Annotated in this window: 60 protein-coding genes, 1 tRNA gene and 2 other annotated features (2 of these 63 cut by a window edge); of the genes, 10 read left to right on the top strand and 51 right to left on the bottom strand. The window is 44.9% G+C overall.

The annotated features are described in order from the left end of the window. From rpe to FFM78_RS01525, 11 genes are all read right to left on the bottom strand, one after another. Nucleotides 1-432, bottom strand: partial view of a ribulose-phosphate 3-epimerase gene (rpe, locus tag FFM78_RS01575; protein WP_171001813.1) — the 5' portion only. The gene continues 228 nt to the left of window position 1, outside the view; the window shows 432 of its 660 coding nt (coding positions 1-432); its start codon is at nt 430-432; its stop codon lies off the left edge, out of view. Then, nucleotides 432-1,337, bottom strand: coding sequence for a ribosome small subunit-dependent GTPase A (rsgA, locus tag FFM78_RS01570; protein ID WP_137636683.1), 906 nt, complete (start codon nt 1,335-1,337; stop codon nt 432-434). The genes rpe and rsgA overlap by 1 nt, the downstream gene beginning before the upstream one ends. Nucleotides 1,338-1,466: 129 nt before the next feature. Continuing rightward, nucleotides 1,467-3,182: a Stk1 family PASTA domain-containing Ser/Thr kinase gene (pknB, locus tag FFM78_RS01565; RefSeq protein WP_137636682.1), complete on the bottom strand. Its 1,716-nt coding sequence runs from the start codon at nt 3,180-3,182 to the stop codon at nt 1,467-1,469. After that, a complete protein-coding gene (locus tag FFM78_RS01560) occupies nt 3,179-3,925 on the bottom strand; it encodes a Stp1/IreP family PP2C-type Ser/Thr phosphatase (RefSeq protein ID WP_137636681.1) in 747 nt (248 codons plus the stop codon). The genes pknB and FFM78_RS01560 overlap by 4 nt, the downstream gene beginning before the upstream one ends. 5 nt (nt 3,926-3,930) lie before the next feature. Beyond that, a complete protein-coding gene (gene rsmB / locus FFM78_RS01555; RefSeq protein WP_137636680.1) occupies nt 3,931-5,283 on the bottom strand; it encodes a 16S rRNA (cytosine(967)-C(5))-methyltransferase RsmB in 1,353 nt (450 codons plus the stop codon). Continuing rightward, on the bottom strand, nt 5,273-6,220 hold the full coding sequence (fmt, locus tag FFM78_RS01550) for a methionyl-tRNA formyltransferase (RefSeq protein ID WP_137636679.1): 948 nt from the start codon (nt 6,218-6,220) through the stop codon (nt 5,273-5,275). The genes rsmB and fmt overlap by 11 nt, the downstream gene beginning before the upstream one ends. 22 nt (nt 6,221-6,242) lie before the next feature. Continuing rightward, nucleotides 6,243-8,657: a primosomal protein N' gene (gene priA / locus FFM78_RS01545; RefSeq protein WP_137636678.1), complete on the bottom strand. Its 2,415-nt coding sequence runs from the start codon at nt 8,655-8,657 to the stop codon at nt 6,243-6,245. Nucleotides 8,658-9,019: 362 nt separating this feature from the next. After that, nucleotides 9,020-10,234 (bottom strand): bifunctional phosphopantothenoylcysteine decarboxylase/phosphopantothenate--cysteine ligase CoaBC, encoded by a 1,215-nt coding sequence (gene coaBC / locus FFM78_RS01540; protein WP_137636677.1) that lies wholly within the window; start codon nt 10,232-10,234, stop codon nt 9,020-9,022. A 268-nt stretch (nt 10,235-10,502) separates the two neighbouring features. Continuing rightward, complete coding sequence (gene rpoZ / locus FFM78_RS01535) at nt 10,503-10,763, bottom strand: DNA-directed RNA polymerase subunit omega (RefSeq protein ID WP_137636676.1); 261 nt, start codon at nt 10,761-10,763, stop codon at nt 10,503-10,505. Continuing rightward, nucleotides 10,760-11,380, bottom strand: a complete 621-nt coding sequence (gmk, locus tag FFM78_RS01530) for a guanylate kinase (RefSeq protein ID WP_137636675.1) — start codon at nt 11,378-11,380, stop codon at nt 10,760-10,762. The genes rpoZ and gmk overlap by 4 nt, the downstream gene beginning before the upstream one ends. Before the next feature lie 69 nt (nt 11,381-11,449). Continuing rightward, nucleotides 11,450-11,677: a YdbC family protein gene (locus FFM78_RS01525; protein ID WP_137636674.1), complete on the bottom strand. Its 228-nt coding sequence runs from the start codon at nt 11,675-11,677 to the stop codon at nt 11,450-11,452. Nucleotides 11,678-12,007: 330 nt separating this feature from the next. Between FFM78_RS01525 and FFM78_RS01520 the strand changes: the two genes are divergently transcribed. After that, on the top strand, nt 12,008-12,355 hold the full coding sequence (locus tag FFM78_RS01520) for a hypothetical protein (protein WP_137636673.1): 348 nt from the start codon (nt 12,008-12,010) through the stop codon (nt 12,353-12,355). Between the two features lie 143 nt (nt 12,356-12,498). Here FFM78_RS01520 and recN read toward each other — a convergent pair whose 3' ends face one another. The 14 genes from recN to rplU form a co-directional block, all read right to left on the bottom strand. Beyond that, nucleotides 12,499-14,202, bottom strand: coding sequence for a DNA repair protein RecN (gene recN, locus FFM78_RS01515; RefSeq protein WP_137636672.1), 1,704 nt, complete (start codon nt 14,200-14,202; stop codon nt 12,499-12,501). Between the two features lie 106 nt (nt 14,203-14,308). After that, entirely contained in the window at nt 14,309-14,764 is a 456-nt protein-coding gene (gene argR / locus FFM78_RS01510) for an arginine repressor (protein ID WP_171001812.1), read from the bottom strand. A 208-nt stretch (nt 14,765-14,972) separates the two neighbouring features. Further along, the gene (locus FFM78_RS01505; protein WP_137636670.1) at nt 14,973-15,800 is read right to left on the bottom strand and encodes a TlyA family RNA methyltransferase; all 828 of its coding nucleotides are present in this window, start codon (nt 15,798-15,800) and stop codon (nt 14,973-14,975) included. Nucleotides 15,801-15,814: 14 nt separating this feature from the next. Then, nucleotides 15,815-16,693, bottom strand: a complete 879-nt coding sequence (locus FFM78_RS01500; RefSeq protein WP_137636733.1) for a polyprenyl synthetase family protein — start codon at nt 16,691-16,693, stop codon at nt 15,815-15,817. After that, nucleotides 16,686-16,919: an exodeoxyribonuclease VII small subunit gene (locus FFM78_RS01495; RefSeq protein ID WP_137636669.1), complete on the bottom strand. Its 234-nt coding sequence runs from the start codon at nt 16,917-16,919 to the stop codon at nt 16,686-16,688. Before FFM78_RS01495 ends, FFM78_RS01500 begins: the two co-directional genes overlap by 8 nt. Nucleotides 16,920-16,937: 18 nt before the next feature. Then, nucleotides 16,938-18,296, bottom strand: coding sequence for an exodeoxyribonuclease VII large subunit (gene xseA, locus FFM78_RS01490; RefSeq protein ID WP_137636668.1), 1,359 nt, complete (start codon nt 18,294-18,296; stop codon nt 16,938-16,940). After that, nucleotides 18,289-19,140 (bottom strand): bifunctional 5,10-methylenetetrahydrofolate dehydrogenase/5,10-methenyltetrahydrofolate cyclohydrolase, encoded by an 852-nt coding sequence (locus FFM78_RS01485; protein ID WP_137636667.1) that lies wholly within the window; start codon nt 19,138-19,140, stop codon nt 18,289-18,291. Before FFM78_RS01485 ends, xseA begins: the two co-directional genes overlap by 8 nt. Before the next feature lie 75 nt (nt 19,141-19,215). After that, the gene (gene nusB, locus FFM78_RS01480; protein ID WP_137636666.1) at nt 19,216-19,635 is read right to left on the bottom strand and encodes a transcription antitermination factor NusB; all 420 of its coding nucleotides are present in this window, start codon (nt 19,633-19,635) and stop codon (nt 19,216-19,218) included. Next, nucleotides 19,632-20,063, bottom strand: coding sequence for an Asp23/Gls24 family envelope stress response protein (locus tag FFM78_RS01475; RefSeq protein WP_137636665.1), 432 nt, complete (start codon nt 20,061-20,063; stop codon nt 19,632-19,634). Before FFM78_RS01475 ends, nusB begins: the two co-directional genes overlap by 4 nt. Before the next feature lie 35 nt (nt 20,064-20,098). After that, complete coding sequence (efp, locus tag FFM78_RS01470) at nt 20,099-20,656, bottom strand: elongation factor P (RefSeq protein ID WP_137636664.1); 558 nt, start codon at nt 20,654-20,656, stop codon at nt 20,099-20,101. A 128-nt stretch (nt 20,657-20,784) separates the two neighbouring features. Then, nucleotides 20,785-21,861: a M24 family metallopeptidase gene (locus FFM78_RS01465; RefSeq protein WP_137636663.1), complete on the bottom strand. Its 1,077-nt coding sequence runs from the start codon at nt 21,859-21,861 to the stop codon at nt 20,785-20,787. A 284-nt stretch (nt 21,862-22,145) separates the two neighbouring features. Continuing rightward, nucleotides 22,146-22,439, bottom strand: coding sequence for a 50S ribosomal protein L27 (gene rpmA, locus FFM78_RS01460; RefSeq protein ID WP_137636662.1), 294 nt, complete (start codon nt 22,437-22,439; stop codon nt 22,146-22,148). Nucleotides 22,440-22,469: 30 nt separating this feature from the next. After that, nucleotides 22,470-22,802: a ribosomal-processing cysteine protease Prp gene (locus tag FFM78_RS01455; RefSeq protein WP_137636661.1), complete on the bottom strand. Its 333-nt coding sequence runs from the start codon at nt 22,800-22,802 to the stop codon at nt 22,470-22,472. A gap of 19 nt (nt 22,803-22,821) precedes the next feature. Continuing rightward, entirely contained in the window at nt 22,822-23,133 is a 312-nt protein-coding gene (gene rplU, locus FFM78_RS01450) for a 50S ribosomal protein L21 (RefSeq protein WP_137636660.1), read from the bottom strand. Between the two features lie 10 nt (nt 23,134-23,143). Continuing rightward, nucleotides 23,144-23,216, bottom strand: a sequence feature (ribosomal protein L21 leader region). A gap of 158 nt (nt 23,217-23,374) precedes the next feature. Between rplU and FFM78_RS01445 the strand changes: the two genes are divergently transcribed. Together FFM78_RS01445 and FFM78_RS01440 are read left to right on the top strand one after the other, a co-directional pair. Beyond that, nucleotides 23,375-23,448: transfer RNA gene (locus FFM78_RS01445), tRNA-Arg, on the top strand. A gap of 124 nt (nt 23,449-23,572) precedes the next feature. Next, complete coding sequence (locus FFM78_RS01440) at nt 23,573-23,887, top strand: DUF2628 domain-containing protein (protein ID WP_137636659.1); 315 nt, start codon at nt 23,573-23,575, stop codon at nt 23,885-23,887. Between the two features lie 34 nt (nt 23,888-23,921). On the opposite strand, the gene FFM78_RS01435 is transcribed toward FFM78_RS01440, so the two are convergent. Next, nucleotides 23,922-24,155, bottom strand: a complete 234-nt coding sequence (locus FFM78_RS01435) for a hypothetical protein (protein WP_137636658.1) — start codon at nt 24,153-24,155, stop codon at nt 23,922-23,924. 353 nt (nt 24,156-24,508) lie between these two features. Between FFM78_RS01435 and FFM78_RS01430 the strand changes: the two genes are divergently transcribed. Continuing rightward, nucleotides 24,509-26,893, top strand: a complete 2,385-nt coding sequence (locus FFM78_RS01430) for a Xaa-Pro dipeptidyl-peptidase (protein WP_137636657.1) — start codon at nt 24,509-24,511, stop codon at nt 26,891-26,893. A gap of 168 nt (nt 26,894-27,061) precedes the next feature. Here FFM78_RS01430 and glnA read toward each other — a convergent pair whose 3' ends face one another. The 10 genes from glnA to rpmG all read right to left on the bottom strand — a co-directional run bounded on the left by glnA (nt 27,062) and on the right by rpmG (nt 34,386). After that, nucleotides 27,062-28,393, bottom strand: a complete 1,332-nt coding sequence (glnA, locus tag FFM78_RS01425) for a type I glutamate--ammonia ligase (RefSeq protein ID WP_137636656.1) — start codon at nt 28,391-28,393, stop codon at nt 27,062-27,064. Between the two features lie 53 nt (nt 28,394-28,446). Next, on the bottom strand, nt 28,447-28,845 hold the full coding sequence (locus tag FFM78_RS01420; RefSeq protein ID WP_137636655.1) for a MerR family transcriptional regulator: 399 nt from the start codon (nt 28,843-28,845) through the stop codon (nt 28,447-28,449). A 94-nt stretch (nt 28,846-28,939) separates the two neighbouring features. Then, complete coding sequence (locus FFM78_RS01415) at nt 28,940-30,202, bottom strand: methionine gamma-lyase family protein (protein WP_137636654.1); 1,263 nt, start codon at nt 30,200-30,202, stop codon at nt 28,940-28,942. A 17-nt stretch (nt 30,203-30,219) separates the two neighbouring features. Then, on the bottom strand, nt 30,220-31,149 hold the full coding sequence (gene miaA / locus FFM78_RS01410) for a tRNA (adenosine(37)-N6)-dimethylallyltransferase MiaA (RefSeq protein WP_137636653.1): 930 nt from the start codon (nt 31,147-31,149) through the stop codon (nt 30,220-30,222). A gap of 82 nt (nt 31,150-31,231) precedes the next feature. After that, complete coding sequence (locus tag FFM78_RS01405; RefSeq protein ID WP_137636652.1) at nt 31,232-31,624, bottom strand: rhodanese-like domain-containing protein; 393 nt, start codon at nt 31,622-31,624, stop codon at nt 31,232-31,234. 30 nt (nt 31,625-31,654) lie between these two features. Beyond that, nucleotides 31,655-32,617 (bottom strand): ROK family glucokinase, encoded by a 963-nt coding sequence (locus FFM78_RS01400; RefSeq protein ID WP_137636651.1) that lies wholly within the window; start codon nt 32,615-32,617, stop codon nt 31,655-31,657. Between the two features lie 5 nt (nt 32,618-32,622). Then, nucleotides 32,623-32,841 carry a YqgQ family protein gene (locus FFM78_RS01395; RefSeq protein ID WP_137636650.1) on the bottom strand — a complete coding sequence of 73 codons (219 nt, stop codon included), beginning with the start codon at nt 32,839-32,841 and terminating at the stop codon, nt 32,623-32,625. 33 nt (nt 32,842-32,874) lie between these two features. After that, nucleotides 32,875-33,546, bottom strand: coding sequence for a rhomboid family intramembrane serine protease (locus FFM78_RS01390; RefSeq protein WP_137636649.1), 672 nt, complete (start codon nt 33,544-33,546; stop codon nt 32,875-32,877). Between the two features lie 5 nt (nt 33,547-33,551). After that, complete coding sequence (locus FFM78_RS01385) at nt 33,552-34,091, bottom strand: 5-formyltetrahydrofolate cyclo-ligase (RefSeq protein ID WP_137636648.1); 540 nt, start codon at nt 34,089-34,091, stop codon at nt 33,552-33,554. 145 nt (nt 34,092-34,236) lie between these two features. Further along, on the bottom strand, nt 34,237-34,386 hold the full coding sequence (rpmG, locus tag FFM78_RS01380) for a 50S ribosomal protein L33 (RefSeq protein WP_010011044.1): 150 nt from the start codon (nt 34,384-34,386) through the stop codon (nt 34,237-34,239). 287 nt (nt 34,387-34,673) lie between these two features. On the opposite strand from rpmG, the gene FFM78_RS01375 reads away from it, so the two are divergent. Further along, nucleotides 34,674-34,994: a DMT family transporter gene (locus FFM78_RS01375; protein ID WP_137636732.1), complete on the top strand. Its 321-nt coding sequence runs from the start codon at nt 34,674-34,676 to the stop codon at nt 34,992-34,994. Between the two features lie 254 nt (nt 34,995-35,248). Beyond that, nucleotides 35,249-35,890: a L,D-transpeptidase gene (locus tag FFM78_RS01370; RefSeq protein ID WP_137636647.1), complete on the top strand. Its 642-nt coding sequence runs from the start codon at nt 35,249-35,251 to the stop codon at nt 35,888-35,890. Nucleotides 35,891-35,974: 84 nt separating this feature from the next. Here FFM78_RS01370 and FFM78_RS01365 read toward each other — a convergent pair whose 3' ends face one another. Both FFM78_RS01365 and FFM78_RS01360 read right to left on the bottom strand, forming a co-directional pair. Further along, nucleotides 35,975-36,961, bottom strand: a complete 987-nt coding sequence (locus FFM78_RS01365) for a nucleoid-associated protein (RefSeq protein ID WP_137636646.1) — start codon at nt 36,959-36,961, stop codon at nt 35,975-35,977. A gap of 87 nt (nt 36,962-37,048) precedes the next feature. After that, nucleotides 37,049-39,214 carry a peptidoglycan D,D-transpeptidase FtsI family protein gene (locus FFM78_RS01360; RefSeq protein ID WP_137636645.1) on the bottom strand — a complete coding sequence of 722 codons (2,166 nt, stop codon included), beginning with the start codon at nt 39,212-39,214 and terminating at the stop codon, nt 37,049-37,051. A 351-nt stretch (nt 39,215-39,565) separates the two neighbouring features. On the opposite strand from FFM78_RS01360, the gene FFM78_RS01355 reads away from it, so the two are divergent. Next, nucleotides 39,566-42,223, top strand: coding sequence for a YfhO family protein (locus FFM78_RS01355; RefSeq protein ID WP_223876976.1), 2,658 nt, complete (start codon nt 39,566-39,568; stop codon nt 42,221-42,223). Nucleotides 42,224-42,282: 59 nt separating this feature from the next. Here the strand turns inward: FFM78_RS01355 and FFM78_RS01350 are convergent, their stop codons facing one another. The 9 genes from FFM78_RS01350 to FFM78_RS01310 all read right to left on the bottom strand — a co-directional run bounded on the left by FFM78_RS01350 (nt 42,283) and on the right by FFM78_RS01310 (nt 52,112). After that, a complete protein-coding gene (locus FFM78_RS01350; protein WP_137636644.1) occupies nt 42,283-42,915 on the bottom strand; it encodes a response regulator in 633 nt (210 codons plus the stop codon). A 53-nt stretch (nt 42,916-42,968) separates the two neighbouring features. After that, nucleotides 42,969-44,042, bottom strand: a complete 1,074-nt coding sequence (locus FFM78_RS01345; RefSeq protein ID WP_137636643.1) for a sensor histidine kinase — start codon at nt 44,040-44,042, stop codon at nt 42,969-42,971. Then, the gene (gene liaF / locus FFM78_RS01340) at nt 44,039-44,779 is read right to left on the bottom strand and encodes a cell wall-active antibiotics response protein LiaF (protein ID WP_137636642.1); all 741 of its coding nucleotides are present in this window, start codon (nt 44,777-44,779) and stop codon (nt 44,039-44,041) included. The genes FFM78_RS01345 and liaF overlap by 4 nt, the downstream gene beginning before the upstream one ends. A gap of 324 nt (nt 44,780-45,103) precedes the next feature. Beyond that, complete coding sequence (gene greA / locus FFM78_RS01335; RefSeq protein ID WP_137636641.1) at nt 45,104-45,580, bottom strand: transcription elongation factor GreA; 477 nt, start codon at nt 45,578-45,580, stop codon at nt 45,104-45,106. Nucleotides 45,581-45,718: 138 nt separating this feature from the next. Further along, a complete protein-coding gene (gene udk, locus FFM78_RS01330; protein WP_137636640.1) occupies nt 45,719-46,363 on the bottom strand; it encodes a uridine kinase in 645 nt (214 codons plus the stop codon). Between the two features lie 63 nt (nt 46,364-46,426). Then, nucleotides 46,427-47,605 carry an endolytic transglycosylase MltG gene (gene mltG / locus FFM78_RS01325; protein ID WP_137636639.1) on the bottom strand — a complete coding sequence of 393 codons (1,179 nt, stop codon included), beginning with the start codon at nt 47,603-47,605 and terminating at the stop codon, nt 46,427-46,429. A gap of 188 nt (nt 47,606-47,793) precedes the next feature. After that, nucleotides 47,794-50,208, bottom strand: a complete 2,415-nt coding sequence (pheT, locus tag FFM78_RS01320) for a phenylalanine--tRNA ligase subunit beta (RefSeq protein WP_137636638.1) — start codon at nt 50,206-50,208, stop codon at nt 47,794-47,796. A 75-nt stretch (nt 50,209-50,283) separates the two neighbouring features. After that, on the bottom strand, nt 50,284-51,324 hold the full coding sequence (pheS, locus tag FFM78_RS01315; RefSeq protein ID WP_137636637.1) for a phenylalanine--tRNA ligase subunit alpha: 1,041 nt from the start codon (nt 51,322-51,324) through the stop codon (nt 50,284-50,286). Nucleotides 51,325-51,488: 164 nt separating this feature from the next. Next, nucleotides 51,489-51,705: a binding site (T-box leader), on the bottom strand. 38 nt (nt 51,706-51,743) lie between these two features. Then, nucleotides 51,744-52,112 carry a winged helix-turn-helix transcriptional regulator gene (locus FFM78_RS01310; RefSeq protein ID WP_137636636.1) on the bottom strand — a complete coding sequence of 123 codons (369 nt, stop codon included), beginning with the start codon at nt 52,110-52,112 and terminating at the stop codon, nt 51,744-51,746. 260 nt (nt 52,113-52,372) lie between these two features. Between FFM78_RS01310 and FFM78_RS01305 the strand changes: the two genes are divergently transcribed. Continuing rightward, nucleotides 52,373-52,843 (top strand): universal stress protein, encoded by a 471-nt coding sequence (locus tag FFM78_RS01305; RefSeq protein WP_137636635.1) that lies wholly within the window; start codon nt 52,373-52,375, stop codon nt 52,841-52,843. 103 nt (nt 52,844-52,946) lie between these two features. On the opposite strand, the gene FFM78_RS01300 is transcribed toward FFM78_RS01305, so the two are convergent. Both FFM78_RS01300 and FFM78_RS01295 read right to left on the bottom strand, forming a co-directional pair. After that, complete coding sequence (locus FFM78_RS01300; protein ID WP_137636634.1) at nt 52,947-53,462, bottom strand: HD domain-containing protein; 516 nt, start codon at nt 53,460-53,462, stop codon at nt 52,947-52,949. Between the two features lie 150 nt (nt 53,463-53,612). Further along, nucleotides 53,613-54,368, bottom strand: coding sequence for a TrmH family RNA methyltransferase (locus FFM78_RS01295; protein ID WP_137636633.1), 756 nt, complete (start codon nt 54,366-54,368; stop codon nt 53,613-53,615). A 184-nt stretch (nt 54,369-54,552) separates the two neighbouring features. Between FFM78_RS01295 and FFM78_RS01290 the strand changes: the two genes are divergently transcribed. Next, complete coding sequence (locus FFM78_RS01290; protein ID WP_137636632.1) at nt 54,553-54,828, top strand: acylphosphatase; 276 nt, start codon at nt 54,553-54,555, stop codon at nt 54,826-54,828. Between the two features lie 173 nt (nt 54,829-55,001). Continuing rightward, the gene (gene yidC, locus FFM78_RS01285; protein ID WP_137636631.1) at nt 55,002-55,952 is read left to right on the top strand and encodes a membrane protein insertase YidC; all 951 of its coding nucleotides are present in this window, start codon (nt 55,002-55,004) and stop codon (nt 55,950-55,952) included. A gap of 47 nt (nt 55,953-55,999) precedes the next feature. Here the strand turns inward: yidC and FFM78_RS01280 are convergent, their stop codons facing one another. Together FFM78_RS01280 and FFM78_RS01275 are read right to left on the bottom strand one after the other, a co-directional pair. Then, nucleotides 56,000-57,574: a sensor histidine kinase gene (locus tag FFM78_RS01280; RefSeq protein WP_137636630.1), complete on the bottom strand. Its 1,575-nt coding sequence runs from the start codon at nt 57,572-57,574 to the stop codon at nt 56,000-56,002. Then, nucleotides 57,574-57,671 carry the 3' end of a response regulator transcription factor gene (locus FFM78_RS01275; protein WP_137636629.1) on the bottom strand. Its footprint extends 589 nt past the window's final position, so 98 of the gene's 687 nt are visible here — the last part of the coding sequence; its start codon lies off the right edge, out of view; its stop codon occupies nt 57,574-57,576. Before FFM78_RS01275 ends, FFM78_RS01280 begins: the two co-directional genes overlap by 1 nt.

The following is a 57,671-nucleotide window of genomic DNA, read 5'->3' as shown; positions in this document are numbered from 1 at the left end:
CTGGCCCCCAAAACCGGGATTAACGGTCAACACCAGTACTTGGTCCACCAATGGCAACACATTTTTGATCATTTCCAATGGAGTACCAGGATTGACCACCACGCCGGCCTTGACACCCGCATCTTTGACCATTTGCAGCGCCCGATAAATATGTGGGGTACTTTCAACGTGTAAAGTCAAAATATCCGCGCCGGCCTTAGCGAATTCCGCAATATAACGTTCTGGGGCCTCGATCATCAAATGACAATCCAACGCTAACTTAGTGATCGGCCGTAACGCGGCCACCATCCCCGGCCCAAAAGTAATATTAGGCACAAATTGACCGTCCATAACGTCAACGTGCAAATAGTCGGCGCCACCAGTTTCGACTGCCTGAACATCGCGGGCTAAATTAGCGTAGTCCGCATTTAAAATTGAAGGTGCAATTTTCATCATTTTTTCCCTCTCTTCCCGATATACTTCGGTTTTTCTGCCTTCTTTTCACTACGAAATTGCAGATAATTCGCGTACCGGCTGGCTAAAATCTGGCCAGCTGCCACCTGCTGCTTAACCGCACAACCGGGTTCCTGATCATGCTGACAAGCCCGGAACCGGCAGTCGTCCGCAGCAGCCACGAATTCCGGAAATAGTTGTGGTAATTCGGTTAACTCAAATTCGTCTAGATTCAACGAAGAAAAACCTGGTGTATCCGCCACTAAACCACCAAATAACGGCAATAATTCAACATGGCGTGTGGTGTGTTTGCCCCGGCTTAAGCTTTCCGAAACGGCCGCGGTTTTAAGCTGTAATTCCGGATCAATATGATTCAATAAGGTGGATTTACCAGCCCCAGATTGGCCCATAAAGACAGTCAATTGATCCTTAAAATTAGCGGTCAGCTGCTGGATCGAACTAGGCGCAAACGGATCGGCTGCAAAAAAGGTCGGATAGCCTAATTGCTGATAATAGGCCACGATCGGTGCCATTTTAGCCCGCCCAGCAGCATCCAATAAATCGCCTTTGGTGAAATAAAGCAACGGCCGAATTTGCTTTTGCACTAACATCATTAAAAACCGATCCAACAAGTTGCTAGAAAAGTCGGGCTTAACGCAAGAAGTGACCACCACAGCCTGATCCACATTAACGACCTGCGGGCGAATCAACGCATTCTTACGCGGTAATAATTTTAAAACGTAGCCTTCCGTTTGATTAGTGCTTTCAAATTCAACGTAATCACCTACCAAAGGCGTCAATTGCCGCTTACGAAAGTTGCCGCGGCCACGGGTCTGAAACGTTTGTTGCTGTGAATAAACGTAATAAAACCCGCTTAGGGCCTTACGAATCTGTCCTTGTGCCAAACTTGCGCCTACTTTCTATTTTAATGGCTTTAAAAATCAACCGCAAATAATACTCACTTTGCTTTAAACTGACTTAGTCAGCGCCTAAAATTATTTTAGCGCTGGCCAACTGATTGAGCAGACCTATAATTAGTTAGTGTCTTGACCACCACGGGAAAGAACCACCGTCACTTTTGCGTCATGAGGAACTGCAGTACCAGCTTTTGGCGTCTGTGACATCACTGTGCCGGTTTGCACCGCCGTGGAATAATCATACTTCAATTTCAGATCAAAGCCCATGCTACTGGCATATTCTTGCACACTGGCTTGCGACCAATTCGTCATATCCAGCAAACTAAAGCCATTGGCCCCAACACTGACCGTTAACGTAATTTTTTTACCTTTAGCCACCACTTGTTGGCCTGCGCTAATACTTTGGTCCACAACGCGGTCGGCCGCGTAATTACGCGAGATCACCGTCGTCTGCTTAACCTTAAAGCCCGCTTTTTTTAATTTTGCCGCTACAGTCGCATAATTTTGATCGGTATAATCTTTGAGAGCATACTGCGGTTGTCCGGTGCTGATCTGCAGTTTGACCACAGTTTGCCGCTTGTGTTGACTGCCTTTAGCAGGAGTGGTTTTGATCACCCGCCCGGCCTTGACCTGATCATCACTGTGCTTAGTGGCTGTTCCTACCTTAAATTGTTTACTGATCAACGCCGCCTCGGCCTTTTGCTGGGTCATACCGGCCACATTAGGCACTGCTACTGGCTGTAATTGATCATAGGCGATGAACCCACCCACTGCAGCTAGGATCACCACCACTAAAATCACCAGCAATGGCCATAACCGTGGGCGCCGCTTCTTTTGTGTTTGTAAGCTTGTGGCCGCAGTGGTCGCCGCAGCCTTCGCCGTCGTTTTAGCTGCATCAGCAGTTGCAGTCACCGGAGCAGTCGCATTAAATTGTTCGGCCGACAGCGACGGTAGGATCTTAGTTTCTTCATTACTGATCTGCGAAATAAACTTGGGTTCCCCAACCCGTAATGGTGACAGCGTGGTTTTTAGATCCGCGGTCATCGCCCCAACTGAGGCATACCGTTCGGCGGGCTCCTTAGCCGTGGCTCGCAAAATCACATTTTCCAACGCCTGGGGAATATTCGGATCTAATTTGCGCACTGAAGGGATCTCATTTTGAAAATGCTTTAAGGCAATACTAACTGCTGTTTCGCCCTCAAATGGTACCTTACCAGTTAACATTTCGTACAAAATGATCCCTAAGGAATAAATATCCGATTGCTTAGTGGCAATGCTACCCCGGGCCTGTTCCGGTGACAAATAATGCACGGAGCCCAACATTGAGTTGGTCTGCGTGATCGAGTTTTCCGACAAAGCCACCGCGATCCCAAAATCAGTGATCTTCAAATGACCAGACGGTGCCACCAAAATATTCTGCGGCTTGAGGTCACGGTGAATGATACCATGAGAGTGGGCCTGTTGCACCGCCGCTAAAATTTCGGTCATCATGCGCACCACTTCGGCGTAGGAAATCGGGTAATGATCAGCAATGTAGCGTTTAAGATCGGTACCAGAAACATATTCCATCACGATATACTGCAACCCATTATCTTCGCCAACATCATAAACGGCCACAATATTTGGATGGACCAATTCGGTGGCAGCTAATTCTTCCCGCTGAAAGCGGCGGATCGTATCCGGATCATTTTGCAGATCCAAACGTAAAACCTTGATCGCCACTTCCCGGTTTAAAATTAAATCCTGTGCCAAATAAACGTTGGCCATGCCACCTTCACCGACTGGCCGGATCACCCGGTAGCGACCGCCTAACTTATATCCTGCTTCCATCATTGTGCGGCCACCCCACGATCCTCGTATAATAGTAATGCCGTAATATTGTCTAACCCGCCGCCAGTATTAGCCGCATCGATCAAGGCCTGACATTTTAATTCCAGTGACCGCGGACTCGCTAAAATCGTCGCAATTTGCTCATCGGTCACCATGTTGGTCAGGCCATCGGAGCAAAGCAAAATATAATCCCCATGCTGCGAGCGACGCACAACAACGTCCGCGTCGGCCTGCTCCGAAACACCAAGCGTCCGGGTAATAATATTTTTCTGGGGATGATGTTTGGCCGCTTCGGCGCTTAATTGGCCGTGCTTGACCAGCTCATTGACTAAAGAATGATCTTCGGTCAATTGCTTCAGTTGTGCTTCCCGGTATAAATACGCACGACTGTCCCCAATATTGGCGATAATAAATTCATTTTCATAATAGATCGCCGCCACAAAGGTTGTGCCCATCCCCGATAGATCCGGATACTGTTGTGATTTATTGAGAATGTGCTCATTTTCCTTTTGTAGTTCCGCCACCAACCACGAAATGATCGGCTCCACCTTATCAAACTCTGTCTGCTCAAAATCATAGCCAATATGTAAAACGGCCATGGCCGAGGCAACATCACCACCTAAGTGACCACCCATCCCATCGGCCACAATCGCAAATTGAACCCCAGCTACATTTTGATAGACGCTTACATAATCTTCGTTGTTCGCCCGACGTTGGCCAACATCCGTTCGGTAAGCGAATTTCATCCCTTTTACCTCGTTTTCCGTTTTAGATTACAAATGAAGAAACCGTCCGTTCCGTAATCATCCGGGTAAAGCCGTAAATATGGCGCGGTGGCCACTTTGAGCGGCTTATCTGTGTGAACCGGAACTGGCGTAAATTCGGCATGCTGGGCGAGAAATTGCTTGATCACGTCCGCATTTTCTTCATTAACAATTGTACACGTACTATAGGTCAAAATGCCACCAGGTTTTACTTTAATTGCCACACTATTTAAAATTGCCAATTGAATTTTTTGCAAATTTAGTAGATCTTCAGGTTGCCGGGCGTATTTGATCTCCGGTTTGCGCCGCATCAGGCCTAGACCGGAACAAGGGGCATCCACTAAAACCCGATCAAACGATTTATTGGCCACCACATCCCGTAATTTACGGGCATCAAAGGCACGCGCCGTGACCACGTCGGCCACGTGCAAGCGTTTGGCGTTATCTTTGATCAATTTTACCTTATGGGGATGAAGATCAAAGGCTTCTACATGCCCACCAGCCTCTGCGGACAAATAGCTCGCAATATGCGTGGTTTTACCACCAGGCGCCGCACAAGCATCCAAAACTTGGTGTTGCGGTTCGATCTGCATACTAGCCGCCACCAACATCGAACTTTCATCTTGCACCGTGTATTGACCATACGCAAATGCGGTGGTCCCAGCCAAAAAGCCGCCCCGCCGAACTAAGCCAACGTCGGAAAGCTCACTAGGCGTTGTTTCTAAGCCTAACTCCGCTAGCTCCGCTTGAACTTCAGGCACCGTGGCAATCGCAGTATTCACCCGGATCGATGCGGCAGCCGGCTGATTGATCGTCTGTAAAATAGCCTCCGTTTTGGCCAAACCTAATTGTGCAGTTAATTTTGCGACCAACCATTGGGGAACACTGGCACTAATACTTAAACGCGTCAAGGGCTCACTGATCGTCGCTAATTGCGGTACCCCTTGACGTTCAATTTGCCGTAAAATAGCCGTCATCAACCCGGCGACACCCTGGTTCCCCATTTTTTTAGCAATTTCTGTGGCTTCATAGAAAATCGCCCGGTTCGGAATTTTATCCAAATAAACCATTTGATAAACGGCGACGCGCAAATTTTGCCGCGCCCACCGTTCCAGGCGTTGTGGTTTTTTGATAAACGGTTTTAAGTAAAAGTCCAACGTTAACTGGCGCTGGATCACCCCATAAACTAAGTTAGTCAATAGGCTAGCATCAGCTGGCTGTAATTGTTCTTTCGCAATCGTCTGGTCCAAGGTAATATTGGCGTAGCTACCGGAATCAGCAACCCGATCCAATAATTTAACCGCTAAATAACGCGGTGAATGCTTAATATTAGTCTTCAATGAGTCCTTGCCCTTCCTTTAGGCCGTGACCTTGGCCGTTTAAATAAGCGGTAATGTTCATTTTCGCCTTACCGGCCGGCTGTAGTTCGTTAATGTAGAGCACCTTCTGGTCAGCCGTGGCGATTCCTAATTGATGCTTACCTAAAACCGCGATGGCCCCTGCCGCTAAAGTGGTCACTTCAGCAGTTGGTTGTACCTGCCATAATTTAGTGCGTTGGCCGTTGATCTTCACAAACGCGCCAGGTTGTGGCCGCAAAGCACGCACCTTGAAATCAATGGCCGCCGCAGTCATGGCCAACGTAATTTGTTCTTCACCAGGTTTGATCGTCGGCGAAAAAGTCACTTGACTTTCATCCTGCGGTTGCGGTGTGATACGTCCCGCTAGTAGATCTGGTAACGTGGCCAATAGTAACTTTTCACCGACTTGACTTAACTTAGCAAACAAGGTGCCATTGTCATCATCACTGGTGATCGGAATTGCTTGTTGGCGTAAAATATCGCCAGCATCCATTTTCATCACCATTTTCATAATAGTCACGCCAGTTTCAGCCTCACCATTGAGCAAGGCGTACTGAATCGGCGCGCCGCCACGATATTTTGGTAACAACGATGCGTGAACGTTAAGCGCCGCGATCTTAGCCGCCGCCAGTACTTTTTTAGGTAAGAATTGGCCGAAAGCCGCCGTTATGATTAAATCAGGCGCTAAGGCCACGATTTGCTCTGCCTCAGGACTACCGCTTAATTTTTCCGGTTGTAACACAGGAATATTATGCGCCACCGCCACTTTTTTAACCGGAGATGGTGTTAAGACGTGCTTGCGCCCCACTGGCCGATCAGGCTGAGTTACCGCCGCTAAAACTTGATAATCATTGGCAATTAAACTTTCTAAAATTGGCGCCGAAAAAGCCGGCGTCCCCATAAATACAATTGAAGTCACGTACTTCTCCTCTTTCTACTGGTTATATAAAACTCAATGGCTCGCGATCAATGGAAATCTGAATTCCGTGGCGTGCCTGATTTTCTTGCATAATTTGAGTCAATACTTTTTCTAATTCCGGTTCGTGCTTATACTTGATCACCATTTGGTAATAATACCGCTTGTTGACCCGGGCAATGGCGCGTGGCGTCGGCCCTAACAAAACGGCCTGGGGCGATAACGCCGGTTTAACTTGATTCATTAACTGAAAAATCTTTTTAGCCGCTTCGTTTTCTTCTTCGTGGCTGGCGGTCACTAAAATCGTGTAATAATACGGCGGGTAGCCCCCTTGATGGCGCAACGTCATTTCCCGCTGATAAAAGCCTTCATAGTCATGGTGACGCGCCAACCGAATCGCATAATGTTCTGGGTTGTACGTTTGAACAATAACTTCACCAGCCTTGGCAGCACGGCCGGCACGACCACTGACCTGCGTCAACAGTTGAAAAGTACGTTCACTGGCCCGAAAATCAGGTAGCCCTAGCGCCGTATCCGCATTTAAAACCCCCACTAAAGTGACATCCGGAAAATCTAAGCCTTTGGCGATCATTTGCGTCCCTAATAAAATATCGGCTTGGTGCTGGCCAAATTGGCGCAAGATCTTAGCGTGAGCCCCTTTACGGCGGGTAGTATCCACATCCATCCGCAAAATACGAGCCGCCGGCAATAATGTGTGCAATTCACTTTCCACTTTTTGGGTACCAGTACCATAATAACGAATCTTACGGCTTTGACAATTAGTGCAGACCTTGGGAATGGCCTCTTCATGCCCACAATAATGACATTTCATCGAGTGCGTATCCATGTGCAAGGTTAGCGAAATATCACAATTCGGACATTTAAGCACGAAACCACAGTCACGGCACATCACAAATGAAGAAAAGCCGCGCCGATTTAACATCAACACACTTTGTTCGTGCTGTTGCACCCGCTTGCGTAACGCCTGCATTAACAGATCAGAAAAATTATCCTCTTTGGTTTTTTTTAATTCATTTTTCATATCGACAACTGTCACCGGCGGCAAAGGTTGATGATTGGCCCGCTCTTTCAAGCGTAACAATTTGTAAACCCCTTTTTGCGCCCGTGCCCGTGATTCCAGCGACGGTGTTGCACTGCCTAGTACCACTGGGCAATGATGATATTTTGCCCGCCATAAGGCCACGTCGCGGGCGTGGTAACGTGGCATTTCGTCTTGTTTATAACTACTTTCGTGCTCTTCATCCATGATGATCAAACCTAAATTAGTCAAGGGGGCAAAAACGGCAGAACGTGCGCCGACCACTACTTGCGCCTCACCGCGTTCAATCCGCCGCCATTCATCATAGCGTTCACCATTCGATAAGCCGCTGTGCAAAACCGCCACCCGTTCACCAAAACGGCCCCGCACTCGAGCCACCATTTGCGGCGTTAAACCAATTTCCGGTACTAACATCAAAGCGGTACGATCCATTTTAAGCGCGGCTTGGATCGCCTGTAAATAAATTTCAGTTTTACCGCTGCCAGTCACCCCTTCAACAAGAAAAACTTGTTCTTTTTGCTGGCGGCTGGCGGCCGTGATCTGTGCCACAGCCTGAGCCTGTTCTGCGGTTAACGTTAACGGCTGCGTGCGCGGAGCACTGGCTAATTCAGCGTAAGGATCGCGGTAAGTTTCTAGATCGACTAATTGCAACCAGCCTTTTGCCACCCCGGTGTGCATGTTGGCCAAAGTCAACTGTGTGGCCTTAGTGATCTGTGCAACTGGTAGCGGCGCAGTGGTAGCGGCGTGCGCCTGTAAATAAGTCAATAACGCTTGTTGCCGCTTGGCGTTAGCCGGCACCTGTGTCGCCGCTTGACGATACGCCGCCGCAGACAACAGCGGTTGAATTGCTTTTAGCGTTTTAACCTTAGCGCGATCATGAACTTCATAAACCACTTCAACTAACTGCTGTTGCTGTAATTTTAAAAGCTGCTTAACTGTTTCTGGTGACAAATCAGCAAAATCCAACTCGGTTTTATCCTGGAAAATAGCTTGCGTCGCCGGCGTGACGGCACCTGTTAGCCGAACTTTTTTACTGTAACTAGCCTTTAAAACACTAGGTAACATAGTCTGCAAACAGCTGATCTGAAAGGCAAAGGTCCACTGCGCCAGCCACTGTGCCAACGCCAACAATTCAGGATTCAACACCGGTCGCAGGTCTAACACCTGCGCAATGGTTTTGACCTCACCAGCATAATTGGGTTGGGTCGTAGTCAAACCGACAACGAACCCTTGCACCTGGCGTGCACCATTTCCAAATGGCACGACGACTCGCATTCCAGCCTGTAATTGCGCCTGCCAAATCGTTGGAATCGCATAGTCATAGGGCCGATTTGTTTGTAAAGTTGGCACATCAACGATCACTTGAGCAAATTGCGCCATGACTAACCACCTTTCTACTTCACAATATAGGTTGCTTATTAGTCAAAAGCACTAATAAGCCCAGATGTTACGGACGATAACCATTCTTGTGGCCAAAACCGTGCCGCAAGAAACATGGTTCTACTTCACAATATAGGTTGCTTATTAGTCAAAAGCACTAATAAGCCCAGATGTTACGGACGATAACCATTCTTGTGGCCAAAACCGTGCCGCAAGAAACATGGTTCTACTTCACAATATAGGTTGCTTATTAGTCAAAAACACTAATAAGCTCGGATGTTACGGACGATAACCATTCTTGTGGCCAAAACCGTGCCGCAAGAAACATGGTTCTACTTCACAATATATAAGGAACCGTTCAATTAATTTGCTCGCGCCGCCTGGGCTTTGATCGCTAATTGCAGGATCTGCTGGGCGATCACTTGCTTACTGGCCAGCGGCAACTGTTGCGGTGCCTGTTGGGGTTGTAAAACGGTGACCGCGTTGGTATCGTGATCAAAACCGACCTGCGCCTGCGAAACATCGTTGGCCACGATCATATCAACTTTTTTAGTCACCAATTTCTGCTGGGCATTGGCTAATAAATGCTGGGTTTCTGCAGCAAAGCCGATTAAAAATTGCTGCTGCTTTTGCTGGCCTAATTCTGCTAAAATATCCGGATTTTTTGTTAACGCCAACGTATAATCCGCGGTCGTCTTTTTTATTTTATTGTCCGCAACTGTTGCCGGCCGAAAATCAGCCACTGCCGCCGCCATGATCACCAGCTGCGCAGTGGCATAGCGCTGTAACAAGGCCGCGCGCATCGCCGCTGCGGAGTCGACACCCACATAAGTTACCCCCACTGGAACAGGTAAAGCAGTTGGCGCACTGATCAACGTGACCTGGGCACCTAGATTCTGAGCGGCCTGCGCCAACGCATAGCCCATTTTACCAGAAGAATCATTGGTCAAATAACGAACCGGGTCCAGCCGTTCCCGCGTGCCACCAGCAGTGACTAATACTTGCTGACCATGTAGCAGTAAATCGGTATCCTGGGCTAGTAATTTAGCGCGCAGTAGGGCCACAATTTGTTCTGGCTCAGGAAAACGCCCCTTACCACTATAACCTTCCGCTAAAAAGCCCGTATCCGGTTCGATGATGTGTACGCCATCACCCTTCAAAGTCGTCACGTTGCGCTGTGTGGCGGGGTTTTCCCACATATGAACGTTCATCGCCGGCGCCACAAACTTAACCGCAGTAGTGGCCAGCAAAGCAGTACTAGCAAAATCATCAGCAATACCGTGAGCCATTTTAGCGATTAAATCAGCCGTTGCCGGCGCCACCAGGGCGATCTCCGTCCAATCGGCTAATTCAATATGGGCAACTTCATCTGGTGCTAATTGGGCAAAGCGATCCGTGTAAACCGCATGCTTACTCAACGTTTGAAAAGTGAGCGGCGTCACGAAAGCTTGCGCGCCTGTAGTTTCCACAACCCGAACCTGCGCACCTTGCCGAATTAAATCCCGCACTAAATACGCCGCTTTATACGCGGCGATCCCACCACTAACGTACAACGCCACATGTTTTCCAGCCAACAAAATAACTTCCCCCTTATTTGCACCTAAGTAATTAGGCCGCGTCTTGCAACTTCCGCAAATGAACAATAACTTCATCATAGTGATGTGCCAAAACACACGCCGTTCAATATAGCTATTGTAGCAGAAAACCCTAATCTGTGTTACGTGAATCAGTTGGCGTTAATTTTTATTAGCTACCTAACCCAATTCAAGCCACCGTATAGAAAAAGAGCTCGTGGTCAGTATCCGCCGAACTCTTCACCTAAAGTTACATTTAATTGCCTAAACACTATTTTTCGTGCTTATCTGCTTGATCCTGTGCTTCTGCTTCGCGTTCCGTCATCAATGAAGTTGGGTCCACGATCACTTCACCATCAGCGATTTCTTCCAAAGCCTGGCCCACTGTCTGTGGTGAATGATAGTCGCTATCAGGTAACATTCTAATGCCACCTGCTTCGATCTCATGTGCCCGCTTAGCGGATAAAACTGCCAATGAATAGCGTGAATCTACTTTGTCCAATAATTTATCAATTGAAGGATATAAAATCATTTTTCGCCAACTCCTATCATTTTCTCATACTGTGAAATAACCCGCGGCACGCGTAGGTGTTCACTTTCAATAATGTTCTCTATCCGTTGCACTGCATTGGCTACTGTATCATTGACCACTGCATAATCATACTGCCGCATCATTTTGATCTCAGCAACAGCCTTGACCATCCGTTTATCGATTGTCTGCATATCTTCAGAACCACGGCCTTTGATCCGTTGTTTCAATGAGGACAGATCTGGTGGCGTCAAAAAGATGAAAACACCGTCAGGACATTTCTCCCGAACCTGCATCGCCCCGTTAACTTCGATCTCCAAGAAAACATCTTTGCCTGAATCTAAGGTTTGATTAACGTATTTTAACGGTGTGCCGTAATAATGATCAACATACTGCGCATACTCTAGCATACCATCATTAGCAATTTCTTGCTGAAATTCTTCCTTGCTACAAAAATAGTAATCAACCCCGTTAACTTCGCCTGGCCGTGGTTGCCGGGTGGTCATTGAGATCGAATATACAAAATCACGTTGCTGATCCTGAAACATTGCCTTACGTACTGTGCCCTTACCTACACCAGAGGGGCCAGATAAAACGATTAACATCCCGCGTGTCGCCATCGGTTAATTCTCCTTCTACTGACTAAATTTTAATCTCTATTTTGCACTTTTTTTCATGATTTTTCAAGTCTAGTCGCTGATCATACCCGTTAATAGTTGCCGCAACTGATCAATTTCTTCATTGGTCAGCGTTAAGCCCTTACCCATTTTACTGTGATCCGGTGACCAATCACGCAGATCAAATTTAGCTGGCCGACCATTCCAACTGACTAAATTCAATTCTCGAGTCCACCCACTTTTACTTGTGCTTAAAACGCCGATGGTCTCTTCAATCGTGAAGTCTAACGCTGCTGCCATTAAATCCACCTACTTTCTCAGAACATGAATAAAAACAATTTTAGTACCGATCAACCCACAAACTTAACGGTACGCACGGACTCCGTGACCTTTCATTTTGACCAATAAAAAACAAGTCGTTATTGAAGACAAATGAAACCGAAAATGATAATATGTTATGCTGCTACCTACAATTTTTCTAAACTTGCTGTGTCACTGTGCTCTTCATATTCTAGCATATGCTTGCTGCACAAACTGAAGAATTTAACGCGTAAATTTAAAAAAGCATTGCAATTTAGAACAGTTGTTCGTATAATAGAGTTACAAACAAATGTTCGGAGGCAATAAAAAATGGAATTTAACCAAGCAACTTTAAAACAATTTAGCACGCATTTACAATCGTCTTACCAGAAGCTGGTTGATTTTGAAATCCCAGCAGCAACGCCGCAAACGTCTGACCAAGCTTGTCCCCAGATGCCTCAATTCCAAATCGAACAATTTCTCACACAAGCCTTAAATAAGAAACTCGCCGTTACCGTACAATTCAATGACTTTGATCATGGTGGTCAAACGGCTATCAGTGGCTATTTTGAACGCCGCCAACGCGACACGATCATTTTTACCGCTAATGACCACAAATTGATTCACTTAGTTACGGCCAATGCGATCCGCTATATCGCCTTAAATCCAGCTGCATAGTTCATTTATGCAACGTATTTTTCAGTAAGCAAACAATAAACGGTTGTGCCATAAGTTATTTATGGTGCAACCGTCTTTTTTTGCGCTGCCGAACAAATATAACTGGATCGTACGTTATAGCAGCCTTTGAACACACCCTTGTTTTAGGCTTGACGCAGCCGCTTTTTTTCCACTTCAGCCAACTGCAGCAGCTCTTTTGCATGCTCACGCGTCAATTTCGTAACCGCCGTGCCGGAAAGCATTCGTGCTAATTCGTCCACACGTTGGGCCGGAGCCAACTGCACCAAGGTTGTTTTTGTACGTTGGCCACTGACCTGCTTACGAATGAAGAAATGCTGATCGCTCATCGCCGCGACTTGTGGTAAATGGGTGATGCACAAAACTTGTGAAAAACGGGCGATCGCAGAAATTTTATCAGCAATCGCTTGGGCCACACGCCCACTGACCCCAGTGTCCACTTCATCAAAAATAATGCTGGTGATTCCCTGGCTACGGGTGAAAATCGTTTTTAACGCCAACATCATCCGGGAAAGCTCCCCACCAGAAGCAATTTTGGCTAACGGTCCCGCCGCTTCACCTGGATTAGTCTGAATGTAAAATTCCACATCGTCGATGCCAGTCGCAAAAAAGTGTTCGGCGGCAACCGGTTTAAAGTGCACAGAAAAAACGGTTTTTTCCATATATAATGCCGCTAACTGCTGGTGGATCGCTTGACTTAACTTTTTAGCCCCTTGCTGGCGTGTTTTAGATAATTGCCGGCCTAATTTTAATAAGGTTTGCTGTGCTGTGGCCACTTGCTGCGCCAGTTGATCCTCATTGTCGTCAGTGGCTTCCATCTGTTCTAATTCGGCCTTGATCTTAGTGTAATAGCTGAGGATTTGGGCGATACTATCACCGTATTTACGCTTTAATTGTTGGATCAGTTCTAACCGCTTCTCAATTTCATCTAGGCGGCCTTCATCCCACTCCATTAAATCAGCTTGGTTCAACAATTCTGAAGCCGCATCCTGGAGGGTATAATACGCCGTTTGCACATTATCCGCTAATTCCTGGTACGCCGGATCCAGCGCGGCGATCTGTTGTAATTCAGCCATTGCGGCCCCAATATGATCCATGGTCCCGACTTCATCCCCAGCAATGGCCGTATAACTAGTTTTTAAAGCGGCCGTGATCCGTTGAAAATTACTGAGCCGTGCCCGCTCGCTTTCCAAGGTTGTTTCTTCATCCGTCTGCAGCTGGGCCGTAGCAATTTCATCCACTTGAAAACGCAGCATATCTAAGCGTTGCGCCCATTCCTTGGCGTGTGCGATCCGTTTTTGGTAAGCCTTGTTCAGCCGCTGATATTCAAGATAAGCCGTCGTATATTTTTGCCGCTGCGGCCCAATTTTCACTTTGTAGAATTCATCTAATAACGCTAAATGTTTCTCTGGGTGCATCAATTCCTGATGCTCATTTTGACCATGAATATCGACGATCGTTTCGCCGATTTCTTTTAAAGTGGTGGTATTGACTAACTGGCCGTTGATCCGGCAAACGTTGCGCCCAGTTCGGTATAAATCACGCTGCAACAAAATATCACTATCAGCATGCTCAATACCATACTTATCCAACACGGCAAACGTCGCTGACGCTTCCGGCAAATGAAATAAGCCTTGCAAACGCATTTTACTGGCGCCTTGGCGAATAAATTCCTGCGAGCCCCGGCCACCAGCCAAAACACCCACTGCATCAATAATAATTGATTTGCCGGCGCCAGTTTCCCCAGTTAAAACCGTCATGCCTGCTTGAAAAGCAATATTCAATTTTTCAATGATCGCAAAATCACGAATATCTAACTCTTGTAGCACAAAAATCCTCCTTCACCATCAGGAAATAGTCACCATTGCCGTTAATCAAGGTTCCTATTTAAAATTCGCAAAAAAACGAAATTAGCGTTAAAAACAAAGAACTTGCTTAACGCTCAAGCAAGTTCGTCAATATCTGATATAGATCCTGCGCGGCCGCTGGCGTTTTAGCGATGATCAAAACCGTATCATCACCACCAATAGTGCCAAAAGTATCCGCAAATTCCATTTGGTCGATCAACGTTGCAATTGCCGTTCCGTTACCTGGCAATGCTTTTAAAACAATAAAATAATCCTGAATAGCCATCGAAACATAAGCATCATACAATACTCGTTTCAACTTCTTTTCCGTATCCACCGTTTGTTGTGCAGGTAAGCTGTAGCGGTAACCGCCACCAGGTGACGGTACCTTGATCAGTTGCATATCCTTGATATCCCGCGAAATAGTTGCCTGGGTAACCTTTACGCCGGAATTTTCGAGTAATGTAACAAAATCTTCCTGTTTTTGAATGTCATTTTCATTCATTAGCTGCTTGATCAAGCGCTGCCGCTCCGATTTTCGCATACCGTCACCTTGCTTTCCAGATTCTAACTTCATGATAGCTTATTCACTAACAAAATTAAAGCGTTATCTGCCGGCAATTGTCTATTATGCAATTATAATGATGGGCGCAAGGCTTAAATTTTAAAGCGTAAAGCTGCTTTTCAAGTTAGCTTCCCAAAAATAAAACCGGTTACCTTACGTTCAGTACCCAACGCTGGCCAGCTGATTTTTAGGCCTTGGCCCCGTTTAAAGCCTGATAGGCCGCCTGCAAAGTTGCTTCGATCGAAACATTAGGTGCCAATTGTCCTGCCGCGTCTAGATTCAACCGTAAATGGGTAATAAATTCAATATTCCCTTCGCCACCTTTGATCGGCGAAAAGTCTAAATTTAACACGTCATAGTGATGGGCAAGCGCAAAATCAAGAATCGTCTGCAAAACAGCTTGATGAACCTTGCGATCGCGCACAATACCACCTTTGCCTACATTTTCAGGTCCCGCTTCAAACTGCGGTTTGATCAAAGCCACAACGTCGCCACCTGGCTGTAAGATTGTCGCCAAATTGGGTAAAATCAGGCGCAACGAAATAAAGGAAACATCAATAGACGCAAAACTAGGTTGACCTGCGGTAAAGTCGGCTAATTTACTATAACGAAAATTCGTTTGTTCCATCACCGTGACCCGGGGATCTTCCCGTAATTTCCAAACTAATTGATTGGTTCCCACATCCAGTGCATAGCTACGGGCCGCACCATTTTGTAACATCACATCGGTAAAGCCACCAGTGGACGAGCCAATATCTAAAACAGTTTTAGCGGTAACGTCGATTGCAAAGACTTTCAACGCTTTGGCTAATTTCAAGCCTCCACGACTGACGTACGGCATGTGTTTACCTTTTAAATGTAACACGGTATCGTTAGGCAGCTTGCTACCTGGCTTGTCGTAGCGCTGATTATTGGCATCATAAACTTCCCCAGCCATTACCGCCCGTTTTGCCTGCTCGCGGGAATCAAAAAAGCCTTGTTGCTGCAATAAAACGTCGATCCGTTCTTTTTTCATTTATTCTGCCTCCATTATTTAGCCAAAACCGTTAAGAATTCAGCCAACAAACTAATATCAGTGGAAGCTACCAACGGATCTAATGCGTGGCGCGCAGCCGCTAATTCCGTGGTCAAGGCCGTTTGGGCGCCGGCTAAGCCTAATAAACTGGGATAAGTATTTTTACTAGCAGCTTGATCCTGATGCACTGGTTTGCCTAACTCAGCTGCGGTACTCGTAACGTCTAAAATATCGTCGCGAATCTGGAAGGCCAGGCCTAAATGAGCGCCGTAAGCGGCTAAAGCAGCGGTGCGCTTTTCATCTAACGCGCAGATCGTCGCCCCCATCAACAGGCTGGCTTGCAGCAGCGCCCCCGTTTTCCGACGGTGCAAAGCCTTTAATTCAGCCAAGGTCAGCGTTTTTTGCTCGCCTTGCATATCTTCGACCTGCCCAGCAACCATATTAACCGGACCGGCACCATTAGCCAGCTCACGGATCAACTGAACCCTGATCGCCGCAGTAAAACTAGTATCACTAAGCCATTGAAATGCTAACGGTTGCAAGCCGTCACCGGCCAAAATTGCCATTGCTTCGCCAAATTTTTTATGATTCGTCGCTTGCCCGCGGCGCAGATCATCATTGTCCATCGCTGGCAGATCATCATGGATCAACGAATAAGTATGGATCAATTCGATCGCAGCTGCAGCTTGCAAGCTTGCTGGAATCAAGTTAGCCCGAAAGGTTTGGACCACCGCTAACAATAACAAAGGCCGCAACCGTTTGCCCCCCGCCATCACAGAATAACTCATCGCCGCTTGTAACGTAGGCTCAGCAACATCATGGCGCAATTTCATGGCCAGTAAATTATCTACCGCCGGCGTCAATTCAGCCCGAAAATCCGCAAATTTAATCATCATGGTCAGTTCCTTTTTCTTCAAATGGGACTTCGGTACCATTTTCAGCCATCATTTTAGTTAACGTTTTTTCTGCATGGGTCAAGGTATCCTGCAGCGTTTTACTTAAGGTAACGCCCTTTTGAAACTCACTTAGCGCTTGTTCTAAAGGAATATCACCTTGTTCCAAATTTGTGACGATCGTATTCAATGCTTCCAAATTATTTTCAAATGTTGGTTCTGCCATTTAAAACGGCCTCCGTTCTTATTTATCCGTTGCTTGTTGTGGCGTCACACTGAGCACTTTAGTTTTAACCACTGCATCGGTGACATGTAACGCAACTTCATGATTCGGTTTGAAATCTGCGGCCTGCTTTAACACATTACCGCGATCATCGGTGACGTAGCTATACCCGCGACCCATGATCTTCAAAGGACTTAAATAATCCAACGATTGGATCTGCTGTTGAACCTTCTGCTGCTGGGATTTAAAGTAACGCTGCATGGCCACCACTAATTGTTGTTGCAGGCGCGCCACATCCCGCTGGCCTTGTTGGACCCGCGCCTGTGGTTGGTGTTGCTGTAAGTGGCTAGCAGCTAACAAAGCCTGTTGCTGCTTAACTTGCAGCACTTGTTTAAAGCCTGTTTGTAGCCGGCGATTTAATTGATCGACATTTTGTAAATAACCATCGTACAAGCGTTGTGGCTGCCGGAAAACGTATGATTGCCGTAAGCGCTCAACTTGTTTTTTGGCTAAAGCGATCCGATTTTGCAGTGCTTGTAATAGGCGGACCTGTTGTTGTTGTAACTTCACCACTTCATCACTGAGAACAGGCACCGCCAATTCCGCAGCTGCAGTTGGTGTAGCCGCACGGACGTCCGCAACTAGGTCGGCAATCGTGGTATCGGTTTCGTGACCAACTGAAGAGATCACCGGTACTTGGCTGGCAAAAATCGCCCGGGCAACAATTTCCTCGTTAAACGGCCACAGGTCTTCGATTGAACCACCACCCCGACCAACGATCAAGGTGTCAAAATCACCTAATTGATTAACCTGCTGAATTTTAGCCACAATATCCGCAGCGGCATCATTACCTTGCACCACCGTCGGGAACAAAACTAATTGCGCAATGGGAAAGCGGCGGCGCGTGGTCGTAATAATATCCCGAATCACCGCGCCGCTGGGACTGGTGACCACGGCGATGCGCTTAGGAAAACGCACCAACGGTTGCTTTGGCGCATTAAATAAACCTTCCTGCGCCAATTTCTTTTTTAATTGTTCATAGGCCTGATAAAAAGCACCGACCCCATCCGGCTCCATGCGTTCAATGTAGATCTGATAACTCCCACTAGGTTCATATAGTGAAATTCGGCCGACCACCAGCACTTTCATCCCTTCTTCTGGGGTGAATTTTACTTTATTAAAAGCCGAACGAAACATGATCGCACTAATTTTAGCGTGATCGTCTTTTAAACTAAAATATTGATGCGCATTGGGCCGGAGACGAAAATTAGAAATTTCACCAGTTAAATAAACCCGATCCAAATAAGGATCCCGCTCAAATTTAGCCTTTAAATATTTGGTCAAAGTGGTGACCGTTAAATAATCCGTTTGTTCAGCCATGATTTGTTTGACTCCTTGCTAACTGCACGGTTTGATAAAGTGACATTAGGCTCGTCATCGGACCCACGCCACCGGGTACGGGTGTCACCGCACCGGCAGTGGTTACCACACTAGCATAGTCCACATCCCCGACTAAGCGCCCGTCAGCCAAGCGATTCATTCCGACATCGATCACAGTGGCGCCAGGCTTAACCGCACTAGCGTCAATAAAATGAGCCTGACCAACAGCTACGATCAAAATATCGGCTTGGCGCGCCAAACCCGTTAGATCTTCAGTGTGGCTATGAGCAATGCTCACGGTTGCGTCCCGATTCAACAACAACGCTGCCAGTGGCCGCCCAACGACCACACTACGGCCGATCATAACCACATGTTTACCAGCGACCTTGATCTGATAATGATCCAACAATTTTAAAATACCGTAGGGTGTATTGGGAATAGCGTGGGGAGCACCGGCAAACAGATGCCCTAAGTTTAGCGGGTGGACACCGTCAACGTCTTTGGTTGGATCCAGCGCTAGGATAACCTGCTGGCGATCGATCTGCTGCGGTAACGGCATTTCCACCATGATCGCGTTGACCTGCGGATCCTGATTTAATGCCGTGATCACCGCGATCAAGTCTGCCGTAGTGGTCGTTGCTGGTAATGTAGTAGTCATTAACTGTAACCCAAACTTAGCCGCACGCCTTTGCTTACTTTGTAAGTACACTTGACTAGCTGGATCATCCCCAACCAAAATCGCCGCCAAGGTTGGCGTTACTCCGTTAGCTTTTAAATCAGCAATCTGTTGTTGTAGTTCCAGGCTCAGGGCCTGGGCCGCGACTTTACCATCTAATTTTTTCACCCTTGCGCACTCACTTTCTAAAAAAGCTGGACCCACAACCTAAGTCATGTTGCCCAGCCCTAATTATTTTACTGTTTATTCAACCAAATCATGTTGGCGCACGATTGCTGAAAGCACACCATTGATAAACTTACGCGAACGCTCATCACTATATTTTTTGGCGATCTCCAAAGCCTCATTAACCGCAACTTTAGCCGGGACATCTGGTACTTCTAACAGTTCATAAACCGCGACCCGTAGGATCACTAAGTCAGTTTTAGCCAAACGAGCCAGCGACCAATTCGCACTTAAATGTTGGCTGATTGCTTCGTCTAATTGCGGCGTTTTAGCCTGAACGCCAGCCACCAAACTCAATAAGTAAGCCGGTAATTCAACTTCTTCACCAGGGGCTGCTGCCAATGATTCCATTAACCCTTGTTGATCAACGTCCGGATTGGCATTGATGGCAAACAGAGTTTGAAAGGCATACTCGCGGATCTCATGTCGATTAATCACTTATCCTCACCATCTTCAGCAAATAAATTATTGGGATCAACCGCGTTAACCAATTTTTCCGGCACAACACCCACCACGTGAATATTGACTTCCGCTAAATCTAAATCAGTCATAAATAACAATTGTTCCTTGATCGTATCTTGCATTTTTAAAGCAACTTGCGGTACGGACACGCCATAATTCAGATAAGCATAAATATCCGCTTGGATCTGACCGTCCGTCACTACCAATTTAACGCCTTTTCCTCGATCTTCCCGACCAAGTAATTGACTAATACTAGATGACAGAGTACCCCGCATTTTATAAACACCGTCAACTTGACTCGCTGCGATGCCTAAAATGATCTCGATCACTTCAGGGGCAATTTCGATTTTGCCTAAACGGGCGGTGTTCTTACTATCTAAAACGATATTTGTATCTTCAGCCATAATATAAACCTCCTATTACTTAATGAATCCAGCGCTTAAGCTCGTGAAATATAGGAACCATCCTGGGTATTAATGATCAACTTATCCCCATTATTAATGAAAAATGGCACTTGGACCACTAAGCCGGTTTCCATGGTTGCTGGTTTAGGACTGCTTGAAGCCGTTGCACCACGAATGCCTGGTTCAGTTTCGGCCACATCCAGCTCAACGGTATTCGGTAATTCTAAACCTAAAGTTTCACTACCATACATGATCAAATTGACCACCATGTTTTCCTTTAGATAATTTAATTCATCTTTGATCCGTTCTGTCGGCAACGATAATTGTTCATAAGTATTGGTATCCATGAAGACATAATTATCACCATCTTGATACAGATACTGCATTTTTTTGTTATCAATTTGCGCCTTGCCAACCTTTTTACCGGCTTGGAAAGTTTTTTCCTGAACGGCACCAGTCCGTAGATTCTTCAGCTTAGACCGCACGAAGGCGCTCCCTTTACCTGGCTTAACGTGTTGAAATTCAACGACCCGCCATAATTCACCATCAACTTCGATCGTTAAACCCGTTTTAAAATCATTTACAGAAATCACGAAAATGTTCCTCCTTCAAATTACGGTGCCTACACTAGAACCACCTATGTGCCCCGGTTTAAGCCACCGCACAGCTAAAAAATAGCATCAACTAACTATAGCAAGTCGTGCCGTTAGTTGGCAAGTTTTTACACAATAATCAATTCTTTTTTAGGCGCCGTGTTCAGTACTTGATTCCCTGACGACATAATCAGCAAATCATCTTCGATCCGTACGCCCCCTAAACCTAGCAAATAAATACCAGGTTCATCGGTAATGATATTACCGTCAACTAAAGTTAGATCATCAGCATTAGGCGTTGCCAGCGGTGCTTCGTGAATTTCCAACCCAATGCCGTGGCCGGTGCCGTGCCCAAAATAATCACCATAGCCAGCGGCGGTGATCACTTGGCGCGCAACATGATCAAATTGATGGCCGGTTAGACCAGCACGGGCAGTTTTGATCACTTGTTGTTGTGCCGCCAAAACAACCTGATAAATATGCTTTAATTCAGCATCCGGCTCACCAACTGCAAAAGTGCGGGTCAGATCAGAAACGTAGCCTTGATAGTAACAACCAAAATCTAAAGTAACTAATTCATGAGGTGCGATCGGCTTATCGGTGGCCACACCATGGGGCATGGCCGAACGCGGTCCGCTCGCCACGATGGTCTCAAAAGAAACACCACTAGCCCCTAATTTACGCATATAAAAATCAAGTTCGTTGGCGACCTGGCGTTCAGTCATCCCTGGATGGACCATATTCAAGATATGCTGGTACGCTTGATCAGCGATAGCAGCTGCTTCCCGAATCAAATTAATCTCATCAATATCCTTTACCTGCCGCAACTGTTCAACGATCCCGGAGGTGGGTACCAACCCAACATCGAAAATATCCGCTAGATCATCGTAAGTATTAAAAGAAATATGGTCAGCTTCAAAACCTAAAGTTGTCAGCTGTAATTTTGCCAACAAATGACCAATTTCAACGTATAATGGTTCTTTATTTTCTACAATTGCAAAACCGTTTGGGGCAACCTGTTGATAGGCCTGCTGCGTATAACGGGAATCAGTAACGAAAAACGCGCTAGATCGGGTGATCAACGCTGCCCCGGTCGTCCCGGTAAAACCTGTTAAGTAACGCAAATTTGCCGCATTCGTGATCATAATACCATCCAGATCAATGGCGGCTAACTTGTCCCGTAGGCCAGTTAATCTCTGTGCCATCGTTTGCCTCTTTTCTTGTTACTGCAACATTTAAGTGCAAACTAAATTAATTTCTATTATAACAAAGAATAGCGCTAAACAAAATGGTCCTTAGACTCGGTGACTGAAATAGTTAGCGTGTTTAACCACCACCTTGCCAAAGCAACGCTCCCTTAACCTGGCCAAGACCCCGAACGCACACCCTGCAGAATGATTCTTTGCGATTGCTTTTTTGTAATCCAACTTAAGACAACAAAAAAAGCCCGGAACTCAACAAAGTTTTGTTCCGAAGCTTTTGAAATTTCTTATTTAGCGGCAGCTTCAGCTGGGTAAACAGAAACTTTCTTTTTGTTTTTGCCGAAACGTTCAAATTTAACAACGCCATCAGCTAAAGCATATAACGTATCATCGCCACCGATACCGACGTTGACACCGGGATGAATCTTTGTGCCACGTTGCCGATAGAGGATTGAACCACCTGTAACAGTTTGACCGTCAGCGCGTTTGCTACCCAAACGACGACCAGCAGAATCACGACCGTTAGAAGTTGAACCGCCCCCCTTATGATGAGAGAAGAATTGTAGATCCATTTTCAACATATCCGTGCACCTCCTATGCGTTTATCGTACTTATTTTTTAATTGTAACATAATCAGAATAATCGGCCGCAATGCTTTCCAAGCTCAATAATAATGTGGCTAAAATCACTTGTGTAGTTTTAGCTTGTTCATTATTCAAATGACCGGGTAAGCGACACTCCAGATGACCACCGTTGACTGAATCAGCAGTGACCTGCGGTTTAACTGCCGCGATCTGTTCGATGCCATTAACAGCGCCGATGGCAACTGCCGAAACAGCGGCACAGACGATATCGCTACCGTAAGGGCCGGCATCAGCGTGCCCAGTTAAGCCAAAATAATGAATTACTCCGGCCTGATCCCGCTCAAATTGTGCTTGAATCATACAACCACCTATTCTTTAATTATGCGTTAACTGCGTTGATCAAGACACGCGTGTAGGGTTGACGATGGCCAACTTTGTTATGGCTATGCTTCTTAGGCTTGTACTTGTAAGTAACAACTTTCTTTTCCTTGCCTTGTTTTTCAACCGTACCCGTAACGGTAGCACCTGCTACGGTTGGTGTGCCGATCTTAGTGTCACCTTCACCACCAACCAAAACAACGTCGTCAAAAGTAACTTCGTCGCCTTCTTTAGCATCCAACTTTTCGATCCAGATCTTTTGACCTGCTTCGACCTTAAGTTGTTTGCCACCGGTTTTAATAATTGCGTACATATGCTGCACCTCCTCGTCTTAGACTCGCCGAAAACAAGTGCGGTTTCCCGACTTGAACTCGTTTCGAGCGGTTGTAGCTGTGGCAGCCACAATTACAACGCTAATATCATACCAATAATCGCCGCAAGTTGCAAATAGTTTATCACATCTTATTAATTTTTCAGATAACCCAGCGCCAAACACTGGTCATATTTGTTATTGACAGCAGTATTAAAATTACTTTATAATCAGTACTGTTGTTGTCTCGATAGCTCAGCTGGATAGAGCAACGGTCTTCTAAACCGTAGGCCGTGGGTTCGAATCCCACTCGAGGCATCATTTAACGTGGACCTAATTTTAGGTGCACGTTTTTTTTCATATTTAATTATATTTCAATTTTTCATAATAGCTATTATTTTTAATAACGGTTGATTTTTACCATCACGAGGAGACGTTAGTCATGCGCGCTAATTTAACAAATCCGCGAACTAAGCAATTGAAACAAGTTAAGATTGGCTTTTCATGGACCACATTTTTCTTTGGCTTTTGGCCGGCATTATTTCGTGGCGATTGGCTATGGGCATTGATCGGCTTAATTATCCAACTGATTATAGGTCTACCATCGTACGGTATCGGTGCTAGTATTTATTCAATCCTTTGCGCCTTTATTTATAATCGAATCTACATCAACAAACTTTTGCGCCAAGGTTATCACGCCGCCGACAGTGCAGCGAAACAAATATTACTTAGTCGTCATTTTACTTTATACGACTGATTCTAACAAAAAAGCAGACCTATAGTCTGCCTTTTTAGTCTTCCGGTATAACTTTAAGCAATTTAAAAACCTGCTCAACACTGCCAAACCGTTCCGCCAATAAGGCCGCGGTGATGCCGTAGCGCTGCAGTGAAGTTAAGCTCACTGGATCGTCAGCAAAAATTTCACTGGCCATGTTCAATAGTTCACCAGCCGATAATGATTGCGGTGCAAACGCCAAGCCAGCACCACGCTTAAGATCGTACCAGCTTTTATCATAGTGCTGCATAATTTCTTGGCGGGTGGGAAAGGCTTGCGCGTAACGATCGAAATCAGTAACAACGGTTGGGTCAACTTCCCGATAGATGGCCGCAAATTCCGGTAAAAATGTCTGGTACGCTGGCCAGTCCCACTGACCATTTGCTAATTTTTGAATAAGTCATCATTCCTTTACTCGAGCATGTCATATAAACACGCTTAGCTTGCGCGTATTAATCTAAATTGGTAAGAAAGTGCAAGCTATCGTCCAAAACTTCCGACTTTAATTATAGCAGAATTCTACCAGTGGCACTGCATTTCATGTTTGTATTTTAGCAACACTTAATCAATAATAGAGGCAAACCTATTTTGGGGGTCCTATTATTGAAAATTAATCAATTTGCACAGATTCACGTTGCCGCCGAGCAAGCGTTGACCGAATTACAGAATATTGGCCTATTCACGGCTGACGCAACGCAAAAACCGTTAGCCGCAAATTTAACTCATTTTCTACACCGCTGTTTTCCTGAAGCTGCCACTAAAAGTGGTCAGAACGAAGCCATCGCTAAGCTTTTACTTGATGAACAAACAACTGGCAGTGACTTTTTAGCCGCACCTACAGCCCTTTCGGCACAACAATTTTATAATCTAGCCTTACAATTACTTGGTTTTGAAGTTGGCAGTGACTTTGATCTGGCCACGCCATTTAAATTTATGCGCGCTAGTCAGCTTGTCTTCGACGCGACTGATCCAGTAGATAATACAACTTTGTTGACCAACATCTACCTATTATTAACGACCCACAATAAGTTGGGACTGACTTTCTTGGATGATCTAGCTAACCGCGGTTTTTTTGCTGATTATACTGGACCACGGCCGCTTTTCTTCAATGGTAAGGCTCAGGCAGTTTTTGATACGCATGATTTGATCAAAGAAGTTGTTTACATCGAGGCGCCACTGGATACAGACCAAGATGGCCACCGCGATCTATTGGCCACCACGATTTTTCGGCCCCGGGTCACTGACGATTTAAAAATTCCGGCCTTATATACCGCTAATCCCTATTTTAAAGGGATAAACGCTGTTGATGCCATGTTACATGATGTTGATCAAGCGTTACCCGTCAAGACGGCTGCTGTTAAAACGCCAGCAGCACCGGAACCGGCTATTCCGGCACCGCGAAAAGTTGCCGGTCAAGCAACCCAAACGGAAAAAACCGCCACTGATCTTAGTAGTTATGCTTTAAACGACTATCTATTAGCCCGTGGTTTTGCAACAGTTTATGCCGGTGGGATCGGCACCCGTGATTCTGATGGCATTCGCACTTGCGGCTCAGTAGCCGAAACTGTATCGACCATTGCCATTATTGAATGGCTAAACGGTAAACGCCGCGCCTTCACCAATCGTACTGATAATATCACCATCAAGGCCACTTGGTGTAACGGTAATGTGGCGATGACGGGTAAATCATACCTTGGGACTTTGGCTGTAGCGGCCGCAACAACGGGAGTGGCCGGCTTAAAAACTATCATTGCGGAAGCCGCGATCTCCAGCTGGTACGATTATTATCGTGACAATGGCCTAGTTGTCGCCCCCATTGACTGTCAAGGTGAAGACACTGATGTACTGGCTGAGCTCTGCTTTTCGCGGCAAAAAGACGCCGCCGACTATCTTAAAGTCAAACAAATTTTTGCCGCTGAATTGGCTCAATTGCGCCAAGGGCAAGACCGTAAAACCGGCAATTATAACGATTTTTGGGACCAACGTAACTATCGACGCAATATTGGTCACGTCAAAGCCGATATTGTCATGGTCCACGGGCTTAATGACTGGAACGTTAAGCCGCGTAACGTGGAAAAGCTGTGGCAAGCCTTAAAAACGACCGGCGTGCAGCGGAAGTTAATTTTGCACCAAGGGCAACATATCTATATTAACAATATGCCGTCGTTGGACTTTAGCGATATGATGAATTTGTGGTTGAGCTATGAATTGTACGGTATCGCTAATAACGCGCCGGCTGTACTACCTAATGTGATCATTCAGGATAATTTGCAACCCGAAACCTGGCGTGGGCACCACGATTGGGCACCAGCTGACCGTAAGCGGCAATTATATCACTTTACCCCTGCGGCCTTAACTCTAGAAGAGCCGACTGATGCCGCTTTTGTCAGTTTTAAAGACGACAATCGCCGGTTATTTGAACAGCAGCAACAAGATGAAGCCCAATGGCGCACTGATTTTATTGCCGAAAATTCTATCTATGCCACAAATCAGGTACGTTTAAAAACCGCACCGCTGGCGCAACCGCTGATCATTGATGGTAATATTATTGTTACCCTACAGGCTGCCGTTGACCAACCGACAGGGCTGCTCAGTGTATTAGTTGTCGATTACGGGCGGATGCAGCGCCTAGGGGCCGACCCAACATTGCTCGATCGGCAGGGCTACCGGCTCGATCCAGCCGGCCAAACCGATAAATTAGTGGAATTCAGATTACAGCCGGCCACCGATTTTAAAGTTATCACCCGTGGCCATATTAATTTGCAAAATCGGCAAAGCAACCGGGTGAGTTTGCCGGTGGTGCCTGACAACTTCTATACGGTTAATTTTGAATTGCAGCCTACTCATTTCCAAGTTGCTGCTGGTCATCAACTTGGTGTCATCGTATACGCCAGCGATATGGGGATGACCCTGCGACCGCAAACCGTTGCTACCTACCAGCTGGACCTAAATGCTTGCCAATTAAGCGTGCCCTTCACTAAGCATTAACAGTGACAAAAAGAGAATGTGCCATAAGGCTGCCTTGTGGCATACGTTTTGGCGATGTTGTTCGGCAGTACAAAAACGGAGCTGCGCTATTAGGTCCCAGCTCCGCAAAAAAACGAAGTCGTTAAAACGGCTTCGTTTTTTTAATTTCCCTATTCATAACTAATAGAGTTATAAGTATTGATCACGTTCCCACTGGGAGACGACTTGACGATATGAAGCCCATTCTAAACGCTTAGACTCCATAAAGCTTTGGTACAAATGACCACCCAGTGCAGTGCGTAACACTTCATCATTTTGCAGGTCTTTCAATGCATTGTGCAAAGTCGAAGGTAGATCCGTGATGTGGTTTGCCTTCAATTCATCTTCATCCATCCGGTAGATATTGCGGTCAACGGCAGGCCGAGGTTCGATCTTGTTGCGAATACCGTCTAGCCCTGCTTCCATCATTGCCGCAATAACCAAATACGGATTAGCCGTTGGATCGACACTACGCAATTCTAAACGAGTGGATAAACCACGTGCTGCTGGTACCCGGACCAATGGCGAACGGTTTTTGCCGGACCAAGCCACATAAACCGGCGCCTCAAAACCAGGAACTAAACGTTTATACGAATTAACGGTAGGGTTGGCAATGGCCGTTAAGCCCCGAGCATGGTTCAACAAACCAGCTAAGAAATAATAAGCTTCGGTTGAAAGTTGCATTTCATCTTTGGCATCAAAAAAGGCATTACCTTTATCGTGGAAAAGTGACATGTTCATGTGCATGCCTGAACCGTTGATCCCATCAAGTGGTTTTGGCATAAACGTTGCGTGCAGCCCATGCTTACGGGCAACGGTTTTAACGACTAACTTGAAGGTTTGGATATCATCAGCGGCTTCTAAAGCATCCGCGTACTTAAAGTCGATCTCATGCTGACCCGGAGCCACTTCATGATGACTAGCTTCCACTTCAAAGCCCATATTTTCCAGTTCCAATACAATGTCGCGACGACAATTTTCACCAAGATCGACCGGCGCAAAGTCAAAGTAACTGCCCTTATCGTTAAGTTGCAGTGTAGGTTCACCTTTGTCATCTAGTTTGAACAAGAAGAATTCCGGTTCTGGCCCGATGTTAAAATCAGTATAACCTGCCGCTCGCATCTCGTCGATCACGCGAATTAAGTTATTCCGCGGGTCACCCATAAATGGTGTGCCATCTGTGTTGTAGATCCGGCAGATCAAGCGTGCAACCTTCCCGTGTTCAGATCCCCATGGGAAAATCATCCAAGTATCTAGGTCAGGATATAAGTACATATCACTTTCTTCGATTCGGACAAAGCCGTCAATTGAAGAACCATCGAACATCACTTTGTTCTCCAACACTTTATCTAACTGATCAACTGGCACTTCAACGTTTTTGATCACGCCGCCAATATCAGTAAACATCAAACGGAGAAACTGAACATTTTCATCTTGCGCAATTTTACGGATCTGATCTTTAGTGTAGCTTTTTCTAGCCATGGTCATCGCTCCTTCAAATTAGTAACCAAAATTAACATCACCTGTAGCTGTCCTTAAAGCGGTTTGTGCGTATGAAACAGCGTTGAGTGGCCCTGTTCATCATTGTTTAGCCGGCCCTGTTGTAGAAGTTCATCGTGAAAAATGCGCCGAACATCCTCGTCAGTTACCGGACGTTTCAAGGCAGCTTGTTTCTTTTCCTGCTCCTGTTCTTGCATTTCGTAAATATGTTTGATCCCAGCCATATTAATGCCTTCTGCGAGATAATCCTTGATCTCCAATAAAACATCAATATCATTCAGTGAATACATCCGCCGATTACCGTCGTTGCGCTGAGGCTGAATCAATTGCTGCTCTTCGTAATAGCGAATTTGCCGAGCAGTCAGGTCAGTTAATTTCATTACCGTACCGATCGGAAAAACAGATAATGAACGCCGTAATTCCTTCTCTTTCATAGCGACCCTCCTTTTAAAGACAAACTTATCATAGCAAGCTGTAACTCGTTTGTCAACAGGAGATGTTATGTTTTATAACATAAAAAGTGTGTTTTTATTTCTGGCTAAAAAAGACGGCGTTGACCGCAGCGGTGATCGCTAATTGAACGTGCTCAAAGGTCAATCCGCCTTGAATATACAACGTATAGGGTGGCCGCAGCGGACCGTCAGCCGATAATTCGACACTAGCCCCTTGAACAAAGGTTCCGGCCGCCATAATGATCGGATCTTCGTAACCCGCCATTGCGCTAGGAATCGGGGCCACATAAGCATCAATCGGTGAAAATTGCTGAATCGCTTTAGCAAAAGTAACCATAGCCGACGCGTTGCCAAAATTAACCGTTTGGATCAGGTCAGTCCGCGGTGCTTGCCAAGTTGGGTGTACGTCTAACTTTAATTGGCCTAATAATGCTGCCGTGAAAACAGCGCCCTTAAGCGCTTCGCCAACAACATGGGGCGCCAAAAAGAAACCTTGAAACATGTCACTTAGATTATTCAAAGTTGCAGCTTCATCGGCACCGATCCCAGGCACGGTTAATGCATAGCCAACTTTTTTGACTAGATCCCGCCGCCCGGCAACATAACCACCGGTTTTGGCGATCCCCCCACCTGGGTTTTTGATCAAGGAGCCAGCCATTAAATCCGCACCAACCGCCAAGGGTTCCTGAGTCTCCGAAAATTCACCGTAACAATTGTCCACAAAAATCGTGACATCTGGCGCTAATTGGCGCACCGCTTTGATCATCGCCGCGATCTCAGCGATCGTAAAGCTGTCCCGACTTGCGTAACCCCGGGAACGTTGGATCGCCACTACCTTAGTTTGCGGCTTCAAATGGGCCGCAATTTGCGCCACTGCAACCTTACCAGCAGTTGTCAGCGGCACATAATCAAAGCTGATCCCGAATTCCTTAAGCGAGCCGACACCATTACCGGCTACGCCGATCACTTCTTGTAAGGTATCATACGGCATCCCTGTTAAATAAAGTAACTCATCGCCTGGCCGTAATAAACCGAAAAAGGCGGTACCAATGGCGTGGGTCCCAGAAACAAATTGTGGCCGAACAATCGCCGCTTCACCACCAAAGGCCTGTGCATAAACTGCATCTAATTGATCCCGACCTTCATCGTCGTAACCATAACCGGTGGTACCAGCAAAACTAGTGGCCGCTACCTGCTGTTCGCGAAAGGCAGTCAAAACTTTGTGCTGATTATACAGCACTTGTTGGCCAATTTTGGCGAGCTGGGGTTGGATCTGTACATTGACCTGGGCCACCAATGCCTGTAATTTAGGATCAAGTTGTTGCCAATTTTCTTCCATGATAAATCTCCTTGTTGTTATTCTGATAAAAACTGTGTCACATCAGCTTTGATCTGGGTCAACTGCTCAGGGTGCGCCAGTAGATCATACCAATGCGTCGGCAGCTGATTACGGAAAAAGGTTAATTGCCGTTTGGCAAAATGCCGTGAGTTTTGCTTCACCTTGGCCACCGCAGTCGCCAACGGGATCTCCCCCGCAAAATACGGGAAGAATTCTTTGTAACCGATAGCCTTGCTCGCCTGTGGTGCTTGTTGGCGCCGCTGATAAACGAAGCGCGCTTCCTGCAATAGACCAGCGGTAAGCATTTGTTCAACGCGCTGATCAATCCGTTGATACAACTGCTCGCGGGCTGTAGTCAAACCGATGATAAAAGGTCGATAATGCGCATTAACTTGATCCGTTTGCGCGGAAATCGGCTTACCGGTCAGCTCATAAACTTCTAAGGCCCGAATCAGGCGGCGACTATCGCCAGCCGGAATCTTTGCGGCACTACTAGGGTCAACTTGGGCCAGCGCCGCCTGTAACGCCGCCACACCCTGTTCAGTGGCAATTCGTTGCCACTTGGCCCGGATCATCGAACTGCCAGCACTAGTGGCCCCACCTAAATGATACCCACGTAATAATGACTGTAAATAAAACCCTGTACCACCAACAATAAAGGGTTGCCGCTGGCGTTGCGCGATCGCCGTGATCGCCTGGTCAGCTAACCTTTGAAAATCGGCGACGGTAAACGGTTCAGTCAGCGAGCAAATATCCAACAAGTGATGGTGAATGCCTTGCATTTCTGCCGGCTGAATTTTGGCCGTGCCAATATTTAATTCCTGATAAACTTGCATCGAATCACCAGAAATAATCTCCCCACCAAAAGTTTGGGCTAAGGTTAAACTTAATGCCGTTTTACCTACGGCGGTCGGGCCAACGATCAAAATGATTTTCTGTTGTGGCATGGTGACTCCTCCGATCATTTTTCTGCTTACGGTATAAGAAAAGGCTGACGCCAATCAGTAGATTGAGCCAGCCTTATTTTTGCTATTTACGCTTGGTCTTCCCGTTCCAGTCCTGAAAACCACGTTTCAACCAGAAAATATGTTGGTAACCTTTGCGGTGTAGCTGGATCGCAGCTCGTGTGCTTAGAGTCCGTCCTTGATCGTATAAATAAACTGGCAGATCAGCACGAATTTCACCAAAACGCTGCTTTAATTGCGAGTACGGTAAATTGCGGGCACCGAGAATATGACCAGACACAAAATATTTACTTTCCCGTAGATCAATGATCTGCGCTTTACGCATACCCGCATTAAATTCTTCTTCGCTTAATTCTGTACCGACACGCTTACGCTGAATCATCAGGTAAACCTGCTGTCCCGCTAAAAAAAGCAGACCCAAAATAACCAAAGCTTCTAAAATAAAATTCCAATTCATGACCAACTAACCTCCCTGAAAAAGTACCACCTAAACAAATTCTAACGCTAACGAAGCGGCGCCGATCACACCGGCTACGTTACCTAATTCCGCTAATTTTAATTGCGTCGTATCCCGAACCTGGGGGAAGGTATATTCATTGAAATAGGCCTGTACTTGATCCAACAAGAAAGTTCCAGCCGCCGAAACGCCACCACCGATCACGATGAACGCAGGATTTAGGGTATTACCGACATTACCCAAAGCGATGCCTAAATATTTAGCAACCTTATCCACGACCATAACGGCCAACGGATCGCCTTGTTTGGCCAAATCAAAGGTAATTTTAGACGAAATTTCGTTGCCGTCATCTAAAATCTGTTTCAATTGTGACGTGCCCGCAAATTCTTCAGCCATATCTCGAGCAACACGCACCACGCCGGTAGCAGAAGCAACCGTTTCTAAGCAACCTTTTTTGCCACAAGTACAAAGGTAACCTTCCGGATCAATGGTCACGTGCCCAATCTCACCAGCAGAACCGGCAGTACCATGCAGTAAATGGCCGTCAGCGATAATGCCGCCACCAACACCAGTACCTAAAGTAACGAAGGCGACGTTATCATCATTGTTACCGGCACCCTTCCAGCGTTCGCCTAAAGCCGCAACGTTGGCATCATTGTCAATGGCAAATTTGATTCCAGTACCCGCTTCGATCTCTTTTTTCGCCTGTTGCAAAGTTTTCCAATTTAAGTTATACGCACCGATCACCGTTCCTAGCGCCCGATCAACGGTACCAGGAGAACCCATCCCAATACCAGCAAATTGATCTGCCGTCATATCGTATAGTTTAACGTGATGATTGATCGAAGCAATAATATCGGGAATAATGTGCGCCCCTTCATCCAGAATATTGGTATCAATGCTCCAACGTTGCTGAATATCACCTGCCACCGTTAGAATCGCGAATTTTGTGGTTGTACCACCAAGGTCAACGCCAATTAATTTTTTATCCATGTTTGTCACTTACCTCCAGTTTGTTTTTCATGTCGTTCTTCAACACGATGTTCCCGTTCAAGGACCATTTTGGCACGAAGGTAAGTGTCATGATCGACTACGGCTGCTTCGTACAAATGATCTAACTCGATCGCCATCAATTCAATATCCCACAAACGTTTACCAAGATGCACAAAGATATTGTATTTTTTGAGCAATTGTTGAACATCATATAATGTTTTCATTTTGCAATAACCCCACAATTATAACGTGAAAGTTCATTTAGTAAACCCTAAATAAAGGAAGAAAACGCTGGCTGCCACTAATACGATTCCAGCCACGATCCGCCGCAACTTAGAAACACTACGCACGCGGGGCACACCGACAACATTAGCGATCAAAAAGCCACCAAGTAAGCCACCAACGTGCCCAGCGAGATCAATCCCCGGAATAAACAGATCAAATGCTAAGTTCAAAATAATGAACAAACCAAACTGTTGCCCGACTGCTCGCAAAGCGGTATTTTGCCGAAAGGCCTCCATCAGCATGAAAAAAGCGCCGAATAAACCAAATAGCGCCGTGCTGGCACCTACTGAGATTCCCGTATTAAAGACAAAGCTTGCAATATTACCGGTGATCCCACTTAATAAATAGATCACCGCAAACCGCCAATGACCGAATAATTCTTCAATCTGCATTCCAATAAAATACAAGGTGACCGAATTGACCGCGATATGTGTCAAGCCGCTATGCAAAAAAATCGGCGTGATCAGACGCCACCACTCGCCTTGCTGGATCAGCGGATTGACTTTAGCCCCAAAATAAACCAACACACTGGTATTTTGACTGCCACCAAAAAGGGTCAATACCAAATAAACTAAAATTTGTAGGCCTAAAAAGAAATACATCATACACGGGCCGTTGCGCCACTGTCTCAATGTTCGCTGCATTATTTTCACCTACTTACGGTAATAACTTGATCTACCGTGATATCAAAGGGTTCTACTGGCCAGTCTGCCGTCACATAAAACTGTGGTGTTAAGGCCAAACTGACAGTTGTTTGCGGATGTTGTGCCAAAAAGCGATCATAGTAGCCGCCACCAAAACCTAACCGTTGCCCAGCGGCAGTAAAAGCCAGCCCAGGTAACAACAATAAATCAAATTTAGTGACCACAAGATCAGCTTGATAAGCAGGTTCATACAAGCCAAATTTACTTTTAACTAACGGCGTTGTGCTGGTATACGGTAAAAAGGCCAACTGCCGTTTAGGCATGACTTTAGGGACATAAACCTGCTTTTCAGCCGCCCACGCCTGTGTGATTAAAGGCTGTGTCGCTACTTCTAAAGCCTGGCTGATGGTCAAAGCCACCGTTGTTGCTTGTTGCCACTGCGGTAACGCCAACAATTTTTGCTGCAACTGCTGCTCTTCCTGGTTTTTCGTCGGCAATTGGGCCATTTTCTGGATCAAAATTTGCCGTAACGCTTTCTTTTCCATCTAAATCAACTCCCCGCAATCGCCTTCCTAAAAAAATAAGCCCGGGGATTAGCCCGAACTTACTTGCACGCGACGCACTACTCAATGAGTAATGGCGCTAATGCACACATTTACCCAGACACGCTAAGTAAACGCGCAATCGGTATTACTTAGTTTCGCGATGTAACGTAACTTTCCGTTCGTTTGGGCAATATTTATTTAATTCCAACCGATCAGGATTGTTACGACGATTCTTGCTAGTTAAGTAGTTGCGATGATGACAATCTGTGCATTCCATCGTAATGTTGACACGCATATTGAAATCCTCCCTGATATTTATATTTTTTTCGACCTTCGTCTCAAACGAGTATTAGTTTATCATTTTTTGCCAACGCTGGCTAGTCCTTTTGGCAAATAATGTAAAGTAAATTAGCTTTACAGCCTAAATTTAAATTATTTGAAACGTCAAGAAGCTATTCTACCAGAATTTTGCGTTAAACGCCATTAACTTGTTGGTCACTGATCAGTGAAAAATAACCGTTTGTGGTTGTACCTTCAATCAAAGTGTTTTAAGATCGATGTAGAGAGAAGGCATGCACCATGTTGGGTTATGTTTATTTGGGGATCGCAATTATTGGTGAATTGATCGGAACTAATTTACTTAAAGTTTCCGCTGGCTTTAGTCACCTGTTACCGACGGTAGGTACATTGATCGCCTACGGTTTTTGTTTTTATTTTCTATCCTTATCGATCAAAACGGTGCCCCTGAATTTGGCCTATGCCAGCTGGGCGGGTTTGGGGTTGATCTTAACCACAGTTATTTCGATTTATCTCTGGCATGAACCTTTAAATGCGATCGGCATTATTGGCTTAGTTTTGATCGTGGCCGGGGTTATTTTATTAGATGGTTTTGGTACTGCTTGAGCAACGAGCGCACAATTATTTTAATTGCGTTGTCTGCCAATTGCTTTAGCATCAAGGTGGCTAAAGCGTTCACTGCGGTTAGTTGGTAAGCGCGTACTAACCCTTTATGACATAACAGCAGAATTTTTTGACGATACGCATTATTTTTGCAATCAAATTGAAATATTAATTTTACGCAGCTTCTTTGCGTTCACTATTAGAGTCAGGTATGATAGTTCTTAAGTTAGAACCTTTGTTATTGGAGCGATAAATTCATGAAGCGATTCATCAAGATGCAACAGTTAGCGATCATCGTCATTTTGGCGGTTATTTTATTAGGCCTCGGTTATCGCCATATCGTTAATGCCAAACAAACAATGGCGCCACAAACGACAACAACAGCTAGTTCATCTAAAGTAGCCAGCTCGACCAAAACCTCATCTTCGGCGACGCCTACAACCAAAACACAAAAGCAAACCATTGATTGGCGTGCGCCTTCTGAAAAAAAGGCTTACCCAGATCTTAAGCAACATCCGCATGTCTGGTTAGACGTTTCTCAAGGCAAACAGCGGGTCTACGTAAAGGATGGCAATCAAGTTCTTTACACAATGTATGCTTCAACTGGGATGGATAATACAACTCCTAACGGCACGTACAGTATTCAAGCTGAACGTGGTGATCACTTTTTTAATCACAAACTAAACGAAGGAGCCAACTATTGGACATCTTGGTCCGGCCATGGTGTCTACCTTTTCCATAGTGTGCCCACCGATGCCAGCGGTAACTATAACGTTGCTGAGGCCGAAAAGCTTGGTCATAAGGCTTCCCATGGTTGTGTGCGCTTAACCATTGCGGATGCCAAATGGATCAACACCTACATTCCCTTTGGTACTAAAGTTGTCATTCGTGCATCTTAACCACACAAAAACAATTAAAGCGCCGTTGAAAGTAACGAAACCTACTTTCAACGGCGCTTTTTTAACGCTGTAAATGGTGCATGTTCAAAATTTATTCTGGATCGTGTTAATATTTTTCAGCAAAACAGAGATCGTACCATCCGGATTATTCACAAATTCGATCAAATCAGAATTTTGATAAATATCAACCGGGACGATCAACTCGATACCGTTATCTAATTTGAATTTTTGCTTACTGACCTTAGTTTCAAACTTATGCGTCAGATCTGCTTTACGTCGCGGAACCTGTGCTTGGGCGACCTGCTGATCAAACTCCTGCTGCGCCGCCGGATTTGCTTTGAAAACTTGGTCACTCACATAATCAATGTCTAGCGTATTATTTTCGCTTAAGCTTTCGTAAACCGCCTGCTTAAGATCAGCAGTCGTGGTCACAGGATCTTGATTATATTTTTCGGCCACGGTTGCCACCGCCTGCCGGACTTGCTTAACGCTTGTGGTCAATGTCGGCGCCGCAGCGACCTGCAGAAAATCACTGGCCACGTACGACCGTTTTTCGCCGTCAATCGCATAGGCCTTATCCGCCAGAAAATACTGACCGCTTTCCGCGGCGATCATTACTCCTTCGGTGATCGTCTGCCCGCTTGCCGGCAACACGGCCTGATTTAAAACGATTTGATTGGCCACCGCCTGGTCAGCATAATTCAAATAGTGAATAAAATTCTGACGTTGATTAAGCTTCAAAATCGCCCAGTAATCGTGCTCATCAACCGTTAATTGTGCGATCAATAAATCGCCACTGACAATCTCGCTATGCGGTAACGTGAAATCAAAGAAACGATGCGCCAGCTGCTGACTGCCAACAATAAAATCAGTTGTAGATTGACATAATTGCCGTACAGGGTTTTCCACTGGTAAGGTACCATTTTGATTATCCCGGCGTAAAAAACGAGTACATAGCTGTTCGATATATTGTCCAACTCCAGCTTCACTTAAATCTAAGATTTGTTCTGAGTAATAAGCAGTCGCCGTGGCCGGATCAACAATGTGTAAAATTGCTTGATTAATTTGCATGAATAAACTCCTATTGATTTAATTAAGTCTGCTCCAATTAATAAAGCCGCAACCAAGTTTTAAACCGGTTGCGACTTTATTTTATGACTAATTCGTTGTACTTGTCGATGTTGACGTGGTTGTGGTTGAAGTTGTTGTCGTGCTAGTACCGCTAGACGTCTTCACGCCATTGTCCTTGAAATAATTACTGAACATTTCTTGGGCGACCTGCGTATTATAATGCGAACTGTCAGCGTTAGTCGAAATATTAGGGAAAACGACTGCCACTGCGATCGTTGGATTACTTGCCGGCGCATAACCAACAAAGCTAGAAGTCAAAGTTTCTGGCGGATTAGCATTATTAGGATTCGACGAATCATAATAGAAGGTTTGCGCGGTCCCGGTTTTACCGGCAATAGCTGGCGTAAAGTTCTTCAAACTATGGGCAGTCCCCCAAGCCATGCTACCATGAGTCACGTTATAAAAACCTTCTTTAACCACGTTGATCTCCGCCTGCGTGGCCCCGATTTTATTCAAAACGGTTGGCGTTGTGGTCGATTCTGTACTGCCCAAGCTACCATCCTTACTATTAGTGCTGCGAATTGATTGCACCAAGTAAGGCTTCATTCGGTACCCATTGTTAGCGATCGTGGATACATATTGACCTAATTGCATAACGGTATACTGATCGAAATTCCCGTAGGCTAAATCAAGCGACTTAACCACATCGGTTGTTGGGCCCGTATAACCAGACACTTCACCAGGTAAGTCGATCCCGGTTTTTACCCCAAGACCGAATTGATTGAAGTATCCCCGTTCCTTGGCAAAAATCGACTTATTCACACTAAAATACTGATTTGCCTCATATTTCGCGTTGCCTTCTTTCATGGCCAAACGCATCATATAAATATTTGACGACACTTCCAAAGCCTGTTGCGCATCTAACGATGTATACGTACCGGCCGAATAAACCGCCTTTTTAACTAAACCACCAGAGAAATATAACGGCGTATCCGATAACGTATTATTAGTTGGTGTGATCACACCATCCATCATTCCACCAAGCACCGTTGCCCCTTTGACAACCGAGCCCATGGTGAAAGTTTGGTTGATCACGCCTAGTGCATCATCAGAAGTTTTACCAGTTTTTGGATTATAGCCTAAGCCAGCCATTGCTAAAACGGCCCCGGTTTTCGGATTCATGGCCACGGCGTAAGCACCATTTGAATACTGGGTCATCCCTGCTGACTTAGCAGAACTGAACACGCTCTTTAATGTGGCTTCAACTTGCTTTTGGTACTTGGAGTTGATCGTTAAAACTAAGTTACCCCCTTGTTTACCAGAATAAAGTTTCTTACTGCTGGTCACTTTATTACTTGCATTCATGGTCACTTGGGTCTTGGCCTTGGTGCCCTTCAGCACGTCTTCATACTGCTCTTCCAAATAACTAGTGCCGACCCGGTCATTACGCGAATAACCTTGGGTCAGATATTCATCTAACTTATCACTTGGCAGCCCGGATTTTTCGGAAGAAACACTCCCAAAAATACTGCGCATGGAATCGCCATTTGGATAAGAACGTTCCCAGTCTGACGCAATATTAACACCCGGTAATTCCGTTAAATGCTCACTGACCTTAGCAACTTCGGCTTCACTCACACCACTATTCTTAACATAAACGGTCGATAATTGATACGCACCACTCATCGTCTTGAAGATCTGGGCAGCCTGCCGTTGCTTTTTAGTAAATTTCAGATCACTGGCCTTAACGGCAGCCATTTCCCGCTTATAAAGTACCTTTTCACCAACTGAATCGCCGTTGGCATCAACTTTTTGGCTGTGCGGTAAGCTATTGTACACCCGCTTCAAATTCTGGGCGTTGGCCAAATAAAAATCAACCTTATCCCGGTGAGTTAGCTGATTAACATCAACGCTGATATAACCCGCCAAACGATTGGCGATTTTATAAATATCCGTAGACAAAACGTTGGCGTCCTTGGTGTAACTGATCGCGTTATTTGCTTTATTGCCGACCATTACCCGACCATTCGAATCATAGATCATGCCCCGCGGAACTGTGCTGCTCACCGTTGTTTTATCGGTTTTCTCAACTTCAGCTTCAAATTTAGAACCGTATAGAATCTGCAAATAACCTAATTGAGCGATCAAAGCCGCAAATAAGATAAAAACGATGAATAACAAAAAATTCAGTCGAAAAGGAATACTCGACTGATTTTTAGCTGGTCGATTAGATTTTTTTCGCAAAAATTTCACTACCGATTTCTCCTCTACTTCACAATTAAGGTCACCGGTTCAACTCACAATAAAAAGCGTTACGTTGAAACCCAGCGCTACTTTCAAACGATTAAAATAGCAATTACTTTTAACTTAACTTATCTGCTTATCAACAGGTCACCGCTATTATTTCACGTCCCGTGACCTTGCGCAACTCTTATTAATACTAGCATATCGCCAAATGATTTTAAAGCGCACAAAACCTAAGATTAACTTAATTATCGGCAGTCTATTTTCTAAACCTAACTTAAGAAACGGCGAAAAAACTTGCAGCTGACCGCTGGTTCACTTATGCTTTTAAGCATAGAAGAAAATGTTGAGGTGGAAAGATTGACACGACTGATAAGTTTTACCAAACGACACTATCCACTGCTACTCAGTTTTTGGCTGCCATTTTTATTAATGGGCGGCTACTTTGCGGCCCGCCAAATGTTTCCGTTTGGTCACAGTAGCTTGCTGACCGTGGATCTAGGCCAACAATACATTGATTTTTTTGCGTTTTATCGTGATACCTTACTGCATCATCCGAGTCAGATCCTGTATTCTTTTAGCAAGGCCATCGGCGGCGATATGTTCGGTGTTTGGGCTTACTATCTATTCAGTCCCTTTAATTTGATCTTATTGTTAACCCCAGGTAAATGGCTGACTGCTGGAATCATGCTGATCACCTTGATGAAATACGGCTGTGCCGGCTTAAGTTTCGGTTGGCTATTAAAAAAAACGGCTACCGCTAAGGGACTCTATATCCCGGCTTTGGCCACCAGCTACGCGTTAATGGGTTGGATGGTCGCCAATCAACTGAATTTGATCTGGTTAGATGCTGTCGTTTTACTCCCGCTGATTGTTTTAGCCGTGGAACGTCTCTTTACTGGTGCTAGCTACTTACGCTATAGCCTAATTCTAGCGGCGGCCTTGATCATTAACTACTATATGAGTTACATGATCTGTTTATTCTTAGCGCTATATATTTTATGGGCGCTGGCCCGACACTTTACTAGTTGGCGTCAAACTGCCCAGGTCTTCGGTAAATTTGTGCTAGGCTCGCTGCTAGGCGTGGCCGCAGCAGCCATTGTGCTACTGCCAACTTTCTATTCATTGACCCAAAGTAAAGCGCAATACACTGTGACTACGGTTCATTGGAAGTTTGAATATGCCCCGTTAAAAATGCTATCTAAATTGATCGTTGGTGCCTTTAATTTCGATCAAATGCCAACCGGCTTCCCCAATATTTTTGTTGGCTCCATCGTTTTAAGCGGCTTTTTATTGTACTTTGGTTTGAAAAGTTTGCGCTGGCGGGAACGGATCGCTGCGGCCATAGTCACCGCCATTTTACTGTTATCCTTGTGTTTCGAGCCATTAGATCTTTTGTGGCACGCTATGCAGTTTCCAATTTGGTACCCTTACCGCTTTTCCTTTGTGGTTTGCTTCTGGTTTGTGTGGCTCGCCGCCATTAGCCTACAACATTTGCCCCGCTTGCAACTGCCCGCCGGGATCGTTTTAGTTGGCCTGTTTGCCGCCAGTTTTTATTACGTTTGGACTAACTTGAAATCTTTTAATTACCTCAATCAAACCGCAGTCAAACTAAGTCTGCTTTTTACTGGTTTAGCGCTTGTTTTATTGGCCTTTAAGGCAACGCCCTCACCGCTACTACCCTTTACCATCTTGGCCTTGGTGGTGGTGGAAATGGGCGCCAACGCAATTCTAAGCCTGAATCAAATCAGTTATGTGAATCAGGCCGATTATGCTGACTACACAGCCGATTTAGTTAAGGCCGTCAATAAGGTGAAGCAAGGAACTCGCAACACTGATTTTTACCGCTTAGAAAAAACATTTATGCGCACCAAAAATGATTCCATGGAAGCCGGCTATAATAGTGCTTCCCATTTCAGTTCCACCTTTGAATCGCGGATCCCTAACTTTATGGGTGCAATCGGGCAGCCGGCCGGTGATGGTTTCATTGCCTATGCCAACGGAACGTTGTTTAGCGATGCCTTTCTAGGCATGAAATATTACTTAGCGCGTAACTCCAGCTGGATCGAATCGCCAAGCCGCAATAACAATCCGTTATTGCCCCCGCTAACCGATAAACCTGATCTCAGTTATTACAACCAAACTAAACAAACAAAACAAATCAAGATCTACAAAAATCCGTACGCGCTGAATCTTGGTTTTGCGGCATCTGCTAAAATACTGAAGGCCAACACCAACACCAGTTATCCCACAGTTTACCAGTCCAATGTGTTCAATGCGCTTGTAGGTACGACTAATTACACAGCCCTTTTTACACCAGAACTGTTTAATACCGTCACGTACAGTAACGTTAAGCAACGCAAGGCGCCACTGACACAGACTTACCGCAAAATCAAAAAGAATAAGCCGGCAACCATTACTTACACGTTTACACCACCAACTAACGATCCCTATTATTTAAGTATTGGTTCAAATCTGAATAGTAAGGCTGTCAGCTTTAGCGTTAACGGTAAGGCCCTGCAACAATACGATACATTCCGCGACACCGTGATCGTCGACTTGGCCGCGGCACAAAAAAATAAACCGCTTAAGCTAACGATCACTTTGAACCAAAATGAAGTTTGGCTCCAGAATTTTCAACTTAATCATTTCCATACAGCGGCCTTTAGTGCCGGTATTCGCCAGTTGCAGGCTTCACCATGGAAACTAACTAAGAATCAAAATATTAATCTCAGTGGGCATATTACTATTGCTAAGGCCAAACAAGTAATGATGACTACGATTCCCGCAACAGACGGCTGGCGTGCAACCGTCGACGGTAAAACCGTTAAAATAAAAACTGCGCTAGACACCTTTATTGCCATCCCTTTAAATAAAGGAAGCCATACCGTGACGCTACGTTACTGGCCACCTTACCTCAATCTTGGCATACTGATCACCGCCAGCACGTTGGGCATTGATCTTGGCTACGCCTACTACCGACACCGGCGCCGTAAAGCACGCACCCATTTATTTTAATCTGCAACCAAAAAAGTTCGGCTACTGATCAAAATGCATTGATCATCAGCCGAACTTTTTTAATCCGCAATTTTATGCTTTAAGGCATAGATCGCAGCTTGGGTGCGATCTTCCACTTGTAACTTAGAAAGAATATTAGAAACGTGGGTTTTAACCGTTTTTAAGGTGATAAATAAATCATCAGCTATTTCTTGATTACTTTTACCTTTGGCAATTAATTTGAGTACTTCAGTTTCCCGTTTGGTTAGATCCTCATAGAGATTGGGCTCAGGTCGTTGCGTCAGGCGATGCATCATCTTGGTAGTCACTTCAGGCTCCAAAACAGACTCGCCATTGTTGGTCGCTCGAATCGCATCGGCAATTTCTGCTGCCGTCGAAGTTTTTAAAATATAACTTTTGGCGCCAGCTTCAATTGCTGGATAAACCTTTTCATCGTCGATAAAACTGGTGACGATCAAAATCCGGGCTTCTGGCCAAGCAGTCATGATTTTTTGCGTCGCTTCAATCCCATCCATCACGTCCATGACGAGATCCATCATGATCACATCGGGCCGCAATTCCAACGCTTTCTCAAAGCCAACCTTACCATTTTCGGCTTCACCGACCACTTCAATATCATCTTGAACAGCTAAATAGCTGGCCACACCGATCCGCACCATCTCATGATCATCCACCAATAACACTTTTATCAACGTAATCCACTTCCTCTTTTTGCCAAGTTAATTATCAAAAAACTGGAACCCTTTTATTGACCGTTTTTTAGTGTTTCTTCAGCGCGGACTAACGGTACCCGGATCTCAACACTAGTGCCCTGCTTAGGAAAACTAATAATTTTTGCGGTACCACCGATACTTGCCGTTCGTTCGCGAATATTATTTAGCCCGTAGCTGCCGGCATGATTGCTTTTTTGCATATCAAAACCAACTCCATCGTCAACGACTTTTAGCACCACCATTTGTTCGACTTGTTTTAAGTATACTTCAAGTGACTTGGCTTGGGAATGGCGTAATGTATTTGACAGTAGCTCTTGCACGATCCGGAATAAATTATCTTCCACACCGCTAGTCAGTTGCACATCATTGATGTCCCATTGGATTTTCAACTGAATCTTAGTCGTTAATTCTTTCAACAATTGAATGATCCCTTGCCGTAACGACTTACCCTCTAAGCTGATCGGCCGCAAATGTAACAGCAACGCACGCATCTCGGACTGCGCTTCATTAATAATAGTCTCCACCAGTTTTAATTGTTTATTCAGTTGGGCGGCTTTGTCCGGATTACCGGCGATCTCATTCAACGCTGACAGCATCATCATGGCCGCAAATAACTGTTGACTCACTGAATCATGTAATTCACGGGCCAGCCGGTGCCGCTCCTGAGTCAAAATTTCTTCCTTGTTCGCGCCATCGACTAGTTGGGGGCGTTCACTGTAAGTTTGAATTTCTTGCTGCAAACTGATCATTTTTTGCCGTAGTTTTTCCACGCTGGCGTCAAGATCAAAGGTAGTTTCTGAAGCCGGTTTTTTGAAAATATCAGCTTCATACTGACCAGTACCTAGTAGCGCTAATTTTGATTCAACTGGCCGCATTTGTTGCCGCACCAGTAAAAAGCAGATCATGGTGATCACGCCCCCGGTCAGCAAAGAACCAACGATCAAATAAACGTAGATCGGCAGGTACATCAATTGGGCGGTAAACAAAGTGATCAACCAATCAGATTGATCGACTGCGTAAAAATACGAAAAAAAGAGTGCATTCAGCAAAATAAACGATAACAGACTTGTTATCGCAAACAGGAAACCTTGAGCACGTTTACTCATACGAAGATCACCTCTAAATCCCCAATGAGTACATTGGTCAACAGCTTGATCCGCCGATCATTTTCATCGTAATCTTGACTATAGAGTTTTAACGCGGTGTTACTCATTTTATATTGTTTATTATTGAAAGTCACACTGCCGACTAGTGCAGTGTGATCCAGCATAACTGCGGTCCCAATGGGAACCAGGATTCGGGTACGACCAACACCTTTGCGGATCACGATCGTATTATCGGCCTTAGGTAGCAAGGTATTGCCAAGATCCACGATCGTATCACCAGCGACTAAAACTAAATTAATATCATTCCATTCAAAAACATCATTGCCGATCGTTTGGTTACCAAACCAGTTCGTCCGGTTATTTTCGCCGGCATGCTCCTGCGGATCACAGGTTTTTACGGCATGAAAGGCCTTTTTATTCCACGGCAACCAATTAAAATAAGGTCGCTGATCGTGCCAATTATAACCTTGAGCTAAGGCAAAGAAAATACCAACGATCAGCATCAACCAAATGGTCGGGTTGGTCAATAATGTGATCGCCACCGATAAAACCCCAAATAGCCAAAAAAAGCTGGTTAAAAAACGCCGTTGTTTACTTTTAATGGCCAAATGTAAACTCAATGCGCCTAGTACTAAAAAGACTAACGAAGGTACGTGAGAAAAAATTTGCCAACCTAAAGTGATCAATAGAATGGCTTCAATAATAAAAAATATACGCCAAGAACCAATTCGTCGCAATGCGTACCCTCCTTTATGATACAGAATAACGCCCTAACTTGACTTGTTTGCAATTTTAGGATCACAGGCGTTAATTTTTGCTTAATTTACGGACAACAGTTCGACTAACCATTTTGATGACCTGAACTTAGTATACACGGAAATCATTTTTTTGACGTTTTGCTTAAGTCGCAGATCTAATCAGCCTTTAGACTGAATTTTCTAAAACAAAAAGGAAACTTCCATTGAAATCAAATTCAATAGAGGTTTCCATACTTGCTAAAATCCGTTCCTTAAACTAATTTTCCGCTAAGCTGTAAATGCACCAAAAATAAATAGCTTAATTTAGTCCGTTACCTTAGTGATCTTAACTTGCATTTCACCACCTGGGGTTGCGATCGTCACCGTATCACCTGTATGTTGGCCGATCAAAGCCTTGGCGATCGGTGAATCATTACTGATCTTACCGGCAAAAGGATCCGACTCAGCAGCCCCCACAATGGTATAACTTTCTTCATCATCGTCACCGACTTCAACGAAGGAAACGGTTTTACCAACAGAAACTTCATTCGCGGCAATTGCTTTATTGTCGATCACAACCGCATAGTGAAGTTGGTTCTCAATGGTCGCGATCCGTCCTTCAACGAAGCTTTGTTCATCCTTAGCAGATTCATATTCGGAATTTTCTGACAAATCACCGAAACCACGCGCAATTTTGATTCGTTCAACGATTTCCGGACGTTTATTTACTTTTAAGTCTTCTAATTCTGCTTCTAGCTTTTTTTTACCTTCTGCAGTCATTTGAAATTCTTGTTCTGCCATGCTTATTTCCTCCTCAATGATCAGGTACCATCAACTATGATCCTGATTGTCTCCCTAATGGATTTGGCTACTGCCAAATTTTTTTACGCCAACTAGCGTACCACGCGTTTTAAAACTTGTAAATAACTTACGCAAAAATTATTTGCCGCGCTGTGTTAGGATCGAACGTACCTTAGTAACTAATAGGTCAATAGCGACTTGATTTTCGCCACCTTCAGGCACGATTAGATCGGCATAGCGTTTGGTCGGCTCAACAAACTGGTGGTACATCGGCTTGACCGTGGTTAAATACTGGGTGATCACACTATCTAAACTACGGCCACGTTCTTTCATGTCCCGCTCGATTCGCCGAATCACCCGCACATCATCATCAGTATCCACAAAAACTTTAATGTCCATTAAATCCCGTAAGCGCGGGTCATCTAAAATCAACACGCCTTCAAGAATAATAACGTCCTTCGGCTTTTGTAAAATCGTTTCCTTACTGCGATTAAATAATTTATAATCATAAACTGGCTTTTCAATTGGTTGATAGGCCAGTAACTTTTTAAGATCCGCGATCAGACGTTTAGTATCAAAGGCCAAGGGATGGTCATAATTGACCGCGCGCCGTTGTGCCATCGTCATTTCTGACTGATCATTATAATAGGCATCTTGTTCCAGCAACAACACCGAATTATCCGCGAAATGATCAAAAATCGCGTGGGAAACCGTCGTCTTACCTGAGGCCGTACCACCGGTAACGCCGATCACGATCGGTTTAGCTGGCTGAGCTTTCGTCATGGTTGCTCTCCTCCTACTCAATACTGCAAAAAACAGCCAAGAATATTCCTGACTGTTTTAAGCCTAATTATTGTTCCCGTTAGTACTTTGGATCGTACTATTGGTACTGGTGTGCTGTTCAAAGGTTTGTGAATAATAAACTTTACCAGTCTTCAAATCAGCAACAAAGTAAAGATAATCTTGCGACCGCTTAGTAGGATTCAAAACGGCCTGAATCGAATCTTTACTGGGATTATTAAATGGCCCCGGTCCATAACCTTTATTCTTATACAGATTATAGGGTGACTTAACCGCTAGATCTTTATTATACAAATGCTTTTTATGCGTATTTAAGGCGTACATAACCGAAATATCGGATTGCAGCGGCATACTTGCATCAATACGGTTAAAGAAGACACCGGCAATTTTAGCCCGATCCGTTGAATTATTACCTTCACGTTCAACTAAGGAAGCCAAGGTCAACACTTTTTGTACCGTCAGATCTTTAGCATTGATCTGCTTGTAATACGCCTGCATCACCAAATCAGTTTTTTCAACCATATTAGTGACAAGTTCTTTCAGGCTCATCCCTTGATAATAGTCATAAGTTGCTGGATATAAGTAGCCTTCTAAGTGGTAACGAACACCGCTTTGCGCCATCGATGAACTTAACAACTTCGGATATTTCTTAGCTAAATGGCGCATAAACGTTTGATCTTTCATTAACGCTAAGAACTGTTTCTTTGAAAAATGCGTTGCTTTGGCAACTGCGCTACCGACCTGTTCGGTTGTAGCCCCTTCTTTGATTAGAACGCGATACTTACTATTTTGGCTGCCACCATCCGCTAGCTTTTTAGTGACTTCTGCCAAGGACATCGACGGCTTCAAATTATAAAATCCAGTTTGAAATTCCGAAAAATTATGCGATTTAACGTAATAATTAAAGATCATCGCACTTTTAATAACTTTTTCATTCGCTAAAATAGCCCCAATTTGCTTGTTAGTCGCACCAATTGGAATTTTAACGACGACCGTTTTATTATTATCGCGATCATAGGGTTGTAATGATGAATGAACATAATTAAAGCCAACTAACCCAATAATAACGATCAACAATACTAAAATACCAACGATCCAATAAACAATTTTATCGACAACTTTTTTCTCAGCGACCCGCTCTTCCGCCAACTTTTCTGCGTCTGCTTCGAGCTGCTGTTTATCTTTACTTTGATGGTCAGGCTGATTACCGCCACGATTAGCCAAAGCAAAACCTCCCTTATTTACTAATACAAGCGTGATAAGTTGCTGGCTGTGCTTTCCGCGCAAACAAACTTGACCGCATAATGCTTGTACAATGCCTTACACATTATACAAAAAAATTCCGTTAAATGCACCCGCCCCTTAATAAAGTTAAGAAAATCGCTAAATTATTAAGGAGCCTTCGTTGTGAATTAGCGAATCGTTGCACCATGTTCAGTTTCTAACACTGCGATCACCTTGTCAAAAGCCGTCGTAACCTCAGCATCAGTTAAGGTAGCAGCCGGATTTTGATAGGTTAACGTGTAGGCTAATGACTTCTTACCGGCATCAATATGCCGACCTGCATACAGATCGAATAAGTGTACGTCAGTCAAATAAGCGCCACCGTGCGCCAAAATCGTCGCTTCCAGTGCCGCGTTGGTCACCGTTTCGTCGACCACCAATGCAACATCCCGGGTAATGGCCGGATAGCGGGCAACCGGGGTATAAACAACCAGCTGTGCCTCTAAAGCCAATAACTGTTCTAGATCTAATTGGAAGACATAAGTTGCCGGTAGCCGATATTGTTTGCCAATTCGTGGATGGATTTGGCCTAAGAAACCAACGATTTGGTTACCAACTAAAATATCCGCCGTGCGCCCGGGATGCATATCTTGATGCCGGGCAGTCGCAACAAACTCCGGCGCCGTCGTTAAATGGAATTCGGCTAAAACTGACACCACGATCCCCTTTAATTGATAAAAATCAATTGGTTGTGCAGGTTGATTCCACGCGCCAAGTTGCCAATCACCAGTGATCGCCCCCGCCAAATATTCTAATTCATGGGGCCGTACGGTCGTCGCATGCTGCTTTAAGAAAACCCGTCCTTGTTCATATAAAGCAACATTTTGCTGCTTACGAGCAGCGTTATAGGCTAGATCATCCAACAAGCCGCTGATCAAATTCATGCGTAAAGTTGCGTGGTCGACCGTCATCGGCCAATCAACACTTGTGGGCTGGCTGGCCTTTAACTTAAAGGCGGCTGCCTTATCCGCAGTGGTCAACGCATAACTTAACGCTTGACTTAAACCGTTGGCCTCCAAATTACTTGCCAACCGGCGAATCAATTTTTGCCGTGGGGTTAATAAACCTGGCGTTGACGCACTGGCCGTTAAGGTTTCAGGTAAACGATCATAGCCATAAAGACGCGCAACTTCTTCGATCAAATCGGCTTCAATGGCGATGTCCCAACGCCGTGGCGGTACACTAACTGTGAACACGCCGGCAGCCTCAGTAACGCCGAACCCTAACCGTTCAAAAATGGCCTTGACCTCAGCCGTAGTGATCGTCGTACCTAGAACTTGATTGATCCGTTTAGTGGACACTGTGACCGTCACATTTTCAGGCGTGATCGCCGTTGGGGCTAAACGCCCAGCTAGAACAGTTGCGTCGGCTAGATCAGCGATCAAACTTGCAGCATGATCCAATGCCGTTAGCACATCAGTCCTATTGACCCCTTTTTCAAAACGAGATGAGGCTTCACTGCGAAGGTTGAAACGTTGGGCAGTTTTTCGGATATGCGTTGGCTCAAAAACGGCAGCCTCTAAGATCACCGTTGTTGTTTTATTAGTGATCTCTGAACCTAAGCCGCCCATAACACCGGCTAGATTCAAGGCCGTTGTATCATTGGCGATCACAATATCATCTGGTGTTAAGTCATGATCATTGCCGTCTAACGTGGTTAGTTTCTCACCGGCTTGTGCCCGCCGAACTTCAATTGTTTGCCCACCGATTTGATCGTAATCAAAAGCATGTAACGGTTGACCGTGGTCGATCATGATCAAATTAGTAATGTCGACCACATTATTGATCGGCCGCACACCGGCATTCCACAAGCGTCGTTGTAACCACAATGGACTAGGCTTGATCGTCACGTTTTCGATCACCCGTAAATTATAGCTTGGTGCGTCCTGAACATCATCGACTTTGACCTGTAAAACAGTGCTGGCTGGTTTAGTTGCTTCTGCCAATTTAACTGCTGGAAAATGAACTTGTTCCCCATAAATAGCAGCAACTTCATGCGCCACACCGCGCATGCTAAGCGCATCCGCGCGATTAGGCGTGATCTCTAAATCTAAAATGGCATCATCCATGCCTAAATAGCCATAAACCGGTTGACCAACTTCAGCGGTCGCCGGTAAAACATAAATACCATCAGCATAAGCTTGAGGGGTCACATCATCGCTAAATCCGATTTCTTGTAAGGCACAAATCATGCCGTTGGAGATCTCACCACGCAACTTACCTTTTTTAATTTTCTCATTATTAGCGATCCGCGAACCAGGCAAGGCCACGATCACTTTTTGACCAGCCGCCACATTAGGTGCACCGCAAACGATTTGAACCGTTTCGTCAGCGCTAATTTGAACTTGACACAACTGTAAATGGTCGGAGTCCGGGTGGGGTTTGGTCGCTTCCACATAACCTACCACAATCTTTTTCAAACCAGCAGCTGGGTGGATCACACTATCAACTTCAATACCCGTTAAGGTCACCTTATTAGCCAACTCTTCAGCGGACATATTTAGATCAACATATTCTTTTAACCAATTATACGAAATTTTCATGCGTTAAATTCCTTTCTCAAGCTAAGCAGATTTGTCAGTTTTTACAATGACTTAGGGATAGCGAAAAAGCCCACCCTAGTTGAATTGACTGAGGAAACGAATGTCGTTTTGGTAGAATTGGCGAATATCGTCGATCCCGTATTTCAACATAGCAAAACGATCGATGCCCAAACCAAAAGCAAAACCGCCATATTTAACCGGATCAACTCCAGCAGCTTTTAAAACATTCGGGTGAGTCATTCCTGCGCCTAACACTTCGATCCAGCCTGAATGTTTACAAACATCACAGCCAGCACCATTACATTTGAAGCAGGAAATATCCACCTCAACGGAAGGTTCAGTAAAAGGAAAATAGCTGGGGCGGAAACGAATTTTGCGTTCCGCACCAAAAAACTGGCGAATTGCAAAAGATAAAGTCCCCTTTAAATCTGCCATCGTTACTTGTTCGCCGATGTATTGGCCTTCCATTTGAAAGAATTGGTGAGAATGCGTTGCATCATCGGTATCACGCCGATAAACTCGGCCAGGACCGATCATTTTCATCGGGCCAGTACTGAAGTCATGCTGTTCCAAAGTCCGTGCTTCATCCGGTGACATATGCGTCCGCATTAAAATATCTTGATTGATGTAGAATGTATCCTGCATATCGCGAGCGGGATGATCCTTCGGCATATTTAACTTTTCAAAATTATACTTTTCTTCTTCAACCTCATAACCAAGAACGACCTTGAAACCCATTCCCAAGAAAACAGCTTCCAAAGTTTCTACGGTCTGCATGATCACATGATGTGTTCCCTGCTGAATCGGTGTTCCTGGCAGCGTAACATCTAATTTTTCTTGGGCTAGCTGATGCTCAATTTTAGCGGCCTCCAAGGCCTGCTTACGGGTTTCAATTGAGTCAGTCAACGCATCCCGAACCTTATTGGCAAAACTACCGACTGCAGGGCGTTCTTCCTTCGTCAGGTCACGCATTCCCCGTAAAACTTCGGTGATCGGACCTTTTTTACCTAACAAGTTGACCCGAATATTATTCAATTGCTTTAAATCGTCACTTTTTTTGATCTCTTCGATACCTTGCTTTTGCAACGCACTCAATTTTTCTTGCAAACTACTCATGATCAGGCTCCTCTACGCCACTTTAAGCGGCCAATTTTTACAAAAATATTTGCGGTTACAGACGCCGGCCATGCAATAACGGTTGGTACACCAAATTAAAACATGACACCACCTTGACAACTGCTTTTTACAAAAATGGGTATAAAAAAGCCCCGTCCCAAAAATCAAGGGACGAGGCATCGCGTTACCACCCTAGTTCATAAGCAAATAAATACTTATACACTCAGACAGGGTAACGGACTGTGCCGGAACTTTTTTTGTATTTACGCCCAAAGTCGACTCCGGAAGTGAATTCAGTGCTAGATCGTGACCGTTTTTGCAGCTAATAAACGATTTTCTATGCTGGCCCTAACACGTACTATTTTCCCTCAACGTCTTTCTTGGTATATTTTAACATAACCGGCGTTTTCGTCAATAGCTTAGGCTAATTCCTGTGCGCATTCGGTAGCATCTAACCAAGTGTCGGCCCAACCATGAACCGCATCCATGACCTGTTTCAAGTCTTGGCCTTGTTCCGTCAATGCATATTCGATCAAAGCAGAATCGGCATAAGTCCGTCGTTCAACGATTCCTTCTTGCTCTAATTCTTTTAGCCGCTCGACGAGGACCCGATCAGAACACTTAGGCACTTTTTGCGCCAAATCTTTAAAGCGTTGCGTTCCTTCTTCTAGCAAAACATCAACGATCAAACCGTTCCACTTTTTACCTAAAATCGTAAATGTTTTCTGAAATTTTGGACATAATTGAAATTGTCTTGTTTGACAGTCAACCACCGCTTTTTCTGTCATAGCTCTCACCTCGCAGATAGTTTAGCACACTTACTTCGGGTAAGTCCAATCGGTGGCTTATTTTTATATAGTAAACTACACTGACCCAGCTATGATACTTTTGCAGCTAATATTTTAGTCAACCACTAATTAACTAAAAGCTACCCAGTAGGCGATAATTTTCACTCCTTTTCAGAAAAATGTTATACTAAAAGTAGCTTAATTATGCTTGTACTAAGTGCTGGTTAAGTTAACAAGCACAAGCTGGGAGGGATATATGGATGCTACAAAATTATCGTCATATTTTAGTTGCCGTTGACGGTTCGGCCCAAGCGCAACAGGCTTTCGCAAAAGCGATCCGAATCGCTAAACTCAATCAAGGCCACTTATTGTTACTGAATGTATTGGATATTTGGAATAAAAACTATGATTTTCGCCCAGTCCCGGATAATGATGACTTCACACAAAAGATTTTTGCGCAAACTAAAACTTATCTACAGGTCTTAAAACAAGAAGCCGCGCAACTTGGGGTAACGGATTGTGACATTCATATTCGCTTCGGTAATCCGAAAAAAATTATCGCCTATGAATTTAAACGCAATCATCAAGTTGACTTGATTATTTTAGCAGCTACGGGTAAAAATGCTTTGACACGTACCTTGACAGGTTCCGTCACTGATTACGTGACCCGCAACGCCACAACTGATGTGCTTACGATTCGCACCGACCTAGATAACCGTCCAATTTTCTAAAACAAAGTTCATAAAACGGCGGCAACCTAATTAAAACCGTTGCCGCCTACACTCTCAACAAAAAAGATTATGCCGCAATTCAATGCGCCATAATCTTTTTTAATTAATTACCTTTAGTAGTTAGTTTTAACATTCGTTGTTTTAAGCTGTGACTAGATTTTTGTAATTCGGGTACCGCGTATTCATCAATAGCGCAATAATCATCGACTAAGGACACGATCATACTTTCCATATAGCGTGGTGGCGCAATTGTTGCTCCCCACATGTGCTTGATAATAATGTCTTTTTCTTTTTTAGATAATTCAGTTATTTTTTCAGCGTTGCGCAATGCGATCCGCGGGTGAACATAGGCATGAGTACCCATATCAAATTTGGTGGTACGCCAATCATAATAGAATAGATCATGCAATAAACCACCGCGTGCGGTTGCCCGGGTATCTAAATGTAACTTCTTAGCAATTAAATAACTACGATAAGAAACATTCAACGAGTGCTCCAAACGATTAGAAAAATGATGCTGCGTGTAATTAGCTAAACGTTGTACCGCATCAGTTGCCAGTAAGTCAGCAATTTCATTAACATAAGCTTGATCATCTTGCCAGTTAAGTTTTTTGGTCATTCAACGACTGCCTTTCTCATATAAAATCAACTAAGCGCTGGGCCTAAACGACAGACTAAATAATCATTAAAAAGCTTTTCAACTTTCACGGCTTAGCATACCTTATTTTTTTCAACTTAGCCATAATTTTACACCGAACGTAATCTATTCTTAATCTTTGAGTTGAAACAGTAATATTCCCGCCGCAATAGCGACATTAAGGGATTCCGCGCGTCCTTGAATGGGGATATATAAGTTCTGATCGGTCTGCGCCAATAAAGCCGCTTGCATGCCATTGCCCTCATTGCCCATGATCAAAGCAAAATTCTTTTGTGCAGGTATTTGATGAAAAGCGACTGCCGCAGGATTCAATTCGCTACCAAAAATTGGGACTTGTGCGGCTTTAAAAGCCTGTAACCAAGTGGTTAGTTCCCCTTGATAAATTGGAATATGTAAATGACTACCCTGCATCGACCGTAAAACCTTAGCGCTGTACAAGTCAGCACTTCCTTGGCCTAAAACGACCCCCGATAAGCCAGCGGCGTCGGCAGTACGCACCATAGTACCGATATTACCAGGATCCTGCACACCATCAAGCAATAACCACGTACCGGTATAAGTTTGTGGCACAGTTGTAACTGGTAACGGTAATACCGCAAAAATACCTTGCGTAGTCACCGTTGTGCCCAACGCCTGTGCCACTTCAGGGGTTAACCAATAGGTGGGTACGTCAGTAGGTAACCAATCGACCTGTTGAAAATCTGTGGTCGCCAATAACATGATCAGTTTTTGCTGAGCCTTGATTGCTTCGCGAACTAAATGCACACCCTCTAACAAATAACGCTGCTGCTCTTCACGATTTTTTTTGCGCGTTAACTTACGCAAAGATTTTATCAATTCATTTTTAGAACTAGTAATTAACGTCATACTGTATCTCCTTCAACCTAATATTAAATGACAAATTTTAATTGTGAATTATTAATCCATAGTATAGCATACCCCACTACCAGTAAGGTAAGCCTTGCCGACCACCCCAATTTAAGTAGAAGACTGGCGACTACGGCCTAAATTCCTTATAATGAATTATGAAATAATTTCAAGGAGGGATAGCATGCGCCGTGTTAGTTTAATCGTTTTTGGCCGCGTTCAAGGCGTTGGTTTCCGTTACACCACTAAAATGCTAGCCGACAAAGTCGGCGTTAAAGGAATCGTGCGTAACCTATTAGACGGTACCGTTTATATTGAGGCGCAAGGTAGCGATCACGCGGTGGTCAACTTCATTCAATCATTAAAAAAGGGGCCTTCACCTTACGCCAAAGTAACCCGGATCGATTTAACTGAAATGGGCACCACCAAAGATTACACTGATTTTTCCGTCACCTACTAAAGTCTGATTGAAAAAAAACTTAGCTTAAAGTATAGTAGTAGAAGACTTTATTGCACTCATTGCGCCTATCAAGTCTGGCTACTAGGCGCAGCACCAGCGAATCAGGTTTACTTAGCGTATTTTGCTTAGTAAGCTACCTATTTTGTGGAGTAGAAAGGAACTAAATCCAAAACATGAAGCGAACAAAACGTCTGCTCGGTTATGGTGGACTTTTTACGGTATTAACCTTATTAATGTCTGCTTGTACCAACACCCAAACACATAGACAGCCACCAACTGGCTTCCTTTACGGTCCCATTTATCATTTTCTTGGTCTCCCGATGCAACATCTGATCACTTGGATGGCCAAATTATTCGGCAATCCACCTGATTATGGTTGGGCCATTCTGTTGATCACCTTGATTGTCCGCTTGGTTTTACTGCCGTTAATGCTCAGTCAGTCTAAGAGCACCTTAACGCAGCAACACCGCCGTGAAGCGATCAAACCGCAGTTAGACGATATTCAGAAGCGTCAGGCCGCTGCCACAACGCCTGAAGAAAAATCGGCACTTAGTCAGGAATTGATGGCGACCATGAAGGAAAATGGGGTCAGCATGACCGGCGGGATCGGCTGTTTACCGCTATTGATCCAGTTACCGGTCTTCTCCGCACTGTATATGGCAATTCAATATAGTCCGGCAATCTTCAAGAGTACCTTCCTAGGCATTAGTTTAGGCCAAACTAACGTTGTAGTCGCGGTTTTGGCGGGCTTGACTTACGTTGCCCAAGGTTACCTATCCCTAGTCGGTTTACCTGAAAGTCAAAAGAAACAAATGAAAACAATGATGATGATGAGTCCTGTGATGACCTTCTTCATTGCTTTAGTTTCACCGGCCGGCTTAGGTCTGTATTTCTTCGCCGGTGGGATCTTAGCTATTTTCCAAACACTGATCACCAATTTCTACTATATGCCGCGGATCAAAGCGCAGGTAGCAGCGGATCTTAAGAAGAATCCACCGAAGCCCGTGGCCAAACCGACCCCGGCACCAGCACCAAAGCCGAAACCAAAAGTCGTTACGGCAGCGCCGGCTACACCAAACCATGGCCGTAATCGTAATGCTGGAAAACAACAACACCATAAATAAACAAAAAGCATTTGTCACCTCAAACTAGTTGAAGTGCCAAATGCTTTTTAATTACGGCTCGGTGGTACTGATGAATTACCCGTTTTATTTTCTAGATCCAGTAATGATTCCCCTGGTGCTAATGTTTTAACGATTGGGAACGTGATCCGAAAAATCGTGCCACTACCTAAAACACTTTCCACGCGAATATCGCCGTGGTAACTCTCAACTAAATGCTGGGCGATTGATAAGCCCAGCCCGTTACCACCTTTATCACGACTGCGTGCTTTATCTACACGATAAAAGCGATTAAACACCCGCTCAATGTTTTCTGGGGCAATACCTTCACCGAAATCCTGAACGGCAATCTCAACACTGCGTTCATTCCGCGAAATTGACAAATGAACTTCCTGACGCTTTTGTGAATATTTAACGGCATTATCCATTAAAATAATCAAGATCTGTTCAAAATGATCACGATAAATTTTAATGATCGTCGGTGCCTTCAAATCATCATCCAAAATGAAGGTGAACTCAGGATGGATCAATTTAAAGTTACCGAATACCTGATTGGCAACTTCTTTGGCATCAGTCAAGGCGTTGGGATAGTGAACGTCTACTTGTTCAGCTCGCGAAAGATCTAACATTTCTTGAACCAAACTTTTCATTCGCGTAATTTCTTGTAGCGAAGCACTGATCGACTCACTTAAGATCTCTGGGTCATCCTTACCCCACCGGTTCAACATTTGCATGTGGCCTTCAATGATCGCCACTGGCGTTCGTAGTTCATGGGAAACGTCTTCCACAAACTCTTCCTGTTGTTCAATATAACGTTGCATCCGATCCAGCATATCGTTAAATAAATGGGTCAGATCAGCTAATTCATCGTTGCGCGGGCTGTCAGCAATTCGTTCCACTGATTGCGGTTCCTGGTTGATAATATCAATGGTTTCCGTCATTGCCTTCAACGGCTTTAAGAAGTAAACCGCCAACAAGTAACCGATCAAACCACTGATCAGAAATGCAAATGCCCCTAAAATATAAAAAGCAATCAATAATTGATGCTGATCCTTACGTAATGTTCCTAATTGACTAGTCACCTGGGCATAGCCAATAATACGACCGCTTGTCCGCGAACGAATTGGGCGCCGACCAATAAAGCCATCCTGCGTGCCCACTTTTTCTCGGGAAATTTTAACCATATTCGTGCGTTTAAATTTATTAGGGATATTCCGCGACGCGAAAACAACCTTGCCTTGCGGATTATAAATACTAACCGTGACGTCTTCGCGCGCTAATTTAACTATGATCGAATCCGTATAAATGTTGTTTTTGGCGTTAGCGTCACTTTGCGGTACCGCATCTGAAGCGGTAGCCAAATCCGGACGTAAATAAGGTAATACCGTTTTATGCGTCAAGGTATTCGATTGATTATTCAAGCGTTCAACTACTAGGGTCATGGTATCCTGTAAATTCGTTTCTTCTTGACCCATCATGATCGCCGTAAAACGACTAAACAGTAGGATAGCAAAAATAGCAAACACAATGAATATACCAAAAGCGGCACCCAACGCCCACTTCCACTTAAGGGAGAAGCGTCGAGCCCGCTTTACTTGATTAGAATCACTGTCTTGGCTTGTCATCACGAGCGCATCACGTACCCAGTACCACGTACCGTTTGAATATAGCTTTCTTCGCCTTTACGATCGATCTTATTACGCAAATAACGAATATAAACAT

The organism is Loigolactobacillus binensis, from assembly GCF_005405165.1.
GTDB classification, from domain to species: Bacteria; Bacillota; Bacilli; order Lactobacillales; family Lactobacillaceae; genus Loigolactobacillus; species Loigolactobacillus binensis.
The sequence above is the reverse complement of the archived record's forward strand: the minus strand, read 5'-3'. Positions and strand labels throughout refer to the sequence as shown.

What these genes read in the sequence shown, in the direction of transcription:
- pknB (WP_137636682.1), bottom strand. Translation starts at nt 3,182, where the DNA reads ATGATGGAAGCAGGATATAAGTTAGGCGGTCGCTACCGGGTGATCCGG.
- FFM78_RS01560 (WP_137636681.1), bottom strand. Translation starts at nt 3,925, where the DNA reads ATGAAATTCGCTTACCGAACGGATGTTGGCCAACGTCGGGCGAACAAC.
- priA (WP_137636678.1), bottom strand. Translation starts at nt 8,657, where the DNA reads ATGGCGCAATTTGCTCAAGTGATCGTTGATGTGCCAACTTTACAAACA.
- rpoZ (WP_137636676.1), bottom strand. Translation starts at nt 10,763, where the DNA reads ATGATTTTATATCCTTCAATTGATAAATTATTGGACAAAGTAGATTCA.
- gmk (WP_137636675.1), bottom strand. Translation starts at nt 11,380, where the DNA reads ATGGCGACACGCGGGATGTTAATCGTTTTATCTGGCCCCTCTGGTGTA.
- FFM78_RS01525 (WP_137636674.1), bottom strand. Translation starts at nt 11,677, where the DNA reads ATGGCAGCAGCGTTAGACTTCACGATTGAAGAGACCATCGGCGTTTTA.
- FFM78_RS01520 (WP_137636673.1), top strand. Translation starts at nt 12,008, where the DNA reads ATGGAATTTAACCAAGCAACTTTAAAACAATTTAGCACGCATTTACAA.
- argR (WP_171001812.1), bottom strand. Translation starts at nt 14,764, where the DNA reads ATGCGAAAATCGGAGCGGCAGCGCTTGATCAAGCAGCTAATGAATGAA.
- FFM78_RS01505 (WP_137636670.1), bottom strand. Translation starts at nt 15,800, where the DNA reads ATGAAAAAAGAACGGATCGACGTTTTATTGCAGCAACAAGGCTTTTTT.
- FFM78_RS01500 (WP_137636733.1), bottom strand. Translation starts at nt 16,693, where the DNA reads ATGATTAAATTTGCGGATTTTCGGGCTGAATTGACGCCGGCGGTAGAT.
- FFM78_RS01495 (WP_137636669.1), bottom strand. Translation starts at nt 16,919, where the DNA reads ATGGCAGAACCAACATTTGAAAATAATTTGGAAGCATTGAATACGATC.
- xseA (WP_137636668.1), bottom strand. Translation starts at nt 18,296, where the DNA reads ATGGCTGAACAAACGGATTATTTAACGGTCACCACTTTGACCAAATAT.
- FFM78_RS01475 (WP_137636665.1), bottom strand. Translation starts at nt 20,063, where the DNA reads ATGGCTGAAGATACAAATATCGTTTTAGATAGTAAGAACACCGCCCGT.
- FFM78_RS01465 (WP_137636663.1), bottom strand. Translation starts at nt 21,861, where the DNA reads ATGGCACAGAGATTAACTGGCCTACGGGACAAGTTAGCCGCCATTGAT.
- rpmA (WP_137636662.1), bottom strand. Translation starts at nt 22,439, where the DNA reads ATGTTGAAAATGGATCTACAATTCTTCTCTCATCATAAGGGGGGCGGT.
- FFM78_RS01455 (WP_137636661.1), bottom strand. Translation starts at nt 22,802, where the DNA reads ATGATTCAAGCACAATTTGAGCGGGATCAGGCCGGAGTAATTCATTAT.
- rplU (WP_137636660.1), bottom strand. Translation starts at nt 23,133, where the DNA reads ATGTACGCAATTATTAAAACCGGTGGCAAACAACTTAAGGTCGAAGCA.
- FFM78_RS01440 (WP_137636659.1), top strand. Translation starts at nt 23,573, where the DNA reads ATGCGCGCTAATTTAACAAATCCGCGAACTAAGCAATTGAAACAAGTT.
- FFM78_RS01435 (WP_137636658.1), bottom strand. Translation starts at nt 24,155, where the DNA reads ATGCAGCACTATGATAAAAGCTGGTACGATCTTAAGCGTGGTGCTGGC.
- glnA (WP_137636656.1), bottom strand. Translation starts at nt 28,393, where the DNA reads ATGGCTAGAAAAAGCTACACTAAAGATCAGATCCGTAAAATTGCGCAA.
- FFM78_RS01420 (WP_137636655.1), bottom strand. Translation starts at nt 28,845, where the DNA reads ATGAAAGAGAAGGAATTACGGCGTTCATTATCTGTTTTTCCGATCGGT.
- FFM78_RS01415 (WP_137636654.1), bottom strand. Translation starts at nt 30,202, where the DNA reads ATGGAAGAAAATTGGCAACAACTTGATCCTAAATTACAGGCATTGGTG.
- miaA (WP_137636653.1), bottom strand. Translation starts at nt 31,149, where the DNA reads ATGCCACAACAGAAAATCATTTTGATCGTTGGCCCGACCGCCGTAGGT.
- FFM78_RS01405 (WP_137636652.1), bottom strand. Translation starts at nt 31,624, where the DNA reads ATGAATTGGAATTTTATTTTAGAAGCTTTGGTTATTTTGGGTCTGCTT.
- FFM78_RS01400 (WP_137636651.1), bottom strand. Translation starts at nt 32,617, where the DNA reads ATGGATAAAAAATTAATTGGCGTTGACCTTGGTGGTACAACCACAAAA.
- FFM78_RS01395 (WP_137636650.1), bottom strand. Translation starts at nt 32,841, where the DNA reads ATGAAAACATTATATGATGTTCAACAATTGCTCAAAAAATACAATATC.
- FFM78_RS01390 (WP_137636649.1), bottom strand. Translation starts at nt 33,546, where the DNA reads ATGCAGCGAACATTGAGACAGTGGCGCAACGGCCCGTGTATGATGTAT.
- FFM78_RS01385 (WP_137636648.1), bottom strand. Translation starts at nt 34,091, where the DNA reads ATGGAAAAGAAAGCGTTACGGCAAATTTTGATCCAGAAAATGGCCCAA.
- rpmG (WP_010011044.1), bottom strand. Translation starts at nt 34,386, where the DNA reads ATGCGTGTCAACATTACGATGGAATGCACAGATTGTCATCATCGCAAC.
- FFM78_RS01370 (WP_137636647.1), top strand. Translation starts at nt 35,249, where the DNA reads ATGAAGCGATTCATCAAGATGCAACAGTTAGCGATCATCGTCATTTTG.
- FFM78_RS01365 (WP_137636646.1), bottom strand. Translation starts at nt 36,961, where the DNA reads ATGCAAATTAATCAAGCAATTTTACACATTGTTGATCCGGCCACGGCG.
- FFM78_RS01345 (WP_137636643.1), bottom strand. Translation starts at nt 44,042, where the DNA reads ATGAGTAAACGTGCTCAAGGTTTCCTGTTTGCGATAACAAGTCTGTTA.
- greA (WP_137636641.1), bottom strand. Translation starts at nt 45,580, where the DNA reads ATGGCAGAACAAGAATTTCAAATGACTGCAGAAGGTAAAAAAAAGCTA.
- udk (WP_137636640.1), bottom strand. Translation starts at nt 46,363, where the DNA reads ATGACGAAAGCTCAGCCAGCTAAACCGATCGTGATCGGCGTTACCGGT.
- pheT (WP_137636638.1), bottom strand. Translation starts at nt 50,208, where the DNA reads ATGAAAATTTCGTATAATTGGTTAAAAGAATATGTTGATCTAAATATG.
- pheS (WP_137636637.1), bottom strand. Translation starts at nt 51,324, where the DNA reads ATGAGTAGTTTGCAAGAAAAATTGAGTGCGTTGCAAAAGCAAGGTATC.
- FFM78_RS01310 (WP_137636636.1), bottom strand. Translation starts at nt 52,112, where the DNA reads ATGACAGAAAAAGCGGTGGTTGACTGTCAAACAAGACAATTTCAATTA.
- FFM78_RS01305 (WP_137636635.1), top strand. Translation starts at nt 52,373, where the DNA reads ATGCTACAAAATTATCGTCATATTTTAGTTGCCGTTGACGGTTCGGCC.
- FFM78_RS01300 (WP_137636634.1), bottom strand. Translation starts at nt 53,462, where the DNA reads ATGACCAAAAAACTTAACTGGCAAGATGATCAAGCTTATGTTAATGAA.
- FFM78_RS01295 (WP_137636633.1), bottom strand. Translation starts at nt 54,368, where the DNA reads ATGACGTTAATTACTAGTTCTAAAAATGAATTGATAAAATCTTTGCGT.
- FFM78_RS01290 (WP_137636632.1), top strand. Translation starts at nt 54,553, where the DNA reads ATGCGCCGTGTTAGTTTAATCGTTTTTGGCCGCGTTCAAGGCGTTGGT.
- yidC (WP_137636631.1), top strand. Translation starts at nt 55,002, where the DNA reads ATGAAGCGAACAAAACGTCTGCTCGGTTATGGTGGACTTTTTACGGTA.
- FFM78_RS01280 (WP_137636630.1), bottom strand. Translation starts at nt 57,574, where the DNA reads ATGACAAGCCAAGACAGTGATTCTAATCAAGTAAAGCGGGCTCGACGC.